49 protein-coding genes (2 of these 49 only partly in view) are annotated in these 57045 nt (G+C 69.3%); 21 read left to right on the forward strand and 28 right to left on the reverse strand.

The window, feature by feature from the left end; all coding sequences use genetic code 11:
• The 7 genes from ACF1AJ_RS10640 to ACF1AJ_RS10670 all read left to right on the forward strand — a co-directional run.
• Window positions 1-816, forward strand: the 3' portion of a protein-coding gene (locus tag ACF1AJ_RS10640; RefSeq protein ID WP_391507281.1) for a carbohydrate ABC transporter permease. It extends 135 nt beyond the left edge of the window; the window shows 816 of its 951 coding nt (coding positions 136-951); the start codon falls outside the window, past its left edge; its stop codon occupies window positions 814-816.
• Window positions 813-1697, forward strand: coding sequence for a carbohydrate ABC transporter permease (locus ACF1AJ_RS10645; RefSeq protein ID WP_309856194.1), 885 nt, complete (start codon window positions 813-815; stop codon window positions 1695-1697). The genes ACF1AJ_RS10640 and ACF1AJ_RS10645 overlap by 4 nt, the downstream gene beginning before the upstream one ends.
• A complete protein-coding gene (locus tag ACF1AJ_RS10650) occupies window positions 1694-2959 on the forward strand; it encodes a family 1 glycosylhydrolase (protein WP_391507282.1) in 1266 nt (421 codons plus the stop codon). The genes ACF1AJ_RS10645 and ACF1AJ_RS10650 overlap by 4 nt, the downstream gene beginning before the upstream one ends.
• Before the next feature lie 29 nt (window positions 2960-2988).
• Window positions 2989-4503, forward strand: a complete 1515-nt coding sequence (locus tag ACF1AJ_RS10655) for an alpha-N-arabinofuranosidase (protein WP_391507283.1) — start codon at window positions 2989-2991, stop codon at window positions 4501-4503.
• An 83-nt stretch (window positions 4504-4586) separates the two neighbouring features.
• Window positions 4587-6701: an RICIN domain-containing protein gene (locus ACF1AJ_RS10660; protein WP_391507284.1), complete on the forward strand. Its 2115-nt coding sequence runs from the start codon at window positions 4587-4589 to the stop codon at window positions 6699-6701.
• Between the two features lie 115 nt (window positions 6702-6816).
• The gene (gene mraY / locus ACF1AJ_RS10665) at window positions 6817-7923 is read left to right on the forward strand and encodes a phospho-N-acetylmuramoyl-pentapeptide-transferase (RefSeq protein ID WP_391507285.1); all 1107 of its coding nucleotides are present in this window, start codon (window positions 6817-6819) and stop codon (window positions 7921-7923) included.
• A 22-nt stretch (window positions 7924-7945) separates the two neighbouring features.
• Entirely contained in the window at window positions 7946-8464 is a 519-nt protein-coding gene (locus tag ACF1AJ_RS10670) for a hypothetical protein (protein WP_391507286.1), read from the forward strand.
• Window positions 8465-8472: 8 nt separating this feature from the next.
• Here the strand turns inward: ACF1AJ_RS10670 and ACF1AJ_RS10675 are convergent, their stop codons facing one another.
• Window positions 8473-9390, reverse strand: a complete 918-nt coding sequence (locus tag ACF1AJ_RS10675; RefSeq protein ID WP_391507287.1) for an aldo/keto reductase — start codon at window positions 9388-9390, stop codon at window positions 8473-8475.
• 79 nt (window positions 9391-9469) lie between these two features.
• Between ACF1AJ_RS10675 and ACF1AJ_RS10680 the strand changes: the two genes are divergently transcribed.
• Together ACF1AJ_RS10680 and ACF1AJ_RS10685 are read left to right on the forward strand one after the other, a co-directional pair.
• On the forward strand, window positions 9470-10051 hold the full coding sequence (locus ACF1AJ_RS10680) for a TetR/AcrR family transcriptional regulator (protein ID WP_391507288.1): 582 nt from the start codon (window positions 9470-9472) through the stop codon (window positions 10049-10051).
• 31 nt (window positions 10052-10082) lie between these two features.
• On the forward strand, window positions 10083-10601 hold the full coding sequence (locus ACF1AJ_RS10685) for an Lrp/AsnC family transcriptional regulator (protein WP_018189561.1): 519 nt from the start codon (window positions 10083-10085) through the stop codon (window positions 10599-10601).
• 9 nt (window positions 10602-10610) lie between these two features.
• Here the strand turns inward: ACF1AJ_RS10685 and ACF1AJ_RS10690 are convergent, their stop codons facing one another.
• The 16 genes from ACF1AJ_RS10690 to ACF1AJ_RS10765 all read right to left on the reverse strand — a co-directional run bounded on the left by ACF1AJ_RS10690 (window position 10611) and on the right by ACF1AJ_RS10765 (window position 34420).
• Complete coding sequence (locus ACF1AJ_RS10690; protein WP_018189560.1) at window positions 10611-11096, reverse strand: Lrp/AsnC family transcriptional regulator; 486 nt, start codon at window positions 11094-11096, stop codon at window positions 10611-10613.
• A gap of 49 nt (window positions 11097-11145) precedes the next feature.
• Window positions 11146-11877 (reverse strand): 3-keto-5-aminohexanoate cleavage protein, encoded by a 732-nt coding sequence (locus tag ACF1AJ_RS10695; RefSeq protein ID WP_391507289.1) that lies wholly within the window; start codon window positions 11875-11877, stop codon window positions 11146-11148.
• A gap of 38 nt (window positions 11878-11915) precedes the next feature.
• Complete coding sequence (locus ACF1AJ_RS10700; RefSeq protein WP_391507290.1) at window positions 11916-12584, reverse strand: RraA family protein; 669 nt, start codon at window positions 12582-12584, stop codon at window positions 11916-11918.
• A 31-nt stretch (window positions 12585-12615) separates the two neighbouring features.
• Window positions 12616-13410, reverse strand: coding sequence for a carbon-nitrogen hydrolase family protein (locus tag ACF1AJ_RS10705; RefSeq protein WP_391507291.1), 795 nt, complete (start codon window positions 13408-13410; stop codon window positions 12616-12618).
• A 39-nt stretch (window positions 13411-13449) separates the two neighbouring features.
• On the reverse strand, window positions 13450-14601 hold the full coding sequence (locus ACF1AJ_RS10710; protein WP_391507292.1) for an ABC transporter ATP-binding protein: 1152 nt from the start codon (window positions 14599-14601) through the stop codon (window positions 13450-13452).
• A 46-nt stretch (window positions 14602-14647) separates the two neighbouring features.
• Complete coding sequence (locus tag ACF1AJ_RS10715) at window positions 14648-15712, reverse strand: PotD/PotF family extracellular solute-binding protein (RefSeq protein WP_089880369.1); 1065 nt, start codon at window positions 15710-15712, stop codon at window positions 14648-14650.
• A gap of 37 nt (window positions 15713-15749) precedes the next feature.
• Complete coding sequence (locus ACF1AJ_RS10720; protein ID WP_391507293.1) at window positions 15750-16577, reverse strand: ABC transporter permease; 828 nt, start codon at window positions 16575-16577, stop codon at window positions 15750-15752.
• Entirely contained in the window at window positions 16577-17533 is a 957-nt protein-coding gene (locus tag ACF1AJ_RS10725) for an ABC transporter permease (protein ID WP_391507294.1), read from the reverse strand. The genes ACF1AJ_RS10720 and ACF1AJ_RS10725 overlap by 1 nt, the downstream gene beginning before the upstream one ends.
• A gap of 167 nt (window positions 17534-17700) precedes the next feature.
• On the reverse strand, window positions 17701-18933 hold the full coding sequence (locus tag ACF1AJ_RS10730) for an ROK family transcriptional regulator (protein ID WP_391507295.1): 1233 nt from the start codon (window positions 18931-18933) through the stop codon (window positions 17701-17703).
• Between the two features lie 17 nt (window positions 18934-18950).
• Window positions 18951-20393 (reverse strand): glycoside hydrolase family 5 protein, encoded by a 1443-nt coding sequence (locus ACF1AJ_RS10735; RefSeq protein WP_391507296.1) that lies wholly within the window; start codon window positions 20391-20393, stop codon window positions 18951-18953.
• 25 nt (window positions 20394-20418) lie between these two features.
• Window positions 20419-21330: a carbohydrate ABC transporter permease gene (locus tag ACF1AJ_RS10740; RefSeq protein ID WP_391507297.1), complete on the reverse strand. Its 912-nt coding sequence runs from the start codon at window positions 21328-21330 to the stop codon at window positions 20419-20421.
• Entirely contained in the window at window positions 21317-22195 is an 879-nt protein-coding gene (locus ACF1AJ_RS10745) for a carbohydrate ABC transporter permease (RefSeq protein ID WP_018189549.1), read from the reverse strand. Before ACF1AJ_RS10745 ends, ACF1AJ_RS10740 begins: the two co-directional genes overlap by 14 nt.
• Before the next feature lie 53 nt (window positions 22196-22248).
• Window positions 22249-23496, reverse strand: a complete 1248-nt coding sequence (locus ACF1AJ_RS10750; RefSeq protein WP_391507298.1) for an extracellular solute-binding protein — start codon at window positions 23494-23496, stop codon at window positions 22249-22251.
• A gap of 58 nt (window positions 23497-23554) precedes the next feature.
• Window positions 23555-24931 carry a GH1 family beta-glucosidase gene (locus tag ACF1AJ_RS10755; RefSeq protein ID WP_391507299.1) on the reverse strand — a complete coding sequence of 459 codons (1377 nt, stop codon included), beginning with the start codon at window positions 24929-24931 and terminating at the stop codon, window positions 23555-23557.
• 96 nt (window positions 24932-25027) lie between these two features.
• Complete coding sequence (locus tag ACF1AJ_RS10760) at window positions 25028-27865, reverse strand: discoidin domain-containing protein (RefSeq protein ID WP_391507300.1); 2838 nt, start codon at window positions 27863-27865, stop codon at window positions 25028-25030.
• Between the two features lie 111 nt (window positions 27866-27976).
• On the reverse strand, window positions 27977-34420 hold the full coding sequence (locus tag ACF1AJ_RS10765; protein ID WP_391507467.1) for a beta strand repeat-containing protein: 6444 nt from the start codon (window positions 34418-34420) through the stop codon (window positions 27977-27979).
• Window positions 34421-34721: 301 nt separating this feature from the next.
• Between ACF1AJ_RS10765 and ACF1AJ_RS10770 the strand changes: the two genes are divergently transcribed.
• From ACF1AJ_RS10770 to ACF1AJ_RS10785, 4 genes are read left to right on the forward strand one after another with little or no spacing between them, the layout of a single operon-like run.
• Entirely contained in the window at window positions 34722-35897 is a 1176-nt protein-coding gene (locus ACF1AJ_RS10770; protein ID WP_391507301.1) for a PP2C family protein-serine/threonine phosphatase, read from the forward strand.
• The gene (locus tag ACF1AJ_RS10775) at window positions 35894-37846 is read left to right on the forward strand and encodes a glycosyltransferase family 2 protein (RefSeq protein WP_391507302.1); all 1953 of its coding nucleotides are present in this window, start codon (window positions 35894-35896) and stop codon (window positions 37844-37846) included. The genes ACF1AJ_RS10770 and ACF1AJ_RS10775 overlap by 4 nt, the downstream gene beginning before the upstream one ends.
• A complete protein-coding gene (locus tag ACF1AJ_RS10780; RefSeq protein ID WP_018189541.1) occupies window positions 37843-38175 on the forward strand; it encodes an STAS domain-containing protein in 333 nt (110 codons plus the stop codon). The genes ACF1AJ_RS10775 and ACF1AJ_RS10780 overlap by 4 nt, the downstream gene beginning before the upstream one ends.
• Window positions 38168-38581 (forward strand): ATP-binding protein, encoded by a 414-nt coding sequence (locus tag ACF1AJ_RS10785; protein WP_391507304.1) that lies wholly within the window; start codon window positions 38168-38170, stop codon window positions 38579-38581. Before ACF1AJ_RS10780 ends, ACF1AJ_RS10785 begins: the two co-directional genes overlap by 8 nt.
• 23 nt (window positions 38582-38604) lie before the next feature.
• On the opposite strand, the gene ACF1AJ_RS10790 is transcribed toward ACF1AJ_RS10785, so the two are convergent.
• Entirely contained in the window at window positions 38605-39384 is a 780-nt protein-coding gene (locus ACF1AJ_RS10790; RefSeq protein WP_391507305.1) for an alpha/beta fold hydrolase, read from the reverse strand.
• Between the two features lie 50 nt (window positions 39385-39434).
• Here ACF1AJ_RS10790 and ACF1AJ_RS10795 point away from each other — a divergent pair, with 50 nt between their 5' ends.
• Window positions 39435-39866, forward strand: coding sequence for a MarR family winged helix-turn-helix transcriptional regulator (locus ACF1AJ_RS10795; protein WP_391507306.1), 432 nt, complete (start codon window positions 39435-39437; stop codon window positions 39864-39866).
• Here the strand turns inward: ACF1AJ_RS10795 and ACF1AJ_RS10800 are convergent.
• Window positions 39863-40633, reverse strand: coding sequence for an SDR family NAD(P)-dependent oxidoreductase (locus ACF1AJ_RS10800; protein WP_391507307.1), 771 nt, complete (start codon window positions 40631-40633; stop codon window positions 39863-39865). The two genes, ACF1AJ_RS10795 and ACF1AJ_RS10800, sit on opposite strands and share 4 nt — an antisense overlap.
• A 67-nt stretch (window positions 40634-40700) precedes the next feature.
• Here ACF1AJ_RS10800 and ACF1AJ_RS10805 point away from each other — a divergent pair, with 67 nt between their 5' ends.
• The 5 genes from ACF1AJ_RS10805 to ACF1AJ_RS10825 all read left to right on the forward strand — a co-directional run bounded on the left by ACF1AJ_RS10805 (window position 40701) and on the right by ACF1AJ_RS10825 (window position 44803).
• The gene (locus ACF1AJ_RS10805; RefSeq protein WP_391507308.1) at window positions 40701-41072 is read left to right on the forward strand and encodes a MerR family DNA-binding transcriptional regulator; all 372 of its coding nucleotides are present in this window, start codon (window positions 40701-40703) and stop codon (window positions 41070-41072) included.
• Window positions 41073-41302: 230 nt separating this feature from the next.
• The gene (locus ACF1AJ_RS10810; protein ID WP_391507309.1) at window positions 41303-42052 is read left to right on the forward strand and encodes a cohesin domain-containing protein; all 750 of its coding nucleotides are present in this window, start codon (window positions 41303-41305) and stop codon (window positions 42050-42052) included.
• A 35-nt stretch (window positions 42053-42087) separates the two neighbouring features.
• Window positions 42088-43938: an amidase family protein gene (locus ACF1AJ_RS10815; protein ID WP_391507310.1), complete on the forward strand. Its 1851-nt coding sequence runs from the start codon at window positions 42088-42090 to the stop codon at window positions 43936-43938.
• 94 nt (window positions 43939-44032) lie between these two features.
• The gene (locus ACF1AJ_RS10820; RefSeq protein ID WP_391507311.1) at window positions 44033-44428 is read left to right on the forward strand and encodes a RidA family protein; all 396 of its coding nucleotides are present in this window, start codon (window positions 44033-44035) and stop codon (window positions 44426-44428) included.
• A 72-nt stretch (window positions 44429-44500) separates the two neighbouring features.
• Complete coding sequence (locus ACF1AJ_RS10825) at window positions 44501-44803, forward strand: YciI-like protein (RefSeq protein WP_391507312.1); 303 nt, start codon at window positions 44501-44503, stop codon at window positions 44801-44803.
• A gap of 19 nt (window positions 44804-44822) precedes the next feature.
• Here ACF1AJ_RS10825 and ACF1AJ_RS10830 read toward each other — a convergent pair whose 3' ends face one another.
• The 3 genes from ACF1AJ_RS10830 to ACF1AJ_RS10840 form a co-directional block, all read right to left on the reverse strand.
• Complete coding sequence (locus ACF1AJ_RS10830) at window positions 44823-45587, reverse strand: SDR family NAD(P)-dependent oxidoreductase (RefSeq protein ID WP_391507313.1); 765 nt, start codon at window positions 45585-45587, stop codon at window positions 44823-44825.
• Window positions 45588-45675: 88 nt separating this feature from the next.
• Window positions 45676-46239 carry a TetR/AcrR family transcriptional regulator gene (locus ACF1AJ_RS10835; protein WP_391507314.1) on the reverse strand — a complete coding sequence of 188 codons (564 nt, stop codon included), beginning with the start codon at window positions 46237-46239 and terminating at the stop codon, window positions 45676-45678.
• Between the two features lie 90 nt (window positions 46240-46329).
• Window positions 46330-46761 carry a VOC family protein gene (locus tag ACF1AJ_RS10840; protein WP_018189529.1) on the reverse strand — a complete coding sequence of 144 codons (432 nt, stop codon included), beginning with the start codon at window positions 46759-46761 and terminating at the stop codon, window positions 46330-46332.
• 428 nt (window positions 46762-47189) lie between these two features.
• Here ACF1AJ_RS10840 and ACF1AJ_RS10845 point away from each other — a divergent pair, with 428 nt between their 5' ends.
• Both ACF1AJ_RS10845 and ACF1AJ_RS10850 read left to right on the forward strand, forming a co-directional pair.
• The gene (locus tag ACF1AJ_RS10845) at window positions 47190-47954 is read left to right on the forward strand and encodes a cutinase family protein (protein WP_391507315.1); all 765 of its coding nucleotides are present in this window, start codon (window positions 47190-47192) and stop codon (window positions 47952-47954) included.
• Window positions 47955-48008: 54 nt separating this feature from the next.
• Window positions 48009-48398: a DUF6264 family protein gene (locus ACF1AJ_RS10850; RefSeq protein ID WP_391507316.1), complete on the forward strand. Its 390-nt coding sequence runs from the start codon at window positions 48009-48011 to the stop codon at window positions 48396-48398.
• A 191-nt stretch (window positions 48399-48589) separates the two neighbouring features.
• Here the strand turns inward: ACF1AJ_RS10850 and ACF1AJ_RS10855 are convergent, their stop codons facing one another.
• The 6 genes from ACF1AJ_RS10855 to ACF1AJ_RS10880 all read right to left on the reverse strand — a co-directional run.
• Complete coding sequence (locus ACF1AJ_RS10855) at window positions 48590-48754, reverse strand: hypothetical protein (RefSeq protein ID WP_391507317.1); 165 nt, start codon at window positions 48752-48754, stop codon at window positions 48590-48592.
• A gap of 104 nt (window positions 48755-48858) precedes the next feature.
• Window positions 48859-49602, reverse strand: coding sequence for an HAD-IIB family hydrolase (locus ACF1AJ_RS10860; RefSeq protein ID WP_391507318.1), 744 nt, complete (start codon window positions 49600-49602; stop codon window positions 48859-48861).
• The gene (locus ACF1AJ_RS10865) at window positions 49602-50714 is read right to left on the reverse strand and encodes a LacI family DNA-binding transcriptional regulator (RefSeq protein WP_391507319.1); all 1113 of its coding nucleotides are present in this window, start codon (window positions 50712-50714) and stop codon (window positions 49602-49604) included. The genes ACF1AJ_RS10860 and ACF1AJ_RS10865 overlap by 1 nt, the downstream gene beginning before the upstream one ends.
• Window positions 50680-55266 (reverse strand): polysaccharide lyase family 8 super-sandwich domain-containing protein, encoded by a 4587-nt coding sequence (locus tag ACF1AJ_RS10870; protein WP_391507320.1) that lies wholly within the window; start codon window positions 55264-55266, stop codon window positions 50680-50682. Before ACF1AJ_RS10870 ends, ACF1AJ_RS10865 begins: the two co-directional genes overlap by 35 nt.
• A gap of 31 nt (window positions 55267-55297) precedes the next feature.
• Complete coding sequence (locus tag ACF1AJ_RS10875) at window positions 55298-56392, reverse strand: glycosidase (protein WP_391507321.1); 1095 nt, start codon at window positions 56390-56392, stop codon at window positions 55298-55300.
• A 39-nt stretch (window positions 56393-56431) separates the two neighbouring features.
• On the reverse strand, window positions 56432-57045 hold the 3' portion of the coding sequence (locus tag ACF1AJ_RS10880) for a carbohydrate ABC transporter permease (protein ID WP_391507322.1). 277 nt of this gene lie beyond the right edge of the window; 614 of the gene's 891 nt are visible here — the last part of the coding sequence; its start codon lies off the right edge, out of view — the gene reads right to left on this strand; the stop codon is at window positions 56432-56434.

Here is a 57045-nt window from a genome sequence, read left to right on the forward strand (position 1 = left end):
ATCGCCTTCGTGGGGTGGCCGATGCTGTCGGCCCTGCGCCTCTCGTTCACGAACGCGAGCGGCTTCGGGCTCGAAGAGTGGGTGGGCGTCGACAACTACGTCCAGGTCTTCACCGATCCGCGCGTGCTCGCCACCCTCGGCAACACGGCCCTCTACACGGTGCTCTTCACCCCGACAGCGCTGATCGCCGCCCTGCTGCTCGCGCTCCTCCTCACCAACCGTCGACTGCTCGGCCGGGGATTCTTCCGCACGGCCCTGTTCCTCCCGTTCATCGTCTCGCTCGCCGTCGCCGCGTTCGCGTGGACGTACCTGCTCGACCCGCAGGTCGGCCTCCTCAACTACTGGCTGCGCAGCGTCGGCATCCAGCTTGGAAACGTGCTGCAGGATCCGGCGCTCGCCATGCCGACCGTGGTGCTCGTGGCCATCTGGAAGAGCTTCGGCTTCTACATGGTGATCTTCATCGCCGGTCTGCAGGAGATCCCCGAGTCGCTGTACGAGGCCGCGAAGATCGACGGCGCGGGAGCCTGGCGACGCTTCGTCAGCATCACCCTCCCCCAGCTCAGCAACACCCTCGCGTTCGTCGTCGTCTTCGCGATGATCGCGGCCCTCCAGGCCTTCGACCAGATCTACGTCATGACCGGAGGCGGTCCGTACCGTTCCACGCAGACCGTCGTCATGGAGATCTACCAGGAGGGCTTCAAGAAGCTCGACCTCGGTCTCGCGACGGCGCTCTCCTACGTGCTCCTCGCCGCGACCCTCATCCTCAGCCTCATCCAGTTCCGCTTCTTCGGACGCCGTGAGAAGGACCTCGCATGACCGCCACCCTCGCCCCGGCCGCAGCGCCCCGGGCCGCAACGACGACCCGCAGACGGCGCGTCGGCCGCACCGCAGAACGCTGGCTGCTCTTCGCCGCCGCGCTGGTGCTGACCGCCATCGTTCTGCTCCCCGTGATCGTGATCGTGCTCACGGCGTTCAAGCCGGCGTCCGAGATCAACGCCTACCCGCCGACCCTGCTCCCCGGCACATGGACGCTGGACAACTTCACGAAGATCTTCAGCGACCTCCCGTTCGGCCGGCTCTTCCTCAACAGCCTGGTCTTCGCGGGCGGAGTGACCGTCTTCGCCCTCGTGTTCGACTCCCTCGCGGCCTACGCCCTCGCCCGCATCGACTTCCGCGGCAGCCGGGTCGTGCTGATCGTGATCGTGGCCAGCCTGATGATCCCGTTCCAGGCGACACTGATCCCCGTCTACCAGCTGGTGGCGCAGCTCGGCTGGGTCAACACGTTCGCCGGGCTGATCATCCCGAGAGCGGCCGACGCTTTCGGCATCTTCTTCCTGCGCCAGTTCTTCATCGCGCTCCCCCGCGACCTCGACAACGCGGCACGGATCGACGGAGCAGGCGAATTCCGCATCTTCCGAAGCATCGTGCTCCCGAACGCCGTCCCGGCTCTCCTCACTCTCGCCATCTTCACCTTCGTGAACAACTGGAACGACCTGCTCTGGCCGCTCGTCTTCACGACATCGCCGGAGATGGGCACGATCACGTCGGGCCTGACCCTGCTGACCGGACCGAGCGGCATCATCCCCTACGGCACGATGATGGCCGGATCGCTCATCGCGGTCCTGCCCCTCGCCGTCATGTTCCTGATCATGCAGCGCCGCTTCATCGAGAGCGTCGCGACCACGGGGCTCAAGTGACGGCCCCGCGCTGGTTCGAGGACGGCCGCCTGCACCTCGGACTCGGGATCGAGGACACCTTCGTGCCGCAGGAGCGGCCCGGCGAGCGCGCCATCGACGAGTACGAGCTCACCGAGCACTACGACCGGTACGGCGAGGACTTCGCCCTCGCCGCGGGTCTCGGCGCCGAGGTGCTGCGCTGGGGCGTGCCCTGGTACCGGATCGCGCCGGAGCGCGGCCGCTGGGACTGGGACTGGACCGACCGGGCGGTGGATGCGGTGCTCGGCGCCGGCCTCCGGCCGATCATCGACCTGCTCCACTACGGCACCCCCCTCTGGCTGACCGACCAGTTCGCCTCCGCGGACTATCCGCAGCACGTCGCCGAGTTCGCGGACCGCTTCGGCGAGCGCTACGGCGATCGGGTCGTGGACTACACGCCGGTGAACGAGCCGGTCATCCACGCGCTGTTCTCCGGGGAGTACGGCTACTGGCCGCCCTACCGGACCGGCGCAGAGGGTTTCGCGACCATCGCGGCGAACCTGGCGCGCGGTTTCGTGCTCAGCCAGGAGGCGCTGGCCGCGCGCGTCGGCGACCGCGCGACCTTCGTGCACGTCGACGCCGCCATCAGCTACGTCGGAGACGATGTCGCGCCCGAGCATCGCGCGGAGGCCGAACGGCTGCGCCACCAGGTGCACCTGGTCGAGGACCTGGTCACCGGCCGGGTCGACGACGCGCACCCGCTCCGCGACCGGCTCGCCCCCGCCGTGACGGACGCGGAGCTGGACTGGTTCGCCGCCCACGCCGTGCGCCCCGACGTCATGGGCGTCAACTACTACCCGCGGCACTCCACCGAACTGTTCGAGGCGGGCGTCCGGCACGGCGGCGGGTTCGCCGACCCGCGGCCGAGCGTCGACCGCGGCACGCAGGGCCTCCGTGAGGCGCTCGAGCGTTTCGCCGCGCGGTACGGCGCACCGGTGATGGTGACCGAGACGTGCGTGACGGGAACGGTCGAGGAACGCATCCATTGGCTGGATGAGTCCCTCGCCCTCGTGGAGAGCATGCGGTCCGAGGGCGCACCCGTCGTCGGGTACGTCTGGTGGCCCCTGTTCGACATGTACGAGTGGACGTGGCGGCACAGCGACCGCCCGCGCGCGGACCACCTCCTGACGATGGGGCTCCACGACCTGGTCGAGTCGCCGGACGGTCTGCAGCGCAGGCCGAACCCGGTCGCCGACCGCTTCCGCGCCTGCGCCGCCCGGCTCGCCCCTCTGCCAACCCGATGACCGAAGACCACCCGATGACGGAAGACCAGATGCATCACGCACACATCTCCCTCCAGCCCGCCGCCACGATCGGCGCGGTCGACCCGCGCCTGTACGGCTCGTTCATCGAGCACCTGGGACGCGCCGTCTACGACGGCATCTACGAGCCGGGACACCCGACGGCCGACGCCGACGGGTTCCGCACCGATGTGATCGAGCTCGTCAAGGAGCTCGGGGTGACCACGGTGCGCTACCCGGGCGGAAACTTCGTCTCCGGTTTCCGCTGGGAGGACTCCGTCGGGCCGCGCGACCAGCGCCCGCAGCGACTCGACCTCGCCTGGCACTCCACCGAGACCAACGAGGTCGGGTTGCACGAGTTCCAGGGGTGGCTCGACAAGGTCGGCGGCGAGCTGATGCTCGCGGTCAACCTGGGCACCCGTGGCGTCGCGGAGGCGCTCGACCTGCTCGAATACACCAACCACCGGGGCGGCTCCACGCTCTCCGAGCGGCGGATCGCGAACGGCCGCACCGAGCCGTTCGACGTCAGGATGTGGTGCCTGGGCAACGAGCTTGACGGCCCGTGGCAGCTCGGCCACAGCTCGCCGGAGGAGTACGGACGCCTCGCGGCGAAGACCGCCCAGGCCATGAAGATGTACGACCCCGACCTGCAGCTCGTCGTGTGCGGCTCCTCCAGCTCGTCGATGCCCACGTTCGGTGAGTGGGAGCGCGTGACCCTCACGCACACCTACGACGACGTGGAGTTCATCTCGTGCCACGCGTACTACGAGAACACCGGCGATCTGGGCAGCTTCCTGGCCTCGGGCGTCGACATGGACTACTTCATCCGCAGCGTCGTCGCCACCGCCGACAGTGTGAAGGCCGTATGCGGCAGCGCGAAGACGATCGACATCTCGTTCGACGAGTGGAACATCTGGTACAACACCCGGTTCGAGAACGTCGACCGCATCACCGGGACCGACAACTGGCCGATCGCGCCCCGGCTGCTGGAGGACACGTACACCGTCTCCGACGCCGTCGTCTTCGGCAGTCTGCTCATCACCCTGCTGAAGCACGCGGACCGGGTGAAGAGCGCATCCCTCGCCCAGTTGGTCAACGTGATCGCCCCGATCATGACCGAGCCCGGCGGCCCGGCGTGGAAGCAGACGACCTTCTTCCCGTTCGCCGCCACCGCCGCGCACGGACGCGGCACCGCCCTCCGGGTCGATGTCGCCGGCGGCACGTACGACACCGAGCGCTTCGGGGCGGTGCCCCTGGTGGATGCCGTGGCCACTCACGACGCGGAGGCCGGCCGCTACGCGCTCTTCGCGGTGAACCGCTCCGTCGAGCAGCCGACGGAACTGGTCGTCGACCTGGCCGTGCTCGGCGACGACGCCGCCTCCCTGACCGCGACGGCCACGACACTCAGCGACCCCGATCCGGACGCCGCCAACACCCGGGAGGACCCCGAGCGCGTCGCTCCACGTGAGCTGCCGGTGCGCCGCGACGGCTCACTCCTCATCGTGGAGCTCCCGGCCATCTCCTGGACGGAGATCCTGCTGAGCTGACGTCAAGACGTGACGACGAGCCCGACGTCGTGACGGCCCGCCCGCGCCCGCGGACGGGTCACCAGTGAGAGAAGGAACCGACAATGTTTCCATCACGCACCCCATCGGGCTCGTCGCCGCGGCGACGACTCCGGGCACTCGCCGTGGCCGGCGCCGTCGCCGGCACCCTCGTCGCGGCGACGCTGACCGCAGCGCCCGCCTCCGCCGTGACCACCGGCAACGGATCGCTCGTCTACTCCCCCGCCGCCGGCACGTCGTTCAACCCGGAGGGCGGCCGCGCGGCCGGAACGACGTACGCGAAGAACATCGTGCTCAAGAACAGCGGGGCGGCGAACGGCACCCAGCTGGTCACCTACGACCAGCTCGTGCTCGTGAACGGCGTGCAGGTCTACCCGATCTACCGCAGCACCGACGACGGCACCAGCTGGACCCACGTCACGGACGTCGTGCCGAGCGCCACGTTCCCGACGCTGACCCGCACCTCCCAGCCGTTCCTGTTCGAGGTCTCGCAGGCGACGGGCGGTCTGGCCGCCGGCACCATCCTGCTCGCCGGGATGATCATGCCGGAGGACCGCTCGAGCAGCCGCCTGGTCGTCTACAAGAGCACGAATCAGGGCACGTCGTGGTCGTACCTGAGCACCATCGACACCGGAGGGCCCGCCGTCTACGACCCGAGCCCGACCTCCACGACCTCGACCGTGTGGGAGCCGTCCCTGGCGATCGACGGGCAGGGCGGCCTGGTCGCCTACTTCTCGGACGAGCGGCAGAAGTCGAGCGGCGTGCTTCAGGCGGTGTCGTATCGACGGTCCACCGACGGCGGTGCGACGTGGGGTGCCGAGTCGAACGTGTCCGCTCCGAACAACCAGTCCGACCGGCCCGGCATGATCACGGTGACCAAGCTCCCCGACGGCCGCTACCTCGCCACGTTCGAGGTGGTCAACCGGCCGTCGCAGAGCAAGAACACCGCACCGGTGTACTTCAAGACCTCGCCCGACGGCCTGAACTGGTCGCCGACGACCAGCATCGGCACTCCCATCACCCTGGCCAACGGTCGCGGCATCGGATCGTCGCCGTACGTGAAGTGGGTCCCGGGCGGCGGACCGAAGGGCATGGTCGTCGTCGCATCCAAGTGGTCGCTGGATGCCACGGGCACCATCGACGGCGGTCAAAACTTCTACGTCAACTACAACCTCGGCGACGGGCCGTGGGAGCGACTGCCGATGGCGGTCACGTACGACGGACCGGACGTAGAAGGCGGCACCTTCAGCGGCTTCGCCCAGAGCATCGACTACTCGGTGGACGGCCGCACGCTGTACCAGGCGACCAACGTCGAGAACCTCACGACCACCTACAACGACATCCGTGTCGGCTCCATCCCGCTGGACGCCCAGCAGTACGAGGCCGAGAAGGCCGCCCGCACATCGGACACCTCCCTCGTCACGGATCCGGATGCGTCGAACGGCAGCAAGGTCGGCAACATCAACGACACGACCAGCTCGGTGACCTTCACCGTGCGGGTCCCGTCGGCCGGCTCGTACACGATGAACGTCCGCTACGACAACGGAACGGGCGCGGCGTCGACGCACAACGTCAGCGTCAACGGCGGCACCGCATCCGCCCTCAGCTACCCGGCGACGGTGAACTGGGGACGCTACGGCTGGGCTCAGAAGACGGTCACGCTGAACGCGGGCGCGAACACGATCGCGTTCACGAAGGGCACCTCGTTCGCCGAGCTCGACGCCATCCAGCTGTACAAGCCGGGGACCGGGCTGGATCCGCAGTTCCGCATCGTGAACCGCAACAGCGGCAAGTACCTCGAGATCGCGAGTGCGTCTCTGGCGGACGGCGCGGGCGCCGGTCAGTGGGGAGACACCGGCAACGCGTGCCAGGTGTGGAACGTGCACCCGGTGTCGAACGGCCTGCAGCTGTTCAACGTAAACAGCGGCAAGCTGCTCGAGATCCCCGGCGCTCAGACCGCCGACGGTGTGCGGGCGGCGCAGTGGGGCCCGACCGGCAACGCCACGCAGGTGTGGTCGCCGAGCACCTCGGGCGGCTGGTGGACGCTGACGAACGCGAACAGCGGCAAGCCGCTGGAGATCGCCGGGTCGTCGACGGCCGACGGCGCGTTCGCCCAGCAGCGCACCGCCGACGGCAGTGCGACGCAGCAGTGGCGGCTGGTGCGCGAGGGCATCCAGTAGCCCATCCGACCGGGGCGACGGCGATCGGGCCGCCGTCGCCCCTCCCGGGTGCGTCGCCCTCCGGCGGTCGGCGTGGATTACGTCCGGCGGGCCGTTGCCTGCCAGACTCGCTGTCGTGGGGACCCTACTAACGGCGGGCGGTCTCGCCCTCGCCTTCTCGCTCTTCCTGACGCCGCTCTTCATCCGGTTGTTCCGGCGCCTGGAGTGGGGGCAGTTCATCCGGGACGACGGCCCCCAGTCGCATCACGTCAAGCGTGGGACCCCGACGATGGGCGGCATCGTCTTCATCCTGGCGACGCTGTTCGGGTTCTTCGTGTCCGCGCTCCTCAACGGCGGCGACGGCATCTCCCCCTCGTCGCTCCTCGTGCTGCTGATGTTCATCGGCATGGCGGCGGTCGGGTTCGTCGACGACTTCCTGAAGGTGCACCACCAGCGCAGCCTCGGACTCGGCGGATGGGCGAAGATCGCCGGGCAGGCGATCGTCGCGACCGCGTTCGCCGTGCTCGCCCTCCAGTTCCCCACCGCCGACGGCACGACGCCGGCATCGATGGCCGTGTCGGCCATCCGGGACATCCCCGCGCTCGACTTCGCCCGGATCGCCACAGCGGTGCCCGCGATCGGCTTCGTCCTCTACCTGGTCTGGATCAACTTCCTGGCGTCGGCGACGACCAACGGCGTGAACCTCGCGGACGGCCTCGACGGCCTCGCGACGGGCGCATCGGTCCTCGCGATCGGCTCGTACACGCTGATCGGCTTCTGGCAGTTCAATCAGTCGTGCTTCAACCCCAACATCAACGCGGCGAACGTGGCCACGTGCTATCCGACGAGCGATCCACTGTCGCTGGCCGTCGTCGCGGCGGCGATCTGCGGCTCCCTGGTCGGGTTCCTCTGGTGGAACACCAGTCCCGCCAAGATCATCATGGGCGACACCGGCTCGCTCGGGCTCGGCGGAGCGCTGTGCGCCCTCGCGATCCTCACGCACACCGAACTGCTCCTGATCCTGATCGGCGGCCTCTTCGTCATCGAGGCGGGCTCGGTCATCGTTCAGCGCGCGTACTTCAAGGCGACCCACGGCAAGCGCCTCTTCCCGATGACGCCGATCCACCACAGCTTCGAACTGAAGGGATGGCCCGAGGTCACGATCGTCGTGCGGTTCTGGATCATCGCGGGCGTGCTGATCGCCGTCGGCGTCGGGTCGTTCTACTTCGAGTGGCTCGCCTAAGGGTGTGCGGTTGACTGATCCCATGCGCGAGCAGGCACTCTTCCTCAACGGCACGGTCGGCGTCGGCAAGAGCACGACGGCGGATGCGGTGAGCGCGCTCCTGATCGAGCGCGGCATCCCGCACGCGATCATCGATCTGGACGCACTCCGCGCGGGCTGGCCGGCCCCGGAAGGCGACCCGTTCAACTCGGCGCTGGAGCTCGCGAACCTCCGCCCGGTCGCGGCCAACCACCGTGCCGCGGGCGCGCAGATCCTCGTCCTTCCGGGCGTCATCGAGGACGCCGCGAACGTGCCGCGCTATCGCGACGCGCTCGGCGGACTCCCCCTCACGGTCCTCCGCCTCACGGTCGACCCGGCGATCGGCGAGGCGCGGTTGCGCGCACGGCACCGCGACGACGACGCAGCGGCCGCCTGGCACCTGCGCCGCTTCGGTGAGCTGGATGCGGTGCTCGACGCGGCCCGCATCCCCGGTCCGGTGGTGGACACGAGCCGGCTCACGCCCCGCGAGGCGGCGGCGCGGGTGCTCGACGGCGTGCTCTGACGTCGGAACTAACGCCGCGCGGAATCCGACGGACCGGCCGTCGCTCCGGCCACGGCGTCCAGTTCGGCCAGCTGCTCCCGGGTCAGAGACAGCGCGCCGGCCGCGACGTTCTCCTCCAGGTGCGGGATGGTCGCCGTGCCCGGGATGAGCAGGACGTTGGGCGAGTGCGCGAGCAGCCACGCGAGGCCCACCTGCGCCGGCGTGGACTCCGTCTCCGCCGCGATGCGCCGCACCGTGGGATCGTCGGCGACCTTCGGGTACTGCGCGAAGCCGCTCCCGAGCGGGAAGAACGGCACCCAGGCGATCCCTTCGGCGAGACAGAGCGCGAGGAGGTCTTCGTGCTCCCGGCTGAGCAGGGAGTAGGCGTTCTGCACGCAGGCGATCCCGGCCGGGAGGGCGCGGCGCAGGGTCGACGCTCCGACGGCGCTGAGCCCGATCGCGCCGATCAGGCCGTCGTCTCGCAGAGCGACCAGCTCGGCGAGCTGGTCGTCCAGGTCGACCAGTTCGTCGACCGGCACCGTGAGACCCGGCCCGACCTCCGGGCGGCGCAGGTTGACCACGTCGAGCCTGCTCCGCCCGAGCGTGCGGAGGTTGTCCTCGACCTGTGCGCGCAGCTCCGCGGGTCGCTGGGCGAGCGCGAGGGGCACGGGCGCATCCACGCGCACGGCGCCCACCTTCGTGGCGATCGCGACCGCGTCGGAGTCCCTGAACGCGCGGCGGATGATGTCGTTCGAGACGCTGGCGCCGTAGAAGTCGGCGGTGTCGACGTGGTCGATGCCGAGTTCGGCCGCACGGCGGAGCAGGGCGACGCCCGCCGCGCGGTCGTCCTCGTAGCGCTCCAAAGACATCGCGCCGTAACCCACGCGGGCGACCTCTCGGGCGCCGAGAGGGAACGTTCCCCCGGGTCGGATCGTCGTGTCGGTCATGTCTCCTCCTAGACTGGGTCAGAAGCGGAGGCCCCTCCGCAGCCATGACGCTACCACTTAAACCGGAGGTACCTCCACTTTGAGCGCCGATCCCGCATCCACTCGCGCGCGCAGACCGCGTGCCGACGCGGCTCGCAACCGGTCGACCATCCTCCAGGCTGCTCGTGCGGCGCTCACGACCGAGGGCCCGGACGCGCCCCTCGAAGCCATCGCCCGCGCTGCCGGGGTGGGCATCGGGACGCTCTACCGCAACTTCCCGACCCGCGAGGACCTGATCGCCGCGGTGTACGAGAACGAACTGAACGCCGTCCTCGACCGCGGCGCCTCGCTGCTGCCGACGGACCAGCCGGATGTCGCACTCCGCGAGTTCATGCGCCTCTACTCCGGGTTCATCGTCACCAAGCGCGGGATGGCCGAGTCGCTCCGTGCGGGAGGCGCCCGCGCCGCCGCCGCCTCAGCGCAGACGCGGCAGCGGGTCGACTCGGCGGTACAGCCGTTCCTCACCGCCGGCATCGAGCAGGGGCTCTTCCGCGACGACGTGACGGCCGACGATGTGACCGCGGCCATGGTCGGCGTCTTCCTCACCACCGCCGAATCGACGGACAGCGCGCAGGTCGAGCGCTTGCTCGACCTCGTCGTGCGGGGGCTGAGAACCGCATAGAGTTGAACCACCGACGCCCCGGGAGCCCCGCATGGACATCGACACGATCGACCGCAAGATCATCGATCAGCTGCGCGTCGACGGGCGCCGTTCGTTCGCTGTCATCGGCCGCAACGTCGGCCTCTCGGAGCCGAGTGTCCGAGCGCGGTACCGCCGCCTTTCGAAGGCGGGCATCGTCCAGGTGGTCGGGATGCCCGACGCGCCGAAGCTCGGCGAGATCGAGGTGCACATCGCCATCCGCATCCGCGGTGTCGCCGTCGCCGCGGTTGCGAAACAGCTGGTGACGGTTCCGGAGATCAAGTTCGTCGCCAGCGCGGTCGGAGCCTACGACCTCATCGCCGATCTGCGCTGCGACGACGTCATCCACCTCTCCAGCATCCTGAACGAGAAGGTCCGGAGGGTCAACGGCGTCCAGCACGTCGAGACGATGACCGTGCTCGAGGTGATGAAGGACACCTACCTCTGGGCGGGCTTCCGCGAGGACTCGGCGCCGGTCGACGAGGCGATCATCAAACGACGGACGGCCCGCCCGCAGCTTCCGAAGCTCTGAGGATCGGGCTCAGTCGGTCTGGCCTGTCCCCTGACCCGCGCTCTGGCCGGCCTTGTCGCGCAGACCCACCCACGAGTAGTCCTTGAACAGCTCCAGCAGCACGAACTGGTCGATGTCCGTCACGCCGGGAACGCGCCGGACGTCGTCGAGCAGGGTGACGAGCTGGTCCAGGTCGCGGCAGGTCGCCTCGACGTAGACGTCGTGCGCGCCCGTCCCCAGGGCGACGTGGTTGACCATCGCCATGTCGGCGAGCGCCTTCGCCACCGCCCGCGGCGAGTGGCCTCCGACGCCGATCATCAGGCGCACCGACTGGTGCCCCAGCGTCAGCGGGTTGCACAGGGCGACGATCTTCAGGATGCCGGATTCCTGCAGGCGCGCGACCCTCCCGCGCACCGTCGCCTCGCTCACCTCGAGCTCGGCGCCGAGCTCGGTGAACGGCCGGCGCCCGTCGCGCATGAGCAGCTCGATGAGCTTGCGGTCGGTGTCGTCGATCATCGCAAGCACCCTAAACGCTCATCCTGAGAACGCCGGAGCGGCTGCACTCTCAGACGATGATCGGCTCGAGGGCACGCACCGCGCCGATCAGCTCCACGTTGCCCGCGGTCGGAGAGCCGTCCTCGCGGGTGAGCCCGTCCTCGAGCCCGACCCGTGTCTCGCAGCCGTCCTCGATCGCGGCGCGGACGACGGGCCAGACAGTCAGATCGGCCCCGTGGTAGAGGATCGGAGCCTCCACGCCCGCGTCGCGCAACGCTTGGGCGATCGTGCGGCATGCAGCCACGGCCTCCTCCGCGTCCTCCGTCTCCGGTTCGATCAAGATGCGCACGTTGCGGTGCAGCGTCGGCGAGGCCAGCAGCGCCGGCACGTCGGCCATCGACCAGACCGCGCTCTCCAGCACCATTCCGCGGTCGAGGACCAGCTGGGCCGCCTCGGCCGCGCCCTCCTCGCTGAACGCGACCGACGCGAAGTCGGGCAGGGCGTCCTCGGGCCACGCCGCGATGAGCCGCATCCGCTCCGCGTGCCCGGAGCACGTCCAGAGCCCGGTCGTCGTGCCGATCATTCCATCCGGGACCTCCGCGCGGAACGCCCGCACCATCGCGCCGATCGCTTCCGGGTCGATCGTCTGGGAGCCATCCGCCGCGCGGGCGTGAGCGTGGACGACGTCGGCGCCGGCCGCGAGCACAGCGGCAGACTCCCGGGCGATCTGCTCCGCGGTCAGCGGGACTGCGGGGAACTCGTCGGGAGTCCTCCCTCCGTTGATGGCGGCTTTGAGGAGCATGGGGTCCTTTCGGTGGCGGGAGGAGGAGTGAAGGGAGTTCAGGACGCGAAGCGCGCGATGGTCGCGCTGGCGCCCGTGAGGTCGCCGAGGCGTCCGCCGTCCCGCAGCGCCTGCACGAGATCCGGCTCTTCCGCGTCGTCTTCGAGCGCGGTGTCGATGAGCTGCTCGAGCACCGCCGCCGGTGCGAAGAGCACCCCGTTCGCGTCCGCGAGCACCACGTCGCCGGGGCGGACGACGACACCACCGCAGACGACGGGGATGTTGAGTCCCCCGGCGTCGATCTCGTGGAGTTTCGTGGTGAGCACGCTCAACCCGCGTCCGTACACGGGGAGCCCGAGTTCCGAGATCTCGTCGATGTCGGTGGCCGCGCCGTCGACGATCGCTCCGGCCGCTCCCCGGAAGGAGAGCGCAGAGGCGACGACCTCGCCGAGGGGTGCATGGCGGACGTCCCCGCCGGTGTCGACGACGATCACGTCGCCGGCCTCCACCACGCCAGCGGCGTGGTGGAGCATGGTCGAATCGGTGGCCGTCGTCCGCACCGTGACGGCCCGGCCGATCACGCGCGCCGTGCCGGCGAGCCGGACGATCCCCGGGTCGGCGAACCCCTCCTCGAGGTAGTGGCCGAGTGTCGGGAACGAGACGCGGGCGAGCTTCTCGAGGAGCTCCTGTGGAAGCGCGGACGGGGTGGGGCCGATGGTGACGGGCATGGATGTTCCTCGCGAGGTGGGGCGGACGGGGTCAGAGGCTGATGGATGTGTTCAGCCGGCGGTTCTCGAGCACGGGCAGCACGGCGCGGACCTCGTCCGTGCGGCGCTGGGACACGGTAGACACGGCCAACCCGTACGTCTCGCCGCCGAGCGACGAGCGCACGATGCCGAACGGGTCGACGACCATGCTCTGGCCGATGCAGTCCGGTGACGCCGATCCCGCCGCGACGACCCACGTGGTGGATTCGATGGCCCTGGCGCGCAGGAGCGTGCGCCAGTGGTCCTCCTTCATCGCACCGGAGACCCAAGCGGCCGAGACCGAGATGAGGTCGGCTCCCTGGTCGATGAGGTTTCGGGTCAGCTCGGGGAAACGGAGGTCGTAACAGTTGACGAGCCCGACGGAGGCACCGGCGAGCTCGACCACGACCGGATTCGCGTCGCCCGGGGTGACGTAGTCGGACTCCCGGTACGCGAACGCGTCGTACAGGTGGAGCTTGCGATACCGCGCACGTTCGATGCCGCGCTCGTCGATGGCGACGATGGTGTTGTAGGGGCGGTCGCCGTCGGTGCCCTCGTACCCGGCGGCGATGATGGCCATGCCGGTGCGCTTGGCGAGCCCGGAGACGAACTCGACGAACCCGCCCCACTCCGCCCGCGCGATGTCGCCCAGCGGGAGGTCGACGCCATCCGCGAGGAGCATCGCCTCCTCGGGCAGGACGAGGAGGTCGACGTTGTCCGCCGCGGCCTCGTCGACCAGGGTCTCGATCGTCCGGCGGTTGGCGGCCAGGTACGTCGTCGGTGCGAGCTGGCCTGCTGCGACCTTCATGGTGATCCTTTCGGGGAGGAGGAGCGGGGGTTCGCGCGCTCAGGCGGCGAGGATGTGGGCGTCGTCCGCGTGCCAGGAGGCCGTGACCGCGTCGCCAGGCACCAGCCGGGTCAGTGCGTCGTCGTCGGGGCCGCTCGGCCGCGTGACGACCAACTCGGCGCCCTGCTCGGCGCGGACGATGTAGCGCCACTCGTCGCCGAGGAAGACCGCGTCGAGGAGCGTCGCAGCGACCGCGCCGCTGCCGGCCGGCGCCGGATCCGCGCCGGCGCGCAGGGCGACGCGCTCGGGACGGACGGCCACCGTCACCTCGGCGCCCGGTCCGGCCGCGTCGGTGCGGGCCGGCACGATTCCGAGTCCGGCGATGTCGACCGTCGCCCCGGCCGGAGTGCCGTGATAGACGGCATCGAAGAGGTTGCATGTGCCGATGAAGCCGGCGACGAAGCGGTTCGCCGGCCGGTCGTAGATGGCGCGGGGCGCATCCACCTGCTGGACGCGTCCCTCCGACATCACGGCGATGCGGTCCGACATCGTCAGCGCCTCCTCCTGGTCGTGGGTCACGTAGACGAACGTGATCCCGACCTCCCGCTGCATCCGCTTGAGCTCGACCTGCATCTCCTTCCGGAGCTGCTGGTCAAGGGCGCCGAGCGGCTCATCGAGGAGCACGACGGCGGGTCGCGAGACGATGGCGCGAGCCAGCGCGACGCGCTGCCGCTGGCCGCCGGACAGCTCGTTCGGCTTGCGGTCGGCGAACCGCTCCATCCGCACCAGGGCGAGTGCGGCATCCACCGCGTCCTCCCGGTCGGGGAAGCGCTTGCGACCGCGCACCTTCAACTCGAAGCCGATGTTGTCGCGCACCGAGAAATGCGGGAACAGCGCATAGCTCTGGAACAGCATGTTGAGGTCGCGCTTGCGCGTCGGGAGCGACTCCACCGACCGGCCCGCCAGCTCGATCGAGCCGCCGGTCGGCGTCTCGAAGCCGGCGATCATCCGCATCAGCGTCGTCTTGCCGCATCCCGACGGACCGAGGATCGAAAAGAACTCGTTGTCCCCGATCGTCAGGTCGACGGGCTGCACGACGGTCGTGCTCCCGAACGTCTTCGTGACGCCGGAGAGACGGATGGCCGGAGTCTCCCGGTCCGCCGCTCCCGCGGGTGCCGGGGCGGTGACGGTCGGGCTGGCGGGCGTGGTCATGGTGTCGTCCTCGTAGTGTCGTCCGTGTGGTGTCGGCGGCCTGGCCTCAGGAAGCCTTGACCTTCGTCCAGCCCTGCTGGAAGTAGGCGAGCGCCTTGCCGGGGTCGACGATGAACTCGCTCTTGGCGAGCTGTTCGTCCGTCGGGTACACGGCGACGTTCTCGAGGAGCGCCTTGTCGGTGATGTGGGCCTTGGCCGCCTCGTTCACCGAGGCGCTGCCGCCGTCGTTCGTGGCCATGGCCGCGATCTCCGGCTGGAGGGTGAAGTTGAGCCACTTGTAGGCCGCGTCGGCGTGCGGGGCGTCCTTGGCGATGGAGAATCCGTCGACCCACAGGGTGCCGCCCTCCTTCGGGATGACGAACTTGACGTCGGGGTTCGCGGCCGTCACCTTCGCGATCGCGCTGCCGCCGTATGCCTCCGCGACGCAGGCGTCTCCGGACGCGAGCAGGTCGGAGTAGTTGGAGGAGTTGTATCCCGCCAGGAGGGGCTTCTGGTCGAGCAGGGCCTGGGTGCCCTTCTCGATGTCCTTCTCACTGGTGGTCGTGGCCTTCAGGCCCTTGTACTGCAGAGCAGGGATGTATGCGCTCAGCATGTTGTCGAGCATGTAGATCTTGCCCTTGTACGCCGGGTCCCATAGGGCGTCCCAGCTGTCCACGGCCTTCCCGGTGCACGCCTGGTTGTAGGCGAGCCCGGTCGTGCCCCAGATCCACGGGACGCTGTACTCGTTGCCCTTGTCGTAGCTCGGGTCGGCGAACTTCTTGCCGAGGTTGTCCAGCCCGGTGATCTTGGAGTGGTCCAGCTTCTCGACCAGCTCCTGGCCGACCAGCTGCTGCACCGCGTACTGGCTGGGCTCCACGATGTCGTACCCGGATCCGCCGGCCGCGAGCTTGGAGATCATCGTCTCGTTGGCGTCGAACGTGTCGATGGTGACCTTGATGCCGGTCTTCTTCTCGAAGGCCGAGATCACGGACTTCGGGATCTCGTCGGCCCAGGCGTAGATGTTGAGCTGGGTGGAGGGCGCCGAGGACGAGCCGCCGGAGCCGGACGAGCAGGCGGTGAGGCCGAGGGCTGCGACCGCGGCGACCGCGATGAGGGCGGAGGTGCGCTTCATGAGGGTTCTCCCGTTCTGGGGGGTGCGGGGGTGGGGGCTAGCGGGTGCGGATGGAGGTGGTGCTGGTGTCGGGTGGTGCGGCGGCGCCGGATGGGCTCGCGAGGATGCGTCGCATCTGTTGGATGCCGACGGAGAGGACGACCACGAACGTGAGCACGATCAGGAGCGTCCCGAGCGCGTTCAGCTCCGGGGTGAGTCCGGACTTGAGCAGCGAGTAGACGCGCAGCGGCATGGTCGTGGATCCCACCCCGCTGACGAAGGTGGAGATCACGATGTTGCCGAGCGAGACGGTGAAGGCGAGCAGCCACGACGCGAGGATCGAGGAGCGCAGAAGCGGGAAGAGGACCCGCGTGAAGGTGCGCCACGGCGTGCAGCCGAGGTCGGCGGCGGCCTCGACGAGGCTCGGGTCGAGGGTGCGGAAGGCGCCGATCAGAATGAGCGTGGTCAGCGGCAGCGTGATGATCATGTGGCCGAGGACCAGCGTGAGGATGCCGAGCGGGATGTGGAGGAAGCTGAAGACGCTGAGCAGGGCGACGCCGAGCACGATCTCGGGCACGATCAGCGGAAGGGCGATCGCGCCGAGGATCGCGGCCGATCCGCGGAACGGGAAGCGCACCATCCCGATGGCGGCGAGCAGGCCGATCACGGTGGCGACGGAGGCGGCGAGGACGCCGACGATCACGCTGATGAGGAGGGTCTGGAGCAGGGCGCCGTCGCTGAAGAGCTGGCCGTACCACTGGAGGGTGAATCCCTTCCACTGGTACCCGCCGGACGCCGAGTTGAACGAGTAGGCGATCACGGCGACGATCGGGATGTAGAGGAACACCAGGACGATGCGGGCGATCCAGGAGGTGACGCGGTCCATCAGGCCACCTTCTTCCGTCCGCGGCGCGCGATCAGACCGGCGACCACCATGGCGAGCAGCATCAGCACGAGGAGCACCATGGAGACCGCAGCGCCCATCGGCTGGTTGCGGAACTCCGTGTAGAGCGTAACGATCAGGTTCCCGACGAGCTGGTCCTTGCCGCCGCCGAGGAGCACGGGGATGACGAAGACGCCCAGGGTGGGGACGAACGTGAGCATCGCCGCGGCGACGATCCCGGTGCTGCTGAGCGGGATCAGCACGCGCAGGTGGGTCTGCCACCATCCGCAGCCGAGGTCGGCGGCGGCCTCTTTCACCGAGGGGTCGATCGCCCGCATGCTGGCGTAGATCGGGAAGATCGCCGTCGGGAGGAACGCGTACAGCAGCCCCATGACCACTGCGCCCTGGCTCGGGATGAGCGAGAGGCTCCCCGTGTCGACGCCCAGCGCTCCGAGCACGCCGTAGACGGGACCGCCCCGGCCGAGCACCGAGATCCAGGCGAACGTGCGCACCAGGAAGTCCGTCCAGAACGGCACAATGATGAGCAGCAGGAGCAGGGACTGGCGCTGCGGCGGCCGCGAGACGATGTAGTACGAGACGACGTAGCCGATCACCAGGCAGACAACGGTGTTGATCGCGGCCATCCCGAGGCTGTATCCGAGCACCTTGGCGTAGGCCGGATCGACCAGCTGCGCGTAGTTCGCCCAGGTGAAACCGCCGGTGATCCCGCCGTACAGGTTGCTCTCGGCGAACGAGTTGCGGGCGACGATGACGATCGGGATGATGGCGAGGCCGAGCACCGCGACGATCGCCGGGGCGAGCAGGAGGAGGCCCGTCGCGGTCCGACGACCCGAACCCCGCACGCGGCGAGCGCGTGGTCCCGCGCTCGGCACGTCGGCCGGAGTCGTCACGGCGAGTGTGTCGTCGTCGGCGGGGGCGAAGGTGTCGGTGGTCGTCACTGCGCTCCTCCTTCGTGGCATCTCAGCGGCGTGAGCGGGGTTGATCCATTGTTGGTGTCCCGTTCACCTGCTCGATACAGGAGGGTGCTGCGAGATCAGTGGCGTCCCCGTTACATGCTTTCGCATATCGCAGCCGTCGCCGGCGCCCCGGCGGCCGGAGGGAGCGCTCAGCTCGCGAAGAGCTCCGCCCGCGGAGTGTCGATCAACGCGGTGATCGGCATGAGTGCGGAGCCGAGGGCGACCGTGTCGCCGCCGAAGGTCGCCGGAACGAGCTCGAACTGGGCGCCGAGGCGATTCAGGCAGTTCCGGCGCACCGCCGCCGCGATCTGGTCCGCATGCTGCTCCATCAGGCGCATCCCGACCCAGCCGCCGATGACCACGCGCTGCGGGTTGGTCAGGTTCACCACGCTGCCGAGCGCGGCTCCGAGCGCGTCGATCGTGTCGTCCAGCACGGCGGTCGCGTCCGGGTCCGAGGAGGCCGCCGCTGCCAGGAGCGCGCCGAGAGCCTGCCAGCCGCTGCCGTCGAAGGATCCGCCGCGGGCGCGCCACGCCTCGAGGATGGCGTCGGCGCCGAGGTACGCCTCCACGCAGCCGAGCTGACCGCACCGGCAGAGCGCGCCGCCGTAGCGGATCTTGGTGTGGCCCCACTCGCCCGCACTGCTGTGCGCGCCGTGCGCCAGCTCGCCGTCCGTGATCACGCCGAGACCGACGCCGCGGCCGAGGAGTGCGACGACAGCGTGGTCGATGCCGCGCGCCGCTCCGTACCAGAGCTCTGCGCGCGCCTGTGTCTTCGCGCCGTTCTCGGCGTACACGGGGAGGTCGGGGTCGAGGTCGAGTGGGATCGGCCGGGGCGCCCAGCCGAGGCTCTGCGCGTAGAGCACCTGGGTGCCGTCGGCTTCCGTCTCCACGACGCCGGGGAGTCCCAAGCCGATGCCGAGGACGCGCGGCCAGCGCTCGCGGTTGCGTTCGCGCAGCTCGGCGATCGCCTCGCTCAGGTCGCGGTGGATGTCGTCGGGCGACTCCTCCCGCCGCCCGCCGCGGAACTCCCGGTCGACCATCGTGAGCGAGAGGTCGAACAACTCGACGGCGACGCCCCGCTCACCGACGTCGACGCCGATGGCGTATGCACCGTCGGCGCGTGGGGCGAGGAGCGAGATCGGTCGTCCGCCCCTCGACGCGACCGAGCCGACCTCGGCGATCAGGCCGTCCTCGATCAGCTCGGCGGTGATGTTCGCGGCCGAAGCGGACGAGAAGCCGCACCGGCGGGCCAGTTCGGCGCGCGTGGTCTCGCGCTGCTGCAGCACGAACCGCAGCGCGGCGGCGCGGTTCTGATGGCGCAGCGACGTCACGGTGGCCGACTCCCGGATGCCGGGTGCCGTGGGCCGTGACTGTGCGCTCATGGCTCGACGATATCCCGTCATACGCTGACCTCGAGTCTGCGTACCAGCACACGCTCGGCGACCGCGAGGGTGAGCGCGCCGTCGTCCCAACTGGCGGTGACGGCGTGCGGCCGGTCGGCATCCACGGTCCACGATCGCGGCGGTGCCGAGAACCCGAAGGAGAGCCGCGAGCCGGGATGCAACTCCACCGGCACGTACTCGTCGTGGGCGTACGGGCGCCCGGCGGTGTGGTGCCAGATGCCGTCCGGCACCACGGACGGAGTGAGGTCGTCGATGGGCGTCTCGGCCGCGTCCCGGACGCCGGTCCAGGCCGGGAGGTGCAGGTCGGGACGGGCGAAGAGCGCGTCCAGCACCGGTGTGCGCACGTCGCAGTGGTCCGCGGGCACGGCCGCCAGGAACGCGTCGAGGATGCGCGCGGCCTCCTCGGGTTCGGGATGCTCGGCCGGGTCGGCGATCCGGTCCCATCCCTCGGGCGACCGGACGGACAGCGGAGAGGTGAGCGTGTCGAGCTTCTTCCACGGCCAGAAGTTCCAGCCGATGCCGTGCCGCTCGTACAGCCGGGTGGCCGCGTAGATCCAGCCGGGGGTGTTCTCCCCGCCTTCGCCCATATAGATCGGGACGCCGAGCTCGCTCCGCAGCTGCAGGAAGTCGGCGATGCTGGTCTCGTCGGGCGGGCACCAGTAGCGGTGGAACTGGACTGCCTGATTGTCGTCGAAGCGCTGGCGCACGGGCTCCGGGTTCGTCGCCCAGTGACTCCCCTCGTACATCAGCAGGTGCCGGTCGTCGATCGCGCGGATCGCCGCCGTCAGCTCACGGTAGAGATCGACGAGCTCGTCGTTGTAGCGGTGCTGCCACTCGTTCGGGAGCGGCTCGTTGAGCAGGTCGTAGCCGAGCACCGCCTCCCGGTCGCGATACCGGCGCGCGAGCTCACGCCACAGCTCCACGGTCTGCGCGCGGTACCGGGGCGACATGAACAGCTCCGGCAGGCCGTTCGGGGAGTCGTCGATGTTGGTGCCGGTCTGACCGCCGGGCGCCCCGTGCAGGTCGAGCAGGATGCGGAGGCCGTGCTGCTCGCTCCAGCGCACCGCGCGCTCGATCAGCTCGAAGCCCTCCTCCCGGAGCCCGCCGTCGTGGTCCATCACGCCGCGGGCGTTGATCGGGAGCCGGACATGATCGAATCCCAGCTCGGCGATGAGCGCGAAGTCGCGCTCCGACACGAACGAGTCCCGGAAGCGTCGCCAGAACGCCTCCGCCCGCTCGCTGCCGACCAGCGCTTCGATCCGCGCCTCGATCTGACGCGGGGAGGACAGCTCGTCGCCGAAGCGCCACATGTACCCCTCGGCGAGCAGCCAGTTGCCGAGCCCCACTCCGCGGAGCAGGAGGGGGCCGGAGTCGTCGACCAACTGGGTCCCCTCGGCGCGCACGAAGCCGGCCGGGCGGGGGCGGAGGGAAGAGTCCATGGTGTTCCTCATCGGTTCGGGTGGGTCACTTGAGTCCGGAAAGCGCGAAGCCCTGCACGACGTAGCGCTGGAAGACGACGAAGACGATCAGGATCGGCACGACCATGAGCGTGGAGGCAGCCATCTGCAGCGACGGGTTGGTGGCGATCTGCTGGTTGAGCAGCGAGAGCCCGACGGAGAGCGTGTAGAGGTTCTGGTCGTTGGCGATGATCAGCGGCCAGAGGAAGCTGTTCCAGCCGGCGATGAAGGTGAGCACGACCTGCACCGCGAGGATGGGGCCGGACATCGGCAGGATGATGCGGAAGAAGATGCGCCACTCCCCCGCTCCGTCCATCCGCGCCGCCTCGACGATCTCGGTGGGAATGGTCGCCATGAACTGCCGGAAGAGGAAGACGGCGAAGCCCGAGACGAGCATCGGCAGGGCGATGCCGACCAGGGTGTTCGTCAGTTTCATCCCGTTGAGGATGAGGTAGCTCGGGATCATCGTGACCTGGCCGGGGATCATCATCGTCACCAGCACGAGGAAGAACAGGGCGTCGCGTCCGGGGAAGCGGAATTTCGCGAACCCGTAGCCGGCCGCGGCCATGAGCAGCAGGCCCAGCATGCAGATGACCACGATGATCAGCGTGTTCAGGAGGTACCGGCCGAAGTCGAGCTCGGTGAAGAGCTGGACGAAGTACTGGAAGGTGGGCTCCTTCGGCAGCAGCTGCGGCGGGTAGGCGACGGATTCGCTGCGCGGTTTGACCGACGCGAACACCATCCAGAGGAAGGGGAACGCGGTCGCCAACGCGCCGATGGCCAGCAGCGCGCCGATGATCGCGGTGCCGACGCGGCCGCGGCGCGCACGGCGACGGGGTGCGGCGGTGGGCTCGTCGTCGCCGGGGCCGTCGGAGACCAGCCGGCGGCTTCCGCGGGCGAGCAGCTCAGTAGTCGACATCGGATCTCCTCAGACGCAGCTGGACGACGGTGATGATCGCGATGATCGCGACGAGGACGACCGAGCCGGCGCTGGCATAGCCGAACTGGCTCGACGAGAAACCCTTCTGGTACAGGAAGAGCGAGATGGAGGTGGAGGCGCCGAGCGGGCCGCCCTTGGTGAGCACGAACGGCTCGTCGAAGAACTGGAGCCAGGCGATCACCGTCGTGATGGTCACGAAGAAGATCGCGAACCGCAGCAGCGGGATCACGATCGACCAGGTGCGGCGCGCGCCGGAGGCCCCGTCGATCGACGCGGCCTCCAGGTACTCCTTCGGCACGCCCTGCAGGGCGGCGAGGAAGATGATCACGTTGAGGCCGAGCCCCCGCCAGACGGCGACGAGCACGACCGAGAACTTGACGACCGTCGGGTCGGAGAGCCAGGGCACCGGCGGCAGCCCCACCAGCGACAGCAGGTAGTTGAAGAGGCCGAACTGCGTGTTGTAGAGGTACCCCCACACGAGCGCGACGGCGACGATGGCCGTGATGGCCGGGACGAAGTAGAAGGAGCGCAGCGCACGGAAGAACCGCCCCTGCGACCGGTTGAGGGCGAGCGCGATGAGGAGCGAGAGCACGATCACACTGGGCACGCCGATGAAGGCGAACAGCGCGGTGTTCCCCAGCGCCTGCCAGAAGGCGGGGTCGGCGAACAGGGCCGCGTAGTTGTCGCCTCCGACGAACTGGATGCGCGACCAGTTGCCGAGTCCGGCGAGGTTCATGTCGGTGAAGCTGACGAGGAGGGCGACGGCGATCGGCAGGATGCCGAACGCGATGAGGAGCAGCATCGCCGGGGCGACGAACGTATAGGGGACGAGTCGGGTCTTCATGGCCTCATGGTCGGCGGTGCGCGGCGACCGGGGCCACCGCGCACCGCCGGGTCTCATTTCGCGGACGTTCCGCCGGTGGTGGTGAACAGGTTCTTCAGCGTCTCGTCGCGATTCGCGCCGGTCAGCACGATGGAGTTCAGCGAGTCGAGCAGGGCCTTGCCGGTCTCACCGTCCCAGTTGGGGACGAGGGGCAGCAGCCGCGACGAGGCGAGCTGCTTCGTATAGACCGCGACCATCGGGTCGGCGGAGAGCTTCTCGTCCTCCAGCGCCTTCGTGACCGTCGGGAGCTGCCCGTCGGACTCGTACCACTTCACCTGCACGTCGGGCTGCGAGAGGTAGTCGAGCAGCTGCAGAGCGCCCGCCTTGTTCTTGGTGGAGCCCCAGACGCCGAGGTTGGAGCCGGCGAGGAGGGACGTGTCCTTCTCGGCCGCCGGGACCGTCGTCACGTTCCACTTGCCGGCGAGCTCGGGAGCCGCCTGCGAGATCGCCGCGGCCAGGTACGGTCCGCTCACCAGCATGGGCGTCGTGCCGGTCACGAACCCCTGGGTCTGGTCGAAGTCGCTGTTGGTGGGAACGCTCTTGTCGGCGTAGAGGCCGGTGTAGAGGTCGACCGCCTTCTCGAACGCGGGCGAGTCGAAGTCGATGGTGCCCTTCGAGTTCACGATCTCACCGCCCTGGTCCCACGTCATGATGACGGGGAGGGCGCTGTCCCACTGCGGGATGTAGTACCCGTACGAGCCGTTGCCGCGCGCGGTGAGCTTCTTCGCGTCGGCGCGCAATTCGTCCCAGGTGGCCGGAGGAGCGTCGATTCCCGCGGCGCTGAGGATGTCGCTGCGGTAGAACAGCACGCGGGTGTCGGACACCCAGGGCACCGAGACGACCTTCCCTCCGATGGCGGTGGCATCGCCGGCGACGCCCTCGACGAAGTTGGATGCGGCGAGGTTCGGGTAGTCGCCGAGCGTGGCGTCGTCGAGGGTCATCAGCGCGCCGCTGTCGGCGTAGGTGCGCAGCTTGGAGAGACCGATCTGGACCACGTCCGGTCCGTCTCCGGAGGCGACGGCCGTCGTGAACTTCTGGTCGACGTTGTCCCACGGGATCGCGACGGTCTTGACGTCGATCCCGCTCTTCTCCTCGAACGGCTTCACCAGCGCGTCGAAGTGGGCGGAGCTGTCTCCCATGACCCAGACGGTCAGGTCCTTTCCGGCGGTCGCGTCGCCGGACGAGCCGGAGGAGGAGCAGCCGGCGAGGGTGGCGGCGGCCAGGGCGGCGGTGCCCAGGGCGAGCCAGCGCATTCTCTTCATCGAGATTTCCTTTCGGGTGTGCAGGGGTGTGCAGGTGGGTGCGGGTGGTGGATGCCGGCTATGGGAGGTCGGCGGTGGTGAGACGGGCGTGCTGCGACACGAGGTCGCGGTACCAGCGGGCGCTGAGCTTGGGGATGCGCTCCTGGGTGCGGTAGTCGACGTAGACGATCCCGAACCGTTTTGAGTAGCCCTCCGCCCACTCGAAGTTGTCGAGCAGGGACCAGATGAAGTAGCCGCGCAGGTCGACGCCGGAGGCGATCGCCCGGGATGCGGCGGCGAAGTAGCCGGCGAGGTAGGCGACGCGTTCCGTGTCGTCCACACCGCCTTCCGGGTCGACGTAGTCGTCGAAGCTGGCGCCGCTCTCGGTGATGTAGACCGGCAGGCCGGAGTACTCGCGGGAGATGCGGAGCAGCACGGCGTACAGCGAGTCCGGGATGACAGACCAGCCGAACGAGGTGGTCGCCGGCTGCGCGGGGGTCTCGCGCACGCCGAACGGGGTGGCCGGGTCGGCCGTGGCGATCACACGCTGGTAGTGGTTGAGGCCGACGAAGTCGACGGGTGCCGAGATGAGCGCGAGGTCGCCGTCGTGGATGAGGTCGGCGAGCCCGTGAGGATCGAGGAGGGCGTGCACGCCGGCGTCGTACTCCCCGCGGTACACCGGATCGAGGAACACTCGGTTGCTCACCGCGTCGAGGCGGTCCGCGGCAGCGACGTCGTCCGGCCCCTCCCCTGGGACGATGTCGGTGACGATGTCCGTCACTCCGACCCGTGCACCGGGTAGAGCGGAGCGCAGGGCACGGAGGGCCAGCCCGTGCGCAAGGTTGAGGTGGTGTGCGGCCGCGGTGGCGAGCCGGAGATCGCGCCGGCCCGGCGCGTGGGCTCCGTAGCCGTAACCGAGGAAGGCGGAGCACCACGGCTCGTTGAGGGTGATCCAGTCGTGCGCGAGGTCGCCCAGCGCGTCGGCGACGCGGGCGCTGAACTCCTCGAAGCGCAGCGCGGTCTCCCGCTCCGGCCAGCCGCCGAGATCCTCCAGCGGCTGCGGGAGGTCCCAGTGGTAGAGGGTGACGAAGGGCCGGATGCCGCGCTCGGCGAGCCCCGTCAGCATCCGCCGGTAGAAGGCGACGCCCTCCGGGTTGAGCGGGCCGCGCCCGGTCGGCTGGAGTCGCGACCAGGAGAGCGAGAACCGGTACGCGGTGAGGCCGAGCGACGCGATCAGGTCGAGGTCGGCGTCGAGCCGGTGGTAGTGGTCGCAGGCGATGTCACCGGTGTCTCCGCGATGCGTGAGGCCGGGCATGTGGCTGAAGGTGTCCCAGATGCTCGGGCCGCGTCCGCCCTCGGCAGCTGCGCCCTCGATCTGATAGGCCGCGGTGGCGACACCCCAGAGGAAGTCCGGGGGGAAGTCGACCGGGAGGCCGCTCGGGTCGGTGAGAGTCATGGAACTCCTTCGTTCTTTCTCTAAGTCTTAGAATAAGGTATGGACCAGCGGGACGCAAGAGGCCGGCCCGCAGGCCGGCCTCTTGTCCCTCTGTTCTCAGTACGACGAGTAGACGGTCACCTCATCGATGGTCCACCACTGCGGCGCGACGCCGGTCTGAGTGATCCGGATGTAGCGCGCGGTGGTCGGGGCGATCGAGATCGGCCGCTTCCAGCCGTACGCGATTCCGGTGGCGGAGGTCGACCATGTCGAACCGTCGAGAGACGTCTCCACCGTGAAGCCGCGCGGGTAGTCCCACTTCGAACCGCTCGCGGTCTGCACGGTCACCATGGCGACCGTGCGGTTCGCGCCCATGTCGATCCGGTACCACTCGCCGCCGGCCATCGCCTGCCCGCTCTGCCACGACGTGCCGTTGGCACCGTCGATGCCGGCGGCCGCGGACGAGCCCGCTGCGGTGGTGGAGGCGGTCGCCGTCCACCCGGTGTGACTGATCGCCGTCGGCGAGAAGGTGGACAGCCCGCCCGCGTACTTGGCGATCGTGCCGACGAACCGGGTGTTCTGGGTGAAATTCGACGTTCCGAACTGGGCCAGCTTCGACTGGAACGTGGTGGCGTCGTCGCTGTTGATCACCGGGACCGGCTTGCGGTTGTCGTAGTAGAGACCCCAGTAGGCGAAGCCGTCGTCGGCAGAGCCTTTGACCTTGTACGACCAGTTCGACCACGAGACGCTCGACGCGTTCAGGCCCGCCATGAACCGGGCCCAGACATCGTCGTTGTAGTAGAGCGAGTACTCGCCGTACAGGATCGGAACCCCGGGGTTGGAGAGCTTGGCCGCGAGGCCGCCCAGCTCGTTCGTCACGAGCTGGTTCTGCGCCGTCCAGTCCTTCGAGTTCGGCATGTCGTAAGGGTGGTATTCGTAAACGACGTTGGTCCAGCCGTAGGTCGACGGCGGCGCGATCTTGTCGAGGCCGAAGAACGCCCCGAGGAAGATCGTGTGGTCGGCGTCGATCGCCCGGACGGCGTCGTAGAGGCGGTCATAGTACGCGCTCTTCTGTGCGACGTCGTCCGTGTCCTCGCCGTAGTCGATCAGCGGCTCGTTGATGAGGTCGTAGCCCGCGACGGCCGGGTTGCCGTTGTAGCGCGTCGCGATCTTCTTCCAGATGTCCTCGACCCAGTTCTGGTAGGTGGCACTGCCCCAGAACCCGTTGGGGTTCGGGCCGATGCGTCCGCAGGAGCCCCACGGGCAGCCTCCGCCCGGCACCGTGTGCAGGTCGATGAGCGTGTAGATGCCGCGGGAGGCGGCCTGGCTCACGACCCAGTCGATCTTGGTCCACGGGTTCGACTTCCACGTGCCGTCGAGGTTGAGGAACACGTTCCAGCCGATGGGCACGCGGATGAAGTTCATCCCGGTGGCCTGGATGTTGTCCAGGTCGGTCGCGGTGAACCAGGTGTCCTGATGCGTGCCGACCACCGAGGCGGTCGTCGCTGTGCCGAACCGCGAAGTCATCGTGTTCGTCAGCGAGTAGTCGTCGTTGTAAAGACCGGCGGTGAGCTCGCCGATCGACCACCAGTTGCCCGCCGACCCGGTCTGCGTCAGGCGCACGTAGCGCGCGGCCTGGGCCGTGAACCCGATCGTCGTAGCCTTGCGCGTTCCGACGCCGGAGGCGACGGTGCTCCAGGTGGAACCGTCCCGCGACAGCTGGAGGCTGTAGCCGCGCATCCAGTCGTCCTCATCGGTGGTGTTCTTCGCCGTGTCCGTCGTCACGTTGTTGAGCGTGACGAGTGCGCCCATGTCGACGGTCACGGTCTGCCCGGGCGCTTGGGCCGCCCCGGTCGTCCAACGGGTTCCGGTGTTGCCGTCGAGCATCGCGGCCGGGGTCGCCCCGACCGACGAGACGACGGACCAGCCGCCGCGGTCGAGGGAGGTGCCACTCGAGATCGCGACCTCCGCGACCGACCACCACTGGGTGGACGTCCCGTTCGAGACGATCCGGAGGTAGCGGCCGTTCTTGCTGCCCTGGAAGTCCGCCTGCGTGACCCGGTTCGAGCCGTATCCACTCGCCACCTGGGTCCAGGTGGTGTTGTCGTAGGACGTGAACACGTCGTAGATGCGCGGGTAGTCGTTGGCCGTGGCCGCGCCGGCGTCGAAGAGCACCTTGTCCATGTCGACGTTGCGGCCGAGGTCGATCGTGAGGCTCTGCCCGGGCGCCTGGGCCGCACCCGTCTGCCACACCGTCGAGGTGTTCCCGTCGAGGACCATCTGCGCGGTGGTGCCGGGCGCGCTCGCGGAGGCGGTGGCGGTGTGCGTGCCGTTGAAGAGCACCGGGTCGCTGTAGAGGTTGACCTCCCCGACCGACCACGGCGTCGCCGCCGTGACGGTCTGAGTAGCGCGAACGTACCGGGCGACCTGCGGAGTGAACTTGACGGTGGTCAGGCCGTCCGTCCCCGCCTGGGTGGCGACGCTCGTCCAGGTGGTGCCATTGGCGGACGTCTCGATGTTCAGGGCGCGCGGCCACTGGCCGGCGTTGGCCGTGTTGTCGACGGTGAGCCGGTTGAAGAGCGTGTTGGCGCCCAGGTCGAGCCGGATCCACTCCCCGCCGGCCTGGTTGGCCCCGGTCGTCCAGCGGCTGGTGCCGGAGCCGTCCAGGGCGTTCGCGGCGGTGCCGGCCGACGCGGTCACGGTCCACCCGGTCCGGTCGGCCGCGAACTCGCCGAGCGGCGACATCCAGTCCTCTTGCGTGAGCCAGCCGCCGATGTTCGTTCCGCGGAGGTTGACGGTGGATCCGGTTCCCGACGCCTTCTTCAGGACGTTCCCGTTGGCCTTCAGGAAGTCGGTGGCGGTGAGAGCCGCGGCGTTGGCCGCGGTGACGGGCAGGACGGCTGTCGCCGCCACGGCCGCGGCTGTCACCAGCGCGGCCACTACGTATCGTTTCACGATCCTCCTTGATCGGTACGCGGAACGTCTGGTCGTTCCGTCGCACGTCAGCATCGCGAGGAGCGTGCCACTTTGTCAAGAGCTTAAATTAAGACCAACCGAAAGTGGAGTTCACACTATCTCCCGTCGGTTGCGGCGCACGAGCTCCACCCCGACCCCCGCCGCGACCAGGGACAGCGCGGCGATGACGAGTGCGGGCAGGCCGATGCCAGAACCGGTTGAGGCCAAGCCCGTGGGTGCAGCCGGGCGTGCGACATCCGCTTCGAGCACCTGGAACCAGACCGTCGCCGCCGGGTCGACGATCGACGGGGTCACCGAGCCGTCCGCGGCCACCGCGTCCGGACCCACGAGGTGTGCTTTCACAGCCGCCGAGTAGTTGCCCGCCGCGAACTCCGAGTCGACCGTACAGGTCACGGAGTCTCCCGACGCGATCACAGAGCTCGGGCAGTCGAGCTGTCCGAGCGCGTCCCCGGTCAGGGAGGCGATCGTCAGCGGCGCATTGCCGGTGTTCGTGATCGTCAGCGACACCTTCTCGGACGTCCCGGATGTGAAGACCGGCCCGGGCGCCGTCACCGCGCTCTTCCCGTTCACCGTTGCGGTGATCCGGGCACTCAGGATCATGCCGAAGTAGTGGGCTTGGGCCGCGCTGGTCACGGTCGTGACGCCGGGGTCGCCGCCGCCAGGACCGGACGGAACGACATTCGCCGTCGCCGTCACGATGCCCGTGTGATCGCCCGCTGTCGCCGGGGCGCTCGCCGAACACAGAACCGTCGAGTGCGGGGCGATGGCGGTGGCGGGGCAGTCGACGGTGAATCCGTCCTGCGTCAGGTCCAGGCCGCTGAGCGCGGTGTCGCCGTTGTTGACGACGGTGTAGGTCCACGTGACGGAGTCGCCGACGCGCACGTTCGGGCCCGGTGCCGCAGAGGCGTCGACGCTCTGCACCGCGGCGAAGACCTGCAGGTCGGCGACCCGCTCGGCGAAGCCGTAGCCGGTGGCGTCCTCTCCCGCCGCGAGGACAATCCCGGTGATGGTGTTGGCCGTGCTCGAGGAGCCGCCGTCCGACCCGACGACCGTGCTGCCATCGGCCCAGTTGCCGGGCTGTGTCTCGACGAGCGTGTACTCGCCCGCGGCGAGACCGCCGAAGACGAAGGATCCGTCCGCGTTCGTCGTCGTCGTGCGGCTCGCGTCCCCGCCGAGCGTGACCGTGACGCCCGGGATGGGGTCCTCGCCGGCGTCGCGCGCACCGTTGTCGTTCGCGTCGTGCCAGACAGAACCGCGGATGATCGACAGCGGGATCTCGGCGAAGTCATATCCGAAGGCACTGTTCTGGAGGTCGATGGCCGAGATGGCGGACGGTCCTGCCGTGCCTCCGGCGGAGCCGACCACGACGGCGCCGTCGACGTAGGGTGCACCGGCGGACAGCGTCTTCTGGACGCTGTAGGTCCCTGGCGCGAGGTCGGTGAAGCTCCAGAGTCCCGTGCCGTCGGTCGTGATGTTCCCGACCACCGCACCGCCCGCGTCGCGGAGCTCGACCACGGCGCCGGGGACGCCGGCCTCTCCCGCATCCTGCACGCCGTCGCCGTCGACGTCGCCGAAGACCGTTCCCGATATGGCCACGCCTGCGCGCTCCCCGAAGGTATAGCCGGTGGCGGATGTGCCGGAGCCGAGGACGATGCCGGTCATGATGTCGTCGGCCACGGTCCCGCCGCTCGTGCCTGCCGCATCCTTGCCGTCGTAATAGGCGGAGGGCTGGGTCTCCGTCACCGAGTACGCTCCGGGCAGCAGACCCGTGAACGCGTACGAGCCGTCGGGGGCCGTCGTCGTGCTGAGCGTGACGGCAGCACCGAACAGGTCGGTGCCGGTCAGGCGCACCTGCACCCCGGCGATCCCGTTCTCACCCGCGTCCCTGATGCCGTCGTCATCGCCGTCGACGAACACCGAGCCGGAGAGCTGCGCCGCCGTGACCTCGCCGAACAGGTAGCCGGTGGCGTTCACACCGGCAGCGAGCGCGATGGCCGAGATGGAGTTCGAGCCGCTCGTCGCGACGACCGTTCCGCCCGCGGTGCCCGCGACCTCCCTGCCGTCGAGGTAGGCGGCCGGCTGCGTCTCGGTCAGGGTGTAGGTCCCCGGGGCCAGTCCGGTGAAGGAATAGGTGCCGTCGGCGCCGGTGGTGCGCGTCAGTCCGCCGGTCAGGCCGACTGTGACATCCGGGATGCCCGGCTCGCCCGCATCCTGGACGCCGTTGCCGTTCGTGTCTTCGAACACCGCGCCGGAGATGCTGGCGGCAGGGATCTCGGCGAACGTGTAGCCCGTGGTTCCGTTGGCGGCGCCTGTCGTGATGCCGCTGATGGTGTTCGACCCGGCGGCACCGGAGGCCCCATTGGTCAGCGTCGTGCCGTCGACGAACGCATTCGGCCCGCCGGGAACGGTGCTCTGGTCCTCGGTCACGGTGTAGGTGCCGCTTCGCAGCGCTCCGAACGTCCAGCTGCCGTCCGCCAGCGTCACGGCTGTGCGCGGAGTGATGGCGCCGGAGTCGTCCGTCCCGGTCAGGGTGACCGTCACGCCCGCGATGCCCGGCTCACCGGCGTCCCGGGTGCCGTCGGCGTCCAGGTCGGAGAACACCGCCCCGGAGACGAGGTTCGGTTGGAGTTCGCCGAAGAAGTAGCCGGTGGCGTTCTGCGCGGTGCCCAGCACGATGCCCGTCACCGTGTTGGATCCGATCGCGCCGGCTACGCCGCCCGCCGTCCCGATCGTGATCTTGCCGCCCAGTCGGGCGCTCGGGTTCGGCGTGACCTTCACGGAGTACGTGCCCGGTCGCAGCCCGGGGAAGGAGTACGCACCGGAAGCGTCGGTCGTGCCGGTCGCGCTCACGGCGTTGCCCAGGTCGTCGGTGCCGGTCAGGGCGACGGTCGCACCCTGCTCGCCGGTCTCGCCGTCGGCCGTGTCGAGAGCGCCGTCGTTGTCGGCGTCGTCGAAAACCGTGCCGGCCAGCGAGGAGGTGGCGAATCCGACGTTCTGCGCGATCACGGAGCTGTTGAGCGCGAGGTCGACGTGGAAGACGCCGGTCGGTGCGGTGGTGTGGTGCTGCGGGTCGTAAGTGATCGCGTACGCGTGGTTGAGCGCGCGGACGCTCGCCTGGTCGACGGTCACGTCGTACGATCCGGCCCGCAGGTCGGCGAACGTGTAGCCGCCGTCGCTGCCCGTGGTGACGGTGCGGTTCACGGCGCTGCCGTCGTCGGCCGTGCCCGTGATGCGGAGGGTCGCACCGCTCAGGCCGGTCTCCAGCGCGCCGCCGACGACACCGTCGCCGTTGATGTCCTTCCACACCGTGCCGGCGATCGAGGATCCGACGACCTGAATGCTGTCGCCGGGCAGATAGGCCAGCGACGAGATGTTGATCGCCCGGGCGTACGCGGTGTTGCTGTACAGGTCGCCGGCCTTGTTGCCGTTGGTGGCGAACCTGAGCGTGAGGTTGCGGGTCGCCGTCGGCGCGAGCGATCCGGAGATCACACGCAGCGCTGTCGCCGAACCGACATCGGCCGGGCATCCCGCGGTGCCGAACTGGGCGGCCAGGCACCACTTCGTGGTGCCGCTGGCGAGGTTGGTGGCGTCGTACGGGTCGTTCTTCACCGACGCGGGCGCGGCCATCGTGTAGTAGAACGTCGTGCCGGTACGGGACGGATAAGGGCCGTTGGCGTTCGTCGGGAGGGCGTTCGGCGATCCGGCCGACGACAGGGTGTCGTCGGTGGTGATCGACGTGAGCTTGAGCGTGCCGGAGTAGTGCGAGGCCGGAGTGCGTCCGTCCCCGGTGGTGGGCAGCACGTCGATCAGGTCGACGCCGTCCAGCGTGATCGAGGTCTGGTTCGAGTAGGTCAGCCCCCAGCCGACCTTGCTGCCGCCGACCCCGTCCACCGAGTTCGGTTCGATCTGCGACGCCGTCGCCGACAGCGACCCGATCAGCTGCACGGCCGCACTCCCGATCTGCAGCGCCCGGAAGTTGTACGGGCCGAGCAGGCCCTGCCCGGCACAACCGCTCCAGTCGGCGGCCTTCATGAGCGTCGCCGTGGTTGCCACAGGGACGGTGGGCGTCGCAGGGATACTGAAGCTGACCCAGTTGGTCGCCGAACCGCAGAGCGGGGTGCTGTCGAGCGAGGTGCCGTCCGGCGCGACCGACTGGCCGACCACCCCGTTGTAGTTCGTGCCGAGCGGCGCCGACGTCACCGCCTGCGCCTGGTACGTGATCGAGGCCGGGGTGGTCGGCTGGTTCGACGTGTTCACCTTCGCGGACTGCGTTCCGAGATCCCAGACGATCACCGTGCCGCCATCGGGCTGCGCGAGCACCTGATCCGGATTCCGGGACGCGGAGCCCTGGAGATAACGCATGCCGGCCGGCAGGTAGTCGACGATCCGGACGGGTGCTGTGACGTTGCCGGGGACGGCGGGATCCGCCGGCAGGTCCTCACCGAAATACAGGCGGGGGTTAACCGTGTAGGTGGCTGTGTCCTGACCCACCGTCGCGATCTGGACCGTGGTCGGCGACACCGTCTTGCTCGCGATCGTGACGTGGGCACCCAGTGTGCCCGCGACGCGGAGGACGGGCGCCAGCGGGATGGTGGTCGACCACGCACCCGTGACGGCTTGCGGGTAGGCGAACGATCCGGCGTCCGAGACCGGCGTGGTTGCCAGGACGAGCTGGCCGGCCTTGCTGCTCGCATCCCGGTAGGTCGTCCGCGCGGTGAGCCGGAGCTTGATGCCGACGTTGGTCCCGGGCATGACCGCCCCGGCGGTGAAGGTGACCCGCACGCGGTTGATGACATCGAAGGGGTCGGTGAGGCCCTTCCCCTGGGCGTAGGCGACGATCGCCGGATCGTTCGGGTTCGTGACCCAGCCCGTCGCGCCGCCGGTGTCGTCGCAGGCTGCTCCGGTGAGGGCTGCGGTGCTTTGGGGCGCGTTGGTGGTTCCGTTCGCGACATCGAGATCGCCTGCCGCGTACTGCACGGTGAAAGCCGACGGGTCGATGGTGACGTCGGTGGTCCCGTTGTACGTGGCCGAGGGGTGGTACGCCGGAGGCAGGGCCGGCAGCGACGGGTCGCCGTCGGTCACACCCAGCACCGAAGCGCCTCCCGCGAACGTGGCGAGCTTCGAGGTGGTGCTGTCGAAGACGTCGCAGAGCTGGACGGGGTTCTGCGGGATCGCGCCGGTGTTCTTGAAGTTGATCCAGCTGATGTAGTTCGCGCCTCGGGAGACTGTGGAGATCGGCGAGGGATTATTCGTGACACCGGCCGTCGCTCCCGCATCGGCCGTCGCGCGCTTGGACGTGACATTCGCGTCCGCCGCGTTGATGGTGAAGGTCCGCGCGTTGTCGGCGGTGGGCTCCGTCGCGGATCCGAAGTTGCTGACGCCGGACACATCCGTCGGGTCGAACCCGGTGACGGAGAACGGGATCGTGTTCGTGCCCGCGGGCACGGCCGACGCGGGCATCCACAGCATGACCCAGATGTTCGCGTACAGGTTGCCCTGGGTCGGCGCTCCCGTCGGGTTGGCCCACGACACGGTGACCGGCTGGTTCGCGCCCGCCTGAGCGCAGGAGACGGCAGCCGCGACCGACGGGGAGTTCTGGTTCGAAATACCGACCGCAACATTGCGGTAGGTGCCGACTTTGGTCGCCGACGCGACGCTCTGGCTTCCGCAGCCCGTGCCGTACTCCGCCCAGTTCAGCAGCTGCGTTCCCGCCGGCTCGCCGGAGGTGTCGATCGAGAAAGTGACCGGGCCCTTCAGCGGCGAGTAGCCGCCGACCGCCGGTGACTTGCCCGCCACGACGGCGACGCTCGTAGGAACCGCCCACCCCTGCTCGCCTGTCGCCGAGTAGTACGGGAAGGGCAGCGGGAGGATGTTGCGGATGGCGCCGTTGGTCTCGGTCACATTCCAGAGCGGGGCGTTGGAGACGGTGAACGTCGCCGACGACGCGCTGCTCGCGACCGGGGTCGGGGTGCCGTTCGAGGCGATGGTGCCGTCGACGGTGAACGTCGTCCCGTCCTGCGGGGTGGACTGCACCTGGAACGTGAGCTTCAGCACCCCGTCGCCCGACAGCGACCCCACGAGGCAGGTCAGGGTGCGGCCGTCCGAGCTGACGGACGATCCGGCGGACGCGCAGGCGGACGGGAAGGAGGGCCACTTGGCGATCGCGTTCCCGTTTCCGTCGGTCGGAAGCGTCGAGACGATCTTCACGCCGGTGTCGCTCGCGCCGACGTTGAAGGTGAACACGACATCCGCCGTGTCGTAGCTACGGACGATCTGGTCGGTCGCGGCCAGGGAAACGTCGTAGCCGGGGCAGTGCGTCTGGGGCGTGGGCTGTCCCTGCGTCACGCCGGCGCACGATGCCGGGAGGGAAGCCGCCGTGTCGGCCGCGGCCGTTCCCGAGTTGCCGCGCGTGACGGACATCGTCAATGGCGACGCCATCGCGGGCGTGCCATCCACCAGCGCGATGGATGCGACGGTCGCGACGATCGCGACCGCCACGAGAACAGAGCGGAGAGACCACTTCGGACCGGCCATCGGCACGGACGCCCCCCTTCAGGCGCTGAGTGACGCGAGGCGATGCGCCCGCAGCGTCATCCTGACAGCACCTGGGCGTCGGCCGTGAAAAAATGTCATGCGTTATTTCACCCCAAAATGGGGGGCGGGCGGAGGCCGGCGATTCGCGAGCAGAGCGTACCCCGAATACCCGGCCGGGCGGCCCGTTTTAACCCCCACTTCACCCCAGCGAGGGCGATATCGGGAACACGAAAAGGAACGGCCACACGTGCATCCCCGACCGTCCGAGCGCGTCGGGTAGACCGCTCGGTACGATGGGGGCATGGTCGTCGACACGGACTCGGTACAGCAGGCGGAGTTCCGGCGACAGCGGGCGCTCGCAGGCCTCGGCATCCTCGATTCGGGCCCGGAGGCACGGTTCGATCGCATCACGCGGTTGGCCCAGCAGCTCTTCGACGTGCCCATGGTGAGCATCACGCTCATCGACCAGAACCGCCAGTGGCGCAAGTCGCAGCTCGGCCTCGGCCCCGAGGCGCCGCGCGAGGGCGCGTTCTGCGACGTCACCGTGCGGCAGGATGCCGCCCTCATCGTGAGCGACGCCTCCGTCGACGAGCGGTTCAGCGACAACCCGTTCGTCCTCGGCGACCCCCACCTCCGCTTCTACGCGGGCGAGCCGCTGCACGCCCCGGGCGGCGACGCCGTCGGCACGCTGTGCGTGCTCGACACGGTGCCCCGCGAGCTCAGCCCCCAGCAGGAGCGGGTGCTGCGCGACCTGGCGGACTGGGTGCAGGCGGAGCTCGACCGCGACGACGAATTGGACCGCGCGGCCATCGCACAGAAGGGGCTCCTCCCCCGGCGCCAGCCTCGCGCACCCGGCTTCGATGTCGCCGCGGCGTGCGAACCGTCGCGCGGCGTCTCCGGCGACTTCTACGACTGGTACGACGTCGACGACGACTTCTGCGTCTCGGTCGCGGACGTCATGGGCAAGGGAATGGCCGCCGCGATCGTCGCCGCGTCCGTGCGCACCGCGCTCCGCAGCGCGATGGACCTCGCCGACCTGCAGGCGTCCGTCGAGGCGGCCTCGCGCGTCGTCGAGGAGGACCTCGACCAGCTGGCGACGTTCGTCACCCTGTTCCACGCGCGGGTGCATCCCGACGGCGCCATCGACTACCTGGATGCGGGCCACGGCCTGGCCATCGTCGTGCGACACACCGGGAGGTTCGAGCGACTGACCGCCGGATCCCTGCCGCTCGGCCTGCCGGTGTTCGAGCCGCGGACGCCGGGACGCATCCAGCTGGGCCCGCGCGACGCCCTCCTCTGCGTCAGCGACGGCGTCCTCGACGCGCTCGGCGGCGAGCAGGCGTTGACCCGACTGGAGGCCATCGTGCGCGGGTCTGCCACCGCGGCTGGCGCCGTCTCGCGCATCCTCAGCGCCGCCCGGGCCGGCATCCCCATCGACGACATGACGGCCGTGGTGGTGCGTCGGAGCGGCCGGTGAGGCCGGTGCTGCTGCGCGTGGTCGCGCTGCTCGCCGTCCTCGCGGGCGTGAACTACGTGGTCTGGCGGTGGCTCGCGTCGGTCAACTGGGAGGCGTGGTGGATCGCCGTCCCGCTCGTCATCGCCGAGACGTACAGCCTGGTCGACACCTTCTTCTTCGGGCTCACCATGTGGCGCATCCGCATCCGGAACGGTCCGGACTCCCCGGCAGCCGGAACCGTCGACGTGTTCATCACGACCTACGACGAGCCGGTCGACCTGGTCATGACGACAGCGGCCGCGGCCCGGCGCATCCCGTACCCGCACACCACCTGGGTGCTCGACGACGGCGACCGGCCGGAGATGCGCGCCGCCGCGGCTCGGGAAGGCGTCGGCTACATCACGCGCACCGAGGACTGGACCGACAAACCGCGCCACGCGAAGGCCGGCAACCTGAACAATGCCCTGCTGCAGACGGACGGCGAGTTCCTCCTCATCCTCGACGCCGACCAGATCCCCGAGCCCGCGATCCTGGAGCGGACGCTCGGCTACTTCGCCGACCCGAAGGTCGCTCTGGTGCAGACGCCGCAGTACTTCTCGAACGTCGATGACGCCGACCTGCTCGGCAATCAGGCACCCCTGTTCTACGGCCCCATCCAGCAGGGAAAGGACGGCTGGAACGCGGCCTTCTTCTGCGGGTCGAACGCCGTGCTGCGCCGCGACGCCCTGATGCAACTCGGCATCTCCGGCTACGTCCGCGACGTCGAGCGGACCGTGCGGACATCGCTGCGCGCCGCCGAGCGGATGCTCACCAAGACCGAGCGCGCCTCCCATCTCGACCCGGAGGCTGCCGCCCTCGTCGGCGAACTGCGCGGACACGTGCGCGAGGCGAGCGAAAGTCTGCGCGCCGGACGGAGCGTCGGTGAGGTGACCTTCCGGCTCCGGGAGCAGGTGGATGCGGTCTCGCGCGCCGCCGTGCGCGGCCACCTGACCTCGGTCGAGGCGGACCTCGCGGCGATCGCGCAGCTGCCCGTCCAGGCCGACTCCGAGCTGCCGGCGTTCGTCGTCGACGAGGTCGCGCTCGACCGCCTGGCGGAGCGCGACTGGTCGCCCCTCGGAGCCATCGAGTCGGTGCAGAGCATCACCGAGGCCCTCGCCGTCGACCGTCCGGACCAGGCGCAGCCGGTCATGCCGATGGCGACGATCTCCGTCACTGAGGACATGGCGACAGCGATGCAGCTGCACGCCAACGGCTGGCGCAGCGTCTACCACCACGAGCTGCTCGCCACGGGGCTCGCCCCGGAGGACCTCGGGACGATGCTCAAGCAGCGACTGCGCTGGGCCCAGGGCACGCTCCAGGTGATGCTCAAGGACAACCCGCTCCTCAAGCGCGGGCTCGACGCCGGGCAGCGGCTTATGTACTTCGCGACGATGTGGAGCTACCTGGCCGGCTTCGCCGCTGTGGTGTACCTGGCCGCACCGGCGATCTACCTGCTCGCGGGGGTCATGCCGGTCACCGCCTGGAGCGTCGACTTCTTCGCCCGCTTCATCCCGTATTTCGTGCTGAGCCAGCTGATGTTCCTGATCGGCGCCCACGGCATCCGCACATGGCGCGGGCAGCAGTACGCGCTCGCCCTCTTCCCGCTGTGGATCAAGGCGTGCTGGACCTCCGCGGCCAACGTCTGGTTCAAGCGTCCCCTCGGCTTCGTCGTGACGCCGAAGGAGCGCAACGGCCGTGCACCCGTCCCGTGGCGCGAGATCTGGCCCCAGCTGACGGCGATGGTGCTGCTCGTCATCGCCGCGATCGTCGGAATCCTGCGCGTCATCGCGGGGACGGCCGACGGCGTCGGAACATTGGTCAACACGGTGTGGGTCGTCTACGACCTGGTCGTGCTCAGTATCATCCCCCGCGCCGCCTTGTACCGAGGCCCCGCCGCCGACGCGGCGAGGAAGGAGAACCTCCCACGATGAACATCACGACGACACTCCGCGACGACGGCGTCGCCGTCCTCGCGGTGGAGGGGCGGATCAACCTCGTCAGCGCCCCGGACCTCCGGCGCGCCGTGCAAAGCGTCGTGGACGAGGGCAGCGCGCGCGTCGCCGTCGATCTCAGCGCCGTCGAGTTCATCGACTCGTCCGGGCTCGGCGCCCTGATCAGCGGCCTGAAGACCGCCCGCACCGCCGGTGGCGATCTGCGGCTCGCGGCGGCGACCGAGCAGGTCACCAGCGTGCTGCAGCTGACCAACCTCGACCGCATCCTGCGCGTCTACCCGTCGCCGGATGACGCGTACCGTGACTGAGCCGTTCCGGGATGCGTTCCGGGCGCCGGCCGATCTGGAGACCATCGGGCGGGTCCACGAGACCTTCGAGCGCCTCGCGGAGCAGCGGCCGGAACTCTCGGCGCAGGTCCGCGGCGCCTTCGAACTCGCCGTCGTCGAAGTGGTGACGAATGTCGTCACTCACAGCAGAGACGACCGGCCGGTCCGGGTGGAGCTCGTGATCCGCACCACGGAGGGTGGCCTGGAGGCGATCATCACGGATGACGCGCCTCCCGCCGACGTGGATGTGGCCGACCCGACCATGCCGGAGGCGGAGGACCTCGCAGAATCCGGCCGCGGCCTCGCGCTGGTGACCATGCTCGTGGACCGCTTCGAGCACGACACGCTCGACGGAACCGGCAACCGCTGGCTGCTCGCGCTCGGCTAGACGAGGGCCGGCCGCCTGGCGTCTCACCGCGCCCGGGCGAGGAACGGGTCGATGACGGCCCAGGTCGCATCCGGCGCTTCGAGGTGCGGGAGATGCCCGGCCGCAAGCACTTCCGCGAACTCCGCGCCGGGGATCGCAGCGGCGACCGCACGGCCGTAGGCGGGGGTGACGATGCGGTCGCTCTCGCCGAACACGACGAGAGTCGGCACGGCGACCGTCGAGAGCCGATCGAGGAGCGTCGGATCGCTCATGCTCGCCCCGGCGATGGCGGCCATGGTCCGGCCGTTGGAGAGCTGCACGGCGCGCTGCTCGTCCGTGAACTGCGCCGGGTCGCGGTATCCGCGGTCCGGGTCGTGCCACGCGGCCTCGGCCAGCCCGCGGGCGTCGAGGGCGAAGAAGTCGGCGACCGGCTCCCCCTCGACGACCGCGCCGACGCCGTCGATGTCGATCACCGCGCCGATCACCCCGGCATACCGTTCGTCGGCCGCGGCCTGAATGGCCATCTCGAGAGCGATCCAGCCGCCGATCGACGATCCGACGAGGACGACGCCGTGCTCGCCGTCGTCGAGGAGACGCGCGAGGTACGCGGAGGCGAGGTCGCGGATCGACGCGATGTCCTCCGGGCGCGCGGTGCCCTCCCAGCCCGGATGGGTCGGCGCAGAGGCGTGCATGGTGGCGCCGAGATGCGCGACGATCGGGGCGACGGTCAGCGGGCCGCCTCCCCCATGGAGCACCAATGCGGAGCGGCCGCCGGGGTCGCCGGCCTCGATGGTGGGCAGGTCTTCGGGAAGTGTGGGGTCCATGATGCGCCTATCTAAATATGTTTATCTACGAGTGTTGATACAGTAGCACCGTGACCACGGATCTGGAACAGCTCGGCCTCGCGATCAAGCGCGCGCAGTACCGCAACCACCGGACGATGGACGCCGCCCTGCGCGACGTCGGCGTGAGCCTGGTGCAGTGGGATGCGCTGCGGGCCATCGAACGAATGCCCGGCGCGTCCGGCCACGACCTCGCCGTGACGACCTTCCAGAGCGATCAGGCGTTCGGCACGCTGGCGAACCGCCTGGTCGAACGGGGTCTCATCACGCGGACCGCCGGGCGCGGGCGACGCATCGAGCACTCGCTCACGGAGGCCGGGAGGGATGCGCTGCGCGCGGGGCACCGCGTCGCCGCCGGCGTGCTCGAGGATCTCTTCGCCCCCCTCGACGAGAGTCAGCGTGCCGCCCTGGCCACCGGCCTCCGGCTCCTCACGGACGGGCAGGAGGCGCCTGGGCTCGGCTAGGCGCCCATCGCACGTCGGGCGATCGCCGTGATGACGCGGGCCGGGAGCAGCCGGATGGCGGCAGCGGTCACGGCGTTCGCGGCGCCATCCACTACCGCGGGGCCCGTGCCCTCCAGCGCCCGCAGGACGGTGCGCGCCACCTCGGCGGGCTGCCGCATCCCCTTCCTCTGCGCGGAGTTCATCGGCGTCCGTGTCGGTCCCGGACTGACGGCGACCACCCGCACCCCGGCGTCCTTCGTCTCCGCCCACAGCGCCTGGGTGAAGGAGAGCACGTAGGCCTTGGATGCGGCATACGCCGCCAGGACGGGCGCCGGAGCGTACGCGCCTGTGCTCGCGATGTTGACGACCGCTCCGTGCCCGCGCTCCACCATCCCGGCCACGAGCGACGCGGTGAGTTCGGTGAGCGCGCCGACGTTGAGTTCGACGAGGCGGCGGAGGACCGCAGGATCCGAGTCCGCCACGAATCCTCGCGAGCTCATCCCCGCGCTGTTGACCAGGAGCTCGATCTCGATGCCGGCGTCTTCGACGGCCTCCAGCAGGTGGGCGACCGCTCCCGGCTCGGCGAGGTCGACGGCGATCGAGAGCACGGCGATCCCGAACCGCGTCTGCAGGTCGGCGGCCGTGACCTCCAGCTGACGCGCATCCCGGGCGACGAGGACCAGGTGGGTTCCGTTGCGTGCGAGCTCCGCGGCGACGGCCGCGCCGATCCCGGTCGAGCCGCCCGTGACCAGGGCATGGCGATTCTTCAGCTGTGTCAGTGATGTCACGAGGGCTAACCTAAACATTGACGTCAATGTCAAGGTCAAGCGGAGGTGGAACGTGCGGATCGGCGAGTTGAGTGCACGGACCGGCGTCAGTACGCGAGCCCTGCGCTACTACGAGGAGCAGGGCCTCATCCGCAGTCGCCGGATGCCGAACGGCTACCGGGACTACGGCCCGCAGACCGTGGAGGTCGTGCTGTTCGTCCAGGACCTCTTCGCCGTCGGGCTCCCGTCGCGGCTGCTCCGCGACATCATCCCGTGCGTCGCCGAGGGCGGGACCGCCTCCCCGCCCGAGGATCTCCTCGCCCGCGTGACGGCGGTCCGCGACGACCTCCTCCGGCAGGAGCATCGCCTCCGGGAGCGACGGAAGACGCTCGACGACTACCTCGCCGGACGGCTGCTCCCGTCGGGAGCCACCGCCGTGCACGAATCCCACTCTGTGTAATCGTTCAGAAACACGTTCGCCCGCTCCGCGAAACAGCGGCCCCCTAACGTCGACCCTGTCGATGGCGCCGCTCTCTCAGCCGCCGGCCCGCCCCCGAGGCCGGCACTGGACCGTTCGCCGGTCGTGCTCCTCGACGCCGCGAGTCTTCCCTTCCTGCCGCTGACGGCGGTCGCATCGCCGACCCCACCCGCCCGCGAGCCCCCTCGCCCGCTCAGGAAGGCACCATCCCGATGCATCACACCCCCAGGCGACTCGTGCGCCTCCTCACCGTCGCGGCGGCGGCGCTCGCCGGCCTCGGCCTCGCGGTCGGCGCTGCGGCGCCCGCTGTCGCGGCACCCGCGGTGACCGGCGTCACGGTCTCCGCGCCGTCCGCCGTCACAGCCGGCGACTCGTTCACCGTGACCGTGACCCTGACCGGCGCGACCGACGTCTTCGGCTACGAAGCGGTGCTCGCGTTCGACCCGGCCGTCGTCGGGTATGTCGACGGCAGCGCGGTCGTCCCCTCCGGAGGATTCGACGCCGTCGACACGGCGTCGGGCACGGTCGATCTCGTCTACACGCGGCTCGGCACCTCGCCCGCGCTCTCCGGCACCATCGCGTACACCCTGACGTTCACGGCGAAGGCCGCGGGCGCGACGGCGTTCACGCTCAGCTCGCTCTCGCTGGTGGATCCCGCATCGGCCGTGACGCCGCTGTCGAACGCCGCCGTGAGCCCGGCCGTCGTGGTCTCGCCCGCCGCTGTCCCGGGGCCGCCCACCGGGAGCGGTCCGTCGACCGGGTCCTCGCCTGGTTCCGGCTCCGGCACGGGCTCTGGCTCGAGCGCGGCGACGAGCTCGTCCGCATCCACCTCCGATGATGACCTGGCCTCGACCGGCTCCGATGTCGCTCCGTACCTGATCGCCGGCGCCGTGCTGGTCGCGCTCGGCGCGGCCGCCGTCCTGATCGCAGTCCGCCGCCGCCGTGCAGGAGAAGCCCGATGACCGCCCGCCGTACCGCCCAGAGGAGCGCCACTGCCATGCACACCCGAACCACTGCCCGCCGCGTCACGACCACCGTCGGCGCGGTCGCTGCCCTGGCCGCCCTCGTCGCCACCGGCGCCGTCGTCGCTCCCGCAGCAGCTGCACCCGCGGCGAGCGCCGCCGAGCCGTTCCTGGCGCCGTACTACACCGCCCTCGACCTGACCGGGGACAAGCAGGTCACCACGGCCGACCTGGACGTGCTGACCGACCACCTCGGCGCCACCCCTGCGTCGGCGGGCTGGTCCACCGTTGCTCTTGCCGACTCCGACACGGACGGCGTCATCACCGTCAAGGACGTCGTCGCCCTGTCGCAGCGGATGATCTACGACGACGGACCGTTCGAGCTGGTCGAGGCCTCCGCTCTCGACATGCAGGCCGCCATGAACGCCGGCGTCACCACCTCCGTGAAGATCACGCAGGAGTACCTCGACCGGATCGCCGCGCTCGACCGGACCGTGGTCGACCCTGGGGCCGGCGGCCGCGCGCTCAACTCGATCATCTCGACGAACGCCCAGGCGCTGACGATCGCGGCGCAGGCCGACGCCACCCGTGCGCAGAAGGGGATGACGAGCATGCTGCTGGGCGTCCCGATCGCCGTTAAGGACAACTACGACACCGCAGACATGCCGACGACCGGTGGATGCGGCTGCTGGGACGCCAACCAGACGAGCGACGACGCGACCATGGTGAAGAACCTCCGCGCGGCGGGGGCCGTCATCCTCGCGAAGGCCAGCCTGGACGAGTTCGCGTACGGGTTCGTCTCCGAATTCTCCTCGTTCCAGGAGCCGGGCAAGACGCTGCTCGTCGCCAGCCCCCTGAACACCACGAAGACCGCCGGAGGCTCCAGCGGCGGGACGGGCGCGGCCATCGCGGCGAACCTGGCGGGCATCGGCTTCGGCACCGACACGGGAGGCTCGATCCGTGTGCCGTCGACCTACAACTCGCTGGTCGGCATCCGCCCCACCGTCGGCCTCACCAGCCGCGACGGCATCATCCCGCTCGCCCTCAGCCAGGACACCGGCGGCCCGATCGCCCGCAGCGTCACCGACGCGGCGGTCGCGCTCGACGCCGTCACCGGAGTGGATGCGGCCGACCCGATCACGGCGGAGCAGCAGGGCCACGTGCCGGCCTCGTACACCGCGGCACTCGACCCGACGGCGCTGAAGGGCAAGCGGATCGGCATCGTCACCTCCATGCTGGGCAGCAATGCGACCGTCACCCGGCTCTGGGCGGCCGCGAAGTCGACGCTGGAAGCACAGGGGGCGACGGTCGTCGAGATCACCACCGTTCCCGCCGCCTTCACGGCGACGCTGAACGAGGGAAGCGGCAGCACCAACGAGTTCAAGCACGACCTGAACGTCTACATCCAGAACCACCTGGCCCCGAACGTCGCCGCACGATCGATCGACGACATCCTGGCCAGTGGGCGCAACGTCACCTCCCGCAACAGCATCTACACCTCGCGCAACAACGTGACCGACGCGCAGTACCAGGCGTGGGCGGGTCCGACCGGCACGCACACGGCGGCGATCGCCACCGGCAACGCGACCGTGACGCAGCTGATGAACGACAACGCGCTGGACTCGCTGGTGTACCCGAGCGGATCCCCGTACAGCACCATCAGCACGAACATGCGCCTCAGCCCCAACACCGGGATGCCCGCCATCACGGTGCCCATGGGGCAGGCCATCGCCACCGACGGCACGAACCCCGTCGTCGGCGCCAACGTCAACCTCGAGTTCCTCGGGCGCGACTACGACGAGAGCGGCATCATCGGCCTGGCCTACGCGTTCGAGCAGGCGACGCACGCGCGGGCGACCGCGCCGCTCTACGGCCCGCTGAAGTAGGGCGACCGCCCATCCGAGACGAGCGCCCTGGCCATCCCGCCGGGGCGCTCGTCTCCCCCTGGCCACCGCGGACACCACGAGCCATAGTGAGCGCATGCGCGAAGTGATCAGCACCCCGGATGCACCGAGTTCCCCGTTCTACAGCCAGGGTGTGAAGGCGGGGGGCTTCATCCAGATCTCGGGCCTGGTGGGGGTCGACGTGAACACAGGCAGGCCCGCGGGCCCCACGATCCAGGAGCAGACGCGGCAGGCACTCGCCAACTGTCGCGCCGTTCTCGCGGCGGCGGATGCCACCTTGGACGACGTCGTCGAAGTCGGGATCCTCCTCAGCGACCCGGCCGACTTCGCCGGCATGAACGAGGAGTACCGATCGTGGTTCCCGAGCGAGCCGCCCGCTCGGTATGCGGCGAAACTCGGCGCCGTGATCCCCGACGTGCTGATCTCCATCCGCATGACCGCGTACGTCGGCGATCGTCGGAGCGGCTCCTGATTCGACTCTCTGCGACCCCGCCTCGATAGGCTCGATCGCAGCAGCCGACCGTGGGCAGAGAGGAAGAGACGCATGCATGCCGTGCTCGAGTACACCTACGGCGACGACTACCTGACCGCTCGGGAGGCGCATCGCTCGGCTCATCTCGCAGCAGCGTGGGCTGCCGTCGAGCGCGGAGAGCTTCTGCTCGGAGGCGCTGCCGGGGATGGTCCGTTCACCGGCCTCCTGATCTTCACCGGCGAGGACGCGCTCGAGACGGCCCGCGCCTTCGCCGCCGTCGATCCGTACGTCACGGAGGGGGTCGTCAGATCCTGGACCGCCCGCCCCTGGCGCACCGTCGTCGGAAACGACGCTGCCTCGCCGCTGCACCCGTAGGCGCGGCTCGGCTCTCAGCTCACCAGCTCTGATCGGCCGCGCGGACGAAGACCTCGTTGACGGCCACGCGCCGGTCGCTCGTCACAATGTACGCCACGGCGTCCGCGATGTCCTCCGGCTTCAGCCGTTCGATGGTGCCGGTCTGCGCCTCGACACCGGCCCGGAGTTCCTCTCGCGTGTGTGATGCGAGTTCGGTGTCGACGTTCCCGGGCTCGACGACACTGACGCGGACCCGCTGTGCCTGCATCTCCTGCCGAAGGGCTTCGGTGAAACCGTTGACGCCGAACTTCGTGAGGTTGTAGACCGCCGTCCCGGGACGGGCGACGCGCCCGGCCGAGGAGCTGATGTTCACGAGATCCGCGGTTCGCCGCGGTGCATCGGAGGCCGCCCTCACCAGGTGAGGCAACGCCGCTCGCGACATGTACAGGAGCCCGAGGATGTTGACGTCGACCATCCGCTCCCACTCGCCTTCCGGCGCATCCGCGAACGGCCCGACGAGCATCGCGCCAGCGTTGTTGACGAGCACATCCAGCCGCCCGAACGCTGCGACGGCCTGCTCCACGGCGCTGTCTGCGCCCGCGCGACTGGTGATGTCGGCGACGACCGCTCTCGCGACACCACCCTGCGACTCGATCTGCTCGACCACCTGTTCCAGGCGTTCGCCTCTGCGCGCGACGAGCACGACCGCGGCACCCTCGGCGGCGAGCTTACGAGCCGTAGCGGCGCCTATGCCGCTGCTTGCACCGGTGACCAGCGCGACTGTCCCTGTGAGTGCGTTCGACATCTTCCCTCTCCTGACTGACGGCATGCGGAGCCGACTCCGGTTAATGTAGCACAAGCGGAGCCGACTCCGTATACCGGAGGCAGACGAGTCAGGGTCGCTGCGCCACCAGCCCGTCGATCAGGAGGGACACGAGGCGCGAGGCGAGTTCGCGCTGACGCTCGTGCTCCGCGATGAGGGTGATCCCGCCGAGCGCCATCAGCACATCGTGGGGAACGATGTCCTCACGGAGCGCACCATCCCGCCGGCCGGCGTCGACGAGCGCGCTCACCGCACCCTCGAGAGCCTCCCGGCTCTGCGCCCTCAGCCCGTCGCGAGCGGCGAGGATCATCGGGAGGGCGTCCGACATCCCCTGCTTCGTGAGCATGTAGTCGACGAAGCGTTCCATCCACGCCCGCAGGGCATCGATGGGCGGTTGCTGTTCCAGCAGCTCGCCGGCTGCTGCGGCCAGCCGGGCGTTCTCACTCCTGTACACGGCCTCGATCAGGTCTTGGCGCGTGGGGAAGCGACGGTACAGCGTGCCGATCCCCACTCCGGCTTCCGCCGCGATCGCCTTCAGCGAGGCATCCGTACCCTCGCGCGTGATGGCCGCCGCGGCGACCTCCAGCAGCCGCTCGTGATTCGCCTGCGCATCGGCCCTCAGGGGTCGAGCCACGGTGTCCTCCTTGCCGGATGGACGATGTCGTCTCATCCTCCGCCGTAAGCGGATCTAGCTCCGCTTAGATCCTAGGCGACCGACGCGGAGCTACTGCAGGCAGAACTCGTTGCCCTCCGGGTCGCGCATCATGATCACGAACTCCTCGTAGGGACCCCAGTACCCGAGAAGGGTCTTCTCCTCGGTGGCGCCGAGGGCGATCAGGCGGTCGCGCTCCGCTTCGAGCTCCTCGCGCGAGGCGCGGCGGTCGTCGAACGGCGTGATGTCCAGGTGCACGCGGTTGCGCTGCCGTCGCTCGTGCCGGTACCGGCTGAAGTAGAACCGTTGATGCGCCGGGTTCTGATCCCACGCTTCGGCGCGATCCGCGATCTCCTCGTCGGTCATCCCGGAGGCCTTGAGCTCTGCCACATCCTCCGGGTCCCAGCCCGTGGGTTCCGGGTAGCCCATCACGGCGCTCCAGAAGCGCGCCAGCTCGGTGGGATTCTCGGCGAAGAACGTCACGTTCGCAATCCGGGCGGTCATGCGTCGAGGATAGCGATCGGCGGGGGGAACAGTCCGCTGTTGGCTTGAAGACATACATCCCTCAAGGAAGGCATAGCCTCATCTCCATTCGCAGCCGACCCCAACCCAATTCGCCGAATGGCAGGAGCGGGTGTCACTGAGGAGGGACTTGATCCGGGTCCTCACAACGGCTCCGGACTGTCGGTTTCAGGGCACCATCACCGGACACATGTGCGGTTGGGCCTTACGGGAATCGACTGCATGTAGCAATGTGCGCTCCGTCGAGATTGAGTGAGGCAGCGCCGGCGTCCCGTTGATCGACCGGCTTACGGGCGCTGCCGGATCCAATCCGGGGACCGCACTCGTCAAGGAATTCGAACGCGTCTACTCGAGCACTAATCAGGGTCACGCGTCACAGGGGGACGCGCATATTCGGGGCCGCGGCCATCGTGGCCGCGGTCAGCAGTCTGGTGGTCGCTGCGCCTGCAGAAGCAGCTCCAGGCACTAGGTGTGGCTTCGCGACAGTGGTTGGGGTCCGCGGGAGCCAAGAGCCAGCCGGCACGGGCACCGCAAACGGAGGACGAACCTACGCGTCTGGCGGTCTCGGGCCTACTGTCAACGCGATCATCGCGGGGGTTCAGAGCGATCCGAACATCCCGTTCTATGTCGAGGGGCTGAACTACCCGGCAGCCATCCTTGACCCGGGCAACCAGCAAGCAACCAACTATATCTCCAGCCTGAATATCGGCGTGACCAATCTCTCGGGCGAGGTCAACAACCTAGCAACGAGTTGCCCGAATACGAACATCGTGCTCGTTGGGTACTCTCAAGGCGCTCACGTGATCAACAACGTGTTGGCTAACGGTTACCTCACAGTAAATGCCAAGAACCATATTTCCGCGGTCGTGCTCGTCGCTTCGCCCACCTTCCACGGTGGCGACCCATGGAACGCGCCAGGGTCACCAACCGGCAACGGCACGTTCGGGTCGAGCAGCTGGCCACTAGGCGCGTACCAGCGCCAGACATACATCCCACCGGACTACCACCTCGGCTACTTGCCGATCGTTCGCTCGTACTGTCTGTCGGGTGATCAGTTCTGCCAGTCGAACTACACTGCGGCGGGAGCAGCAATACACGGCAGCTATGCAACGAACGCCTCCATCTGGAACGCGGCGTTGGGGTTCATCTACGGCTGGCTCACCAACAACAACTAGCCGGCGGGGGTGCCGCTATGCATGCGGCACCCCCGCAGATACGGAGAGGGATCGATGGCCTACGAAGCCCACGACCCGTGGGAGCCCACGGACCAGCCAGAACGTCAACAGCGCAGTGGAGGCGTCGACCTCTCGGCAACGATCACCCTGCTCGTGCTTATGACTCTGATGGGGCTGTTGCTCTCTTTCACTGTCGTCCTCGAGCAAATGGGTGTCGCCGGCTGCAGCGCAGCGCCCGCGGCATGTGACTACGCCCTGATCGGCATCACCACCTGGATTACGCCCGTTGCGCTCGCCCTCGGGTTGGCTGGAACTATCGCTGGCCTGGTGGCTCGAGCCCGTACCGGCCGGAGATCTTGGTGGGTCCCGCTCGTCGGACTCGTGATTGTAATCGTGGCGTTCGTCGTCGCCTCGCTCCTGGTCTTTCAAGCGACGCACCCGTAAGCGAGAGGCCAGGTGTCAGCCACTTCAGGCTGCGTACCGCTCTTTCGAGTCTGTGCTGCTCGAACCAGCAATCTGTCGCACCGGGATACCGGTGGCAGTCGATGAACCAGCGTAGGAAGCGCTACCGTGCCATTGCTGGTGATGTGTATAAGACGTTCGTTAGAGGATCCTTCTCGCGGATGAATAGCGATCTACCTTTCGCGTAAGTCTCGCTCGAGGCTCGGGGCGATCTGCTTGTCGAGACACTGCAATTGCGAATTGAGCAGGTCGACGATCACACCTTCGAATTTAAGGCCGTGGTAAAGCGCGAACCGCCTATTGACGAATGGTCGCTCGTCCTCGGTGACGCGCTGCACAACTTCGAGTGAACCAAGTGCCGGTGAATCTCAAAAGCCTGTCGGCGAGGAAGGTCACGCTCGCGATTCGAGCGCGTCGACGATAGGACCACTATTCCGGCACATCACGCCGCGGCGATCACCTCCTCGATGAGCGACGCGGTCTCCGTCCAGTCCCTCACGGCACGCGTCGGGATGCCGAGCGCGAGCACCGGGTAGTCGTTGCCGTCCGGGTCGAGACGGTCCCCGACGAAGAGCATGTCCGAGAACGGGATGTTCGTGATCGCCGCGAGCCTCCTCATCCCGTAGGCCTTGTCCACGCCACGGCGCGTGATGTCGATGCTGGTCGAACCGCCCGCACGCACCTCGAGTCCGGGCAGCCGGGACTGCACCGCCGTGCGCAGGCTGCTGCGCCGCGTTCCGGCCGGATCCCAGGCGGACTTCTCGGCGACGGGGGCGAACTGGCCCAGCGCGGAGAACGTGATCTGCGAGCCGCGGTCCTCCATGACCGGCCCCCACGTGCCCGCCTCCCACAATCCCAGGCGGGACGCCTCCTCCTCGACGACGACGAGCGCCTCCTCCCGCTCGGCGTCGCTCAGGTTCTCGGCGTACCGCAGGCGCCAGCGGGCTCCGTCCCAGTTCAGGTAGCGCGTCCCGCAGGTCGGCATGAGGTGGAGGCGTTCCAGCGGCGCCGACGCGGGCAGACGGGACAGCAGCTGGTCCCGGAACTGCTCGAACCGGCCTCCCGAGATCACGCACACCTCCTTCACCTCGAGGAGGAGTCCGAGCAGGGCGGCCATCCGCGGGTGGACGGGCGACTTCGACGGGGCGAGGGTGTCGTCGAGATCGAAGGCGACGAGACGGGGCATCAGCGGGACCTTTCGTGGTCGAGTGGATGGGGTGGCGGGCTGGTACTGCCTCTCGCGACGAGTTCCCGGGGAATAAGCGCGAGTTGGTGGGGTTCTCCACCGCCGATGCGGTCGGCCAGGAGGCGTCCGCATGCCCGGCCCCACGCGTCGGCGTCATTGCACACGGCCGAGAGGGAGGGTGTGGTCGCGAGGGCGATCGGGCCGTCTTCGAGACCGATGACCGACAGCTCCTCCGGGACGGCCATGCCCCGACGCCGGGCGACCTGCATCCCGGCTGCGGCGAGGATGCCGCTCTCATAGAGGATCGCGGTCGGCGGGACGCTAAGATTGAGGAGACGCACTGTGGCGGCAGCGACGGAGGGCGGCGACGAGTCGGCACGGAACACGCGGGCGTCCACGTCGAGGAAGCGCAACTCCTCGACGAACACGGCTACCCGCCCGACCGACCGGGCGAGCGCTCCGTCGGCGACCAGCGCGATCCGCCGGTGGCCCAGCGCGTGCAGGTGACGGATCGCCAGCCGCATCCCCTCCGCGTCGGCGCCGGACGTCCCCGCATCGTCGGCCACAACGAACGGCAGGCCGAGAGCCGTCAGAGCGTCCGGACGCTCGTCGCCGATCCGCATGCGGAGGAGAAGGACTATGTCGACCTGGGACTCGCGGACGAATCCGGAGTAGACCTCCTGCTCCTCCACACCCGTCGTGACGACGCGGACGACGAGGACGGCGCCTGTCGCGGCGAGCGCATCCCCGAGCCCGTGGAGGAACCCGCCCAGATCGGAGTCCGCCCCCGAACCGTCTCTGCGGATCACCACGCCCGCACTCCGCGGCCGGCGCGCCGAGAGCGCCCGGGCGCGGGAGTTCGGACGCCAGCCGAGCTCCCGCGCCGCCCGGACAATGCGGTCGGTCGTCATCTGGCTGAGCCCGCTTCGACCGTTGAAGACGAACGAGACCGCGCTCTTGGAGACGCCGGCCCGGGCTGCGACGTCGGCGATGGTGATGCGCCGCTCACCCGGAACCGGGACGGCACCGGAGGCGGGATCCGGACCCGAACCGGCTCCCACCTCGGCGCCCCGCCCGTTACCGCGCCACGGCCCACGGGCCGTTGACGTCACCCGGAGTCTGGTTGCGGGTCCACCACTTCGCGACGTAGACGACTCCCTTGTAGCTGGCCCGGTCTCCCGCGGTGAAGATGCGCGACGGCGTCCACAGCGCGGTGCCGTCCGGTGCGGTGGCCATCTCCTGCCAGGGTCCTGTCACCGACCCGGGGACATCGCCGCGGCTGTACCAGCCGGCCAGGAAGGTCTTGCCCTGGTACACGACGGTGTCGCCTGCGGCGAAGACGCGGGACGGCGTCCACGCGGCGGCTCCGTTCTCGGTCATCGCCAGTTCCTGCCAGGCTCCGGTGTTGCTGAGCCCGGGCTGCTCGCCCTTCGTGGACCACCCCGCCTTGTAGACGGAACCCTTGTAGCTGACGATGTCGCCGGTCTTGTACGACGTCGTCTTGCTCCAGGCGGCAGGCAGTACCACGGTGACGGTGAGAGTCGTGCTGGCACCGGCGACCGTGTCGCTGCCGCTGTAGGTCGCGGTCAAGACGTGGTCGCCTGCTGCGAGACCGGGCGGCAGGGTGAACGTGGCGACTCCGCCCGTCAGGGATGCGACCCCGCGGTCCTTGTCCCCCTCGGTGAGAGCGACCTTCCCGGAGACCGGGAACGGTGAGGTGACCGTGACGGTGACCGTCGCCGCGGTCCCCCACTTCGTGCTGACAGCCGGTGCGCTGACGACGGAGGTGGCGCGCAGACCGTCGAGAGCCGCCTTCAGCGCAGCGGTGGTCGCGTCGATCGCGGGCTGGGTAGCGCCGGCCGCCGTGAGCGTCGCCTTCGCAGCCTCGAGCGCGGGCAGCACAGGCGACCAGGTGGCCGGCGTGTACACCGTGCTGTCGAGACCGTTGGCCCGATCCACCTGCGCTTGCAGGGCGCTCTTTTCGACCGCGACCGTGACCGTGCAGCGGACGAACTCGTCCCCTGCACTGTGCACGAGCACGACGGACGTGCTGCCGGGCGCCCCGGTCTTCAGGCTGACGGACACCGTCCCATCGGCAGCCGCCTGGGGTGCGGACGCCACCGCCGCGACGGACGGGTCGAGCGAGTACGCCGTGAAGGAGTCGCCGTCGACCAGCGGGGTGACGGTCGCGGCGAGGGTGGCGGTGCTGTCCCTGTCCGCGTTCACCGGCGCCGGGCACGCCAGGCTGTAGCCGCCGTAGACCTCGAACTCCCAGATGTTGAGTCCGTACTTGGTCGCCGGCGACCCGATGACGCGGACGTACCGCACTTCTGCCGTCGGGAACGAGGTGCTGTCGCGGCGGTGGTCGGCGGTGCCGGTGTTCTGCACGCGGGCCAGCGGCGTCCAGTCGCTGCCGTTCACCGATCCCTCGAGCTGGTAGTCGGTGGAGTTGCCGCTCTCCCACTCGACGACCGCCTGGGACACCGGACGGACCGTGCCCAGGTCGACTTGCAGCCAGTTGCGGTTGGTGTACGGCGCTGTGCCGGAGGGCCGGGCGGAGGACCACTTGGTGGTCTTCGAGCCGTCCGTCGCCGCCGGAGCCTGCACGTTCGCGAGGTTGTTGTACACGCTGTCCGCTGTGGTGGGCTTGCCGAGAGCGAGGTTCACCCGCCCGGCCGTTGCGGGCGCCGTGGTGATGGCGCTGTCGCCGAACACCTCGAACTCCCACACCGAGACGCCGTAGGTGGTGAGCGCGCGCTTCACGGTCTGCATCCGGACATAGCGTCCTGTCGCGTTGAGCGCGACGAGGTCGGTGCCGCCATCGCTTCCGGCGGCGGGCGTCGCATAGGCGTCGCGCCAGGTGCTGCCGTCATCCGAGACCTGGATCTTGTACTGGCTGGCGTAGGACGCCTCCCAGAACAGCTTCGCGGCGCCGATCTTCCGGACGCTGCCGAGGTCGACCTGGAGCCACGAGGTATCCGGCGATCCGGTCCTGTCGGCGATCCAGCGGGTGGTCGCGTTCCCGTCGGTCGCGCTCGCCGGGCTCGTCCCGTCCGAGGCGGTGGTCGGCGCGCCGAGCGCGAGGTTCGCGCGGGCGAACGCGGCGAACTCCGTCACCGTGTAGGTGCCGCCTCCCGGTCCGTCCAGGGGCAGGATGCGGACGAAGTTCGCCGCGACCGCCGGGAAGTCGACGTGCTGGTGTCCTCCCGTGCCGTTCTGGACCAGCGACTGGTCGGTCCAGGTGCTCCCGTCCAGAGAGGTCTGGATGAGGAAGCGCGTGGCGTAGTCGGCGCCCCAATCGATGTCCGCGCCCATGGCGTAGGTGCCGGCGGCGAGCCGCTGGCTCAGCCACGGGGCCGCACCGGACGACTGCCACGCGGTCGTCTGGTCGGCGTCACCCGCACGCGCGGGGCCGTGGCCCGCGACCGAACCGCTCGCCGTGTAGGGCGAGCCGTCCGAGTCGTCCGCCACCAGCGGCTCCGTGACGGTCTTCCCGAGATTCGCACCGGTGCCGAGCACGAAGGTGCCGCGCGACGCCGACGCGCCCCCGCTCAGTGCGACATCCACGAGCAGGCCGGGCTGGCTCGGGTTCGACAGGCTCATGACCGGGGTGCCGGAGGACTCGTCGAGCATCACGATGCTCGGCTGGCTCACCGAGAGCGTGCGGCCGTCGCCGAGGTCGAGCGAGCCGGCGCGGTAGAACGTCGCCATCGTCCGCTTGAGCCCGGGATGCTGCACCGCCTGCACCGAGGTGTCGTTGCGGAGGATCTTCACGGCGGGATTCGCCGCGTAGGCCTGGGTCTGCGCGGCCGACTTCGCCGGCAGCACGATGTACTGGTATCCGGCGGCGCTCGGCTTCGTCCCGTGATCGAAGTACAGCGTGAACGCGTCGTGGCTCTCCGGCTGGTCGCCGTAGTAGCTGCCCGTCTGCGTCTTGTCGGACACGGTCACCGCCTGGTCGGACGGGAACACGTACCCGACCTTGTCGTTGTACGCCCACGACGGATCGGCGACGACCTTCCCGTCGGTGCCGGGCGCGACCTTCTGACCGTCGACCGAGGCGTTGTCCTTCGCGGCGACCTGGTTGACCGTGGTGTGGATGGGCGCGGTCGAGGACGACTGGATGCCCGCGCCGAGCGCCACCATCTCGTCGTCGAAGTAGTAGTAGCTCTTCTGCGCCTGCGTGCCCGCGCGGTCGAGGCTCTCCACGCTCGCACCGTAGGTGCCGTCCGAGACGCCGCCGGTGAACGCGCCGCCGTTGGCGGAGCGGCCGTCCTTGCCGAGCGTGGTCTCCTTCACGTAGGGCACGGTCGTGCCGGGGTAGTGGTACCAGTCGAACGCCGGTCCGAGGTCGGTGTACTCCTTGTTCGTGACCTGGATCGCCGTCGTGCCTGTGCGGTTCCAGACGATCTCGTTGCCGACGTCTTTGCGGAGGGTGGAGCGGTACTCGCTTCCCACGGTCCGGCTCGAGCTCAGACCGGTCACGATGCCGTAGTCCGCCCGCTGGTGCGAGGAGAACTCGGAGCGCCAGAAGTACTTGTCGCCGGTGACGCCGTTGCCGGCCGTCTTCCCGCGGATGTTGTCGGCCATCTGCCGGTAGGCCGTCGCGTAGAGCGGGTCGGTGCGCGCCATCCGGTCGAGCGGATCCAGGAACACGGCGCCGTAGCTCGTGACCCCGTCGACCGTGGTCGCCGGCCGGTAGAGGAGGTACAGCATCTCGATCTCGCCGCGGATCAGCCAGCGGGTGCCGTCGACGATGTAGAACGCGATCGTGTCCAGCTGGTCGCGGGTGAAGGCCAGGCTCGTGCCGCGGGCGGAGTCCGCCCACATCGCCACCATGGTGAACAGCGCCATCCCGTAGCCCTCGCTGTAGAGCTGCGCGCCGTGCGCCCAGAACGTCGAGTCCGGCTGCACCGCCTCCTGCACCGTGCCGGAGTCGTCGACGGCCACCGTCTGCACCATCGTGGCGAACCCCGCCGTGATCGCGGCGGCATCGCGGGTGGCGAGCGCCTTGTACAGGTAGTCGGAGGTTCGCCAGGCGCCGTTCGCGCCGGCCGGGTCCAGCTTGCCCTGGTTGTGCTTGATCGCCAGAGCTGCGGCATCGGCGCTGAGCTCGTCGCCGACGAAGATCGAGATGCGGCCCATCGCGATCGACTCGCCGATCTCGGTCTCCCACCAGTTGGTGTTCCCGGGGTTCACCTGATCCCAGTACGCGAGCGCGCGTTCCTCCGCGGCGATCAGCGCGGGGTCGTGGTAGCCCTTCGCCGACGTCTCGCGGTAGGCCTGCGCGATGGCGACCATCCGGTAGAGCGCCTTGTAGGCATCCCACGTTTTGCCGTTCGCCGAGCTCGTCGTGTCCTGATAGTTCACGTCCGACCACGAGCCGTCCGCGTTCTGCGAAGTGACGTAATCGAGCGCGTTGCTGGTCTGCGCCAGGTAGATGCCGTTGGCGATCTGCACCTCATCCCCCTGGCTCAGGTAGTAGTCCTGCAGCCGGGTGACGATCGTGGAGACGTCTGTCTGCAGGTCCGCCGCCTGGGCGGGCGCTGCGAGACCGGCCGCGCTCAGGAGGGCCGCGACGAGGAAAGCCACGAACGCCCAGAGGCGCGAGCGGCGGAGGAGCGTTGGACGTGGAGCGTTCAGGTCTTCGGGATGACGCGTCATTGCGTTGGACTCCTTGTTCGCTGGAGGTGGGTCAGGGGAGGCGGACGAGCCGGGCGACGCAGATCCGCGTGTCGGCTGCGCCGTAGAAGACGACATGCTCTCCGTCGATCTTCTCGATCGCCGTGGGGAACAGGACGTTCGCCACCGTTCCCGCGGTCTCGTCCGCGGTCTCCGGGGCCATCAGGGGTTCGCTCGTGCGGGCGAGCACGCGCGAGGGGTCGTCGGCGTCGAGGAGCATGGCGCCGACCACGTAGCGGACGGTGAACGCCTGGGGCACGAACGATCCGCCCGGCAGGGTGCCGGTGACACCGTGGTGGAGCAGCAGCCAGCCCTCCGGCACCCGCAGCGGAGCGGGCCCGGCGCCGATCTTCAGGGCCTCCCACTCGTACTCGGGCCCCGCGACGAAGCGGTGGCCGCCGGGACGGGTGAGCGCCGTGATGTCCTGCACGGCGTCGTCCACCGGCACGTAGGAGATCCAGATGCTCGCGCGGTCGTCCGTCACGCCCGCGGGAAGCGGCGGCTGCTCCTCCGGCCGGACGAACCCGAAGTCCCACATGGGCCGGTGCAGCATGGCGAAGCTCGGCCGCCCCTCCGGGTCGGGCACGACCTCTGGGAAGAACACGACGTCCTTGTTCGGAAAGAGGTTGAGGTCGGTGTCGAGGGCGTCGTCGTAGGCGAACTGGATGGGCCCGAGCCGCCTCCACTCGCGGCCGTCGGTCGACACGGCGAGAGCCGGCTTCGGTCCGAGCGGCCCGAACGCGACGTAGCTCATCACGTGGACGCCGAGGTCGTTCAGCGGGGTGATGCGCGGGTCCTCCACCCCACCGTGGGCCGTGCCGTGCTCCCAACCCCGCTGCGCCTGGAGGGCGATCTCGAGGTCCGCGACGCCGGTCGGCACACCGTCGGTCACCACGACGCGCGCCCGCCCGATCCGTGACACGTTCTGCTCGGCGACCAGCCGCGGGAAGAGGTGCACCGTGCCGTCCGGGTCCTGCACGGTCGCGGGGTTCAGCACACCCTCTACCTGGCGCGGATCGGCCGGGTCGGGCTCCATGACGATGCCGATGCGCTCCAGCGCGTACGGGATGGCGACGGCGGTGGTGCGGGCGGGGATGGTGGTGGACAACAGGACCTCTCTAGCGGATGGGGTGATGCGCGGACGGGGTCAGCCCTTGACGGCGCCGACGACGCCGTTGACCAGGTAGCGCTGGATGAAGATGTAGCCGACGATCAGCGGGGCGGCGACGATGAAGGTCGCGGCCGCGAGCAGCGGCCACTGGTTGCCGTACGTCCCCTTGAAGGCGTAGAGCCCGACGGTCACCGGGAACTTGGTGGGGTCGGCGAGCAGGACGGTCGCGAGGATGATCTCGTTCCAGATCCACACCGCCTGCAGGATGAACACGGTCACCAGCGCCGGTCGGGCCAGCGGCAGGATGAACGTGAAGAGATAGCGCCAATAGCCGACGCCGTCCATCGCGGCCGCCTCGTCGAGCTCGCGCGGGATGGACTTCACGAACCCGCTCAGCAGCAGGGGCCCGACGCCGACCCCGACACCGACCAGCAGGATGTACCCGAGCTGCGTGTCGTAGAGCCCGAGCCGCAGCAGCAGTTGGAACTGGGTGATCAGGGCGTTGGGCAGGAACAGCACCAGCACGAAGACGATGGACCAGTACTTCGCGCCGCGGATGTACCCGCGTGCGACGGGGAACGCCAGCACCAGGGTGAGGAGGGTGCCGATCGCCGACCCGGCCGCCGTGTAGAGGACGCTGTTCAGGATGT

Origin of the sequence: Leifsonia sp. NPDC014704, from assembly GCF_043083605.1 — a bacterium.
Lineage (GTDB): Bacteria > Actinomycetota > Actinomycetes > Actinomycetales > Microbacteriaceae > Leifsonia.

What these genes read in the sequence shown, in the direction of transcription:
- ACF1AJ_RS10655 (WP_391507283.1), top strand. Translation starts at nt 2,989, where the DNA reads ATGCATCACGCACACATCTCCCTCCAGCCCGCCGCCACGATCGGCGCG.
- ACF1AJ_RS10870 (WP_391507320.1), bottom strand. Translation starts at nt 55,266, where the DNA reads ATGACGCGTCATCCCGAAGACCTGAACGCTCCACGTCCAACGCTCCTC.
- ACF1AJ_RS10770 (WP_391507301.1), top strand. Translation starts at nt 34,722, where the DNA reads ATGGTCGTCGACACGGACTCGGTACAGCAGGCGGAGTTCCGGCGACAG.
- ACF1AJ_RS10675 (WP_391507287.1), bottom strand. Translation starts at nt 9,390, where the DNA reads ATGACCGACACGACGATCCGACCCGGGGGAACGTTCCCTCTCGGCGCC.
- ACF1AJ_RS10765 (WP_391507467.1), bottom strand. Translation starts at nt 34,420, where the DNA reads ATGGCCGGTCCGAAGTGGTCTCTCCGCTCTGTTCTCGTGGCGGTCGCG.
- ACF1AJ_RS10750 (WP_391507298.1), bottom strand. Translation starts at nt 23,496, where the DNA reads ATGAAGAGAATGCGCTGGCTCGCCCTGGGCACCGCCGCCCTGGCCGCC.
- ACF1AJ_RS10705 (WP_391507291.1), bottom strand. Translation starts at nt 13,410, where the DNA reads ATGAAGGTCGCAGCAGGCCAGCTCGCACCGACGACGTACCTGGCCGCC.
- ACF1AJ_RS10735 (WP_391507296.1), bottom strand. Translation starts at nt 20,393, where the DNA reads ATGGACTCTTCCCTCCGCCCCCGCCCGGCCGGCTTCGTGCGCGCCGAG.
- ACF1AJ_RS10780 (WP_018189541.1), top strand. Translation starts at nt 37,843, where the DNA reads ATGAACATCACGACGACACTCCGCGACGACGGCGTCGCCGTCCTCGCG.
- ACF1AJ_RS10720 (WP_391507293.1), bottom strand. Translation starts at nt 16,577, where the DNA reads ATGGACCGCGTCACCTCCTGGATCGCCCGCATCGTCCTGGTGTTCCTC.
- ACF1AJ_RS10695 (WP_391507289.1), bottom strand. Translation starts at nt 11,877, where the DNA reads ATGCTCCTCAAAGCCGCCATCAACGGAGGGAGGACTCCCGACGAGTTC.
- ACF1AJ_RS10715 (WP_089880369.1), bottom strand. Translation starts at nt 15,712, where the DNA reads ATGAAGCGCACCTCCGCCCTCATCGCGGTCGCCGCGGTCGCAGCCCTC.
- ACF1AJ_RS10660 (WP_391507284.1), top strand. Translation starts at nt 4,587, where the DNA reads ATGTTTCCATCACGCACCCCATCGGGCTCGTCGCCGCGGCGACGACTC.
- ACF1AJ_RS10810 (WP_391507309.1), top strand. Translation starts at nt 41,303, where the DNA reads ATGCATCACACCCCCAGGCGACTCGTGCGCCTCCTCACCGTCGCGGCG.
- ACF1AJ_RS10745 (WP_018189549.1), bottom strand. Translation starts at nt 22,195, where the DNA reads ATGAAGACCCGACTCGTCCCCTATACGTTCGTCGCCCCGGCGATGCTG.
- ACF1AJ_RS10740 (WP_391507297.1), bottom strand. Translation starts at nt 21,330, where the DNA reads ATGTCGACTACTGAGCTGCTCGCCCGCGGAAGCCGCCGGCTGGTCTCC.
- ACF1AJ_RS10710 (WP_391507292.1), bottom strand. Translation starts at nt 14,601, where the DNA reads ATGACCACGCCCGCCAGCCCGACCGTCACCGCCCCGGCACCCGCGGGA.
- ACF1AJ_RS10815 (WP_391507310.1), top strand. Translation starts at nt 42,088, where the DNA reads ATGCACACCCGAACCACTGCCCGCCGCGTCACGACCACCGTCGGCGCG.
- ACF1AJ_RS10790 (WP_391507305.1), bottom strand. Translation starts at nt 39,384, where the DNA reads ATGGACCCCACACTTCCCGAAGACCTGCCCACCATCGAGGCCGGCGAC.
- ACF1AJ_RS10840 (WP_018189529.1), bottom strand. Translation starts at nt 46,761, where the DNA reads ATGACCGCCCGGATTGCGAACGTGACGTTCTTCGCCGAGAATCCCACC.
- ACF1AJ_RS10730 (WP_391507295.1), bottom strand. Translation starts at nt 18,933, where the DNA reads ATGAGCGCACAGTCACGGCCCACGGCACCCGGCATCCGGGAGTCGGCC.
- ACF1AJ_RS10700 (WP_391507290.1), bottom strand. Translation starts at nt 12,584, where the DNA reads ATGCCCGTCACCATCGGCCCCACCCCGTCCGCGCTTCCACAGGAGCTC.
- ACF1AJ_RS10820 (WP_391507311.1), top strand. Translation starts at nt 44,033, where the DNA reads ATGCGCGAAGTGATCAGCACCCCGGATGCACCGAGTTCCCCGTTCTAC.
- ACF1AJ_RS10670 (WP_391507286.1), top strand. Translation starts at nt 7,946, where the DNA reads ATGCGCGAGCAGGCACTCTTCCTCAACGGCACGGTCGGCGTCGGCAAG.
- ACF1AJ_RS10850 (WP_391507316.1), top strand. Translation starts at nt 48,009, where the DNA reads ATGGCCTACGAAGCCCACGACCCGTGGGAGCCCACGGACCAGCCAGAA.
- ACF1AJ_RS10860 (WP_391507318.1), bottom strand. Translation starts at nt 49,602, where the DNA reads ATGCCCCGTCTCGTCGCCTTCGATCTCGACGACACCCTCGCCCCGTCG.
- ACF1AJ_RS10755 (WP_391507299.1), bottom strand. Translation starts at nt 24,931, where the DNA reads ATGACTCTCACCGACCCGAGCGGCCTCCCGGTCGACTTCCCCCCGGAC.
- ACF1AJ_RS10825 (WP_391507312.1), top strand. Translation starts at nt 44,501, where the DNA reads ATGCATGCCGTGCTCGAGTACACCTACGGCGACGACTACCTGACCGCT.
- ACF1AJ_RS10830 (WP_391507313.1), bottom strand. Translation starts at nt 45,587, where the DNA reads ATGTCGAACGCACTCACAGGGACAGTCGCGCTGGTCACCGGTGCAAGC.
- ACF1AJ_RS10685 (WP_018189561.1), top strand. Translation starts at nt 10,083, where the DNA reads ATGGACATCGACACGATCGACCGCAAGATCATCGATCAGCTGCGCGTC.
- ACF1AJ_RS10645 (WP_309856194.1), top strand. Translation starts at nt 813, where the DNA reads ATGACCGCCACCCTCGCCCCGGCCGCAGCGCCCCGGGCCGCAACGACG.
- ACF1AJ_RS10690 (WP_018189560.1), bottom strand. Translation starts at nt 11,096, where the DNA reads ATGATCGACGACACCGACCGCAAGCTCATCGAGCTGCTCATGCGCGAC.